Below are 57,671 nucleotides of genomic sequence, written 5' to 3' on the forward strand. Positions count from 1 at the left end.
CAGGCCCTTCGCCTTGGTCGCGGCGCGTCCGGAGGACTACGCCGTCTTCTGGGCCACCAGGCCGCGCGCCTTGATCTCCTCGTCGCGGATGACGAATTTCTGCACCTTGCCGGTGATCGTCATCGGGAACTCGTCGACGAAGCGGATGTAGCGCGGGATCTTGTAGTGGGCGATCTGGCCCTTGCAGAAGGCGCGGACCTCCTCCTCGTCGGCGGACTCGCCGGGACGCAGCTTGATCCAGGCGCAGATCTCCTCGCCGTAGCGCGGATCGGGCACCCCCACGACCTGCACGTCCTGCACCTTGGGATGGCGGTACAGGAACTCCTCGATCTCGCGCGGATACACGTTCTCGCCGCCCCTGATGACCATGTCCTTGAGCCGGCCGACGATGTTGACGTATCCGGCGTCGTCCATCACCGCGAGGTCGCCGGTGTGCATCCAGCCGGCGGAATCGACGGCCTCCGCCGTCTTCTCCGGGTCGTTCCAGTAGCCGGTCATCACCGAGTAGCCGCGGGTGCAGAACTCGCCGGTGACGCCGCGCGGCGCGATCCGTCCGTCGGCGTCGACGATCTTGATCTCGATGTGCGGCAGCACGCGGCCGACGGTGGACACGCGCCGCTCCAGCGGATCGTCGGTCGCGCACTGCGTCGACACCGGCGAGGTCTCGGTCATGCCGTAGGCGATCGTCACCTCGTTCATGTTCATGCGGCCCTGCACGCGCTTCATGACCTCGATCGGGCACGGCGAGCCGGCCATGATGCCGGTGCGCAGCGAGGAGAGGTCGAACTCCTCGAACCGGGGATGGTCGAGCTGGGCGATGAACATGGTCGGCACGCCGTAGAGCGCGGTGCAGCGCTCCTCGGCGCAGGCCCGCAACGTCTCCAGCGGGTCGAACGCCTCGGCGGGATAGACCATCGCCGCGCCGTGCGTGAGGCAGCCGAGATTGCCCATCACCATGCCGAAGCAGTGGTAGAGCGGCACGGGGATGCAGAGCTTGTCCTCGTGCGTCAGCTTCAGGCCGGCGCCGACGAACAGGCCGTTGTTGAGGATGTTGTGGTGGCTGAGCGTCGCGCCCTTGGGAAAGCCGGTCGTTCCCGAGGTGAACTGGATGTTGATGGGATCGTCGAACTGCAGCGTCGGGGCCGTCTCGGCCAGCCGCGTCCGCTCGGCCGCGCCGCCGGCCGTGGCGACGTCGTCGAAATTGAGCATTCCCGGCGTCCGCTCGGCGCCCAGGCGCACGACGTGGCGCAGCAGCGGCAGCTTGCCGGCCTTCACGAGGTCCTCGACGATCTCGAGGTAGTTCGAGGTCTTCAGCGCCGGCGCCAGGATCAGCGCCGCGCAGCCGACCTTGTTCAGGGCGTACTCGACCTCGGCGCGGCGGTAGGCGGGGTTGATGTTCACCAGCACCAGCCCGGCCTTGGCGGTGGCGAACTGGGTCAAGGTCCATTCCGAATTGTTGGGCGACCAAATGCCGACCCGTTCGCCGCGCTCCAGCCCCAGCGACAGCAGCCCGGCCGCCAGCGCGTCGACGCGGCGGCCCAGTTCGCCCCAGCTCCAGCGCACGTTCTGATGGCGCACCACCAGCGCCTCGCGGTCGTGCAACGCCATGACCTGGCGGTCGAAGAACGCGCCGATGGTCTCGCCGATCAGCGGCGTGGTCGAGACGCCGTGGTCGTAGGACGGGGCCGGTTGGTTCATGGACGCCTCTCCGCTGCGTTGGCGCGTTTCGGCGGGGATGATAGCGTCGCCGCCGTCCCGCGCCAGAGAGGAAGCGACCCATGGAAAAGGCCCGCCAACCCGGACGGCCGCCGGTGCGCGCCGACCATGTCGGCAGCCTGCTGCGGCCGGCCGCGCTCCGGAAGGCGTTCCGCGACCGCGCCTCGGGCGCGATCGACGCCGCGACCTTCGGCGCCATCCAGGACGACGCCATCCGCGCCATCGTGCGCTTCCAGGAGGAGGTCGGCCTGGGCGTGGTCAACGACGGCGAATTCCGCCGCGGGTCCTACTGGGGCCGCTTCGTCGAGCTGACCGAGGGTCTGGGCGTCGCCGAGTCGCGCTTCCGCTTCCGCGACGACGGCGGCGCGGAGAGCGATTTCACCGCCCCGGCCGTGACCGCCCGCGTACGTCGCGCCGCCGCGATCGCCGCCGACGAGGTCCGGTTCGTCCGCCCGCTGACCGACAGGATCGTCAAGGCGACGCTGCCGGCGCCGTCGACCATGCACTTCTGGCGCGGCAGCGCCTACGCCGCGCCCGGCCTCTACGGCGATCCCGCCGCGTTCTTCGCCGATCTCGCCGCCGTCTACCGCGCGGAGATCGCGGCCCTGGTCGCGGCCGGCGCGGACTACGTGCAGTTCGACGAGGTCGCGATCGCCATGCTGTGCGACCCTGCCGTGCGGGCCATGGTCGCCGCCGACGGGCTCGACCCAGATGGACTGGTCGACCTCTACATCGACGCGATCAACGCCGCGCTGGAAGGTGCGCCGGACTCGGCCGTCTACGCGCTGCACCTCTGCCGCGGCAACCACAAGGGCCAGCATCTCGCGGCCGGCGCCTACGATCCGGTGGCCGAGCGGCTGTTCCAGCGCGCCGGGGTCAACCACTTCCTGCTGGAGTACGACACGCCCCGGGCCGGCGACTTCGCCGCCCTGCGATTCGTGCCGCGGCACCGCGGCGTCGTGCTGGGCGTGGTCAGCTCGAAAGTCGCTGCGCCGGAGCCGCTCGACCGGCTGCGCCACCGCGTCGACGAGGCGGCGCGCCACGTCGATCTCGACCGCCTCGCGATCAGCCCGCAATGCGGCTTCGCCAGCACCGTCGGCGGCAACCCCGTGACCGACGCCGACATGCGCGCCAAGCTATCCCTGTGCGTCGAGGCCGCCGACGTGATCTGGGACGGCTGATCCGGCGCGGCGCGACCGAGAGGACAGCCGCCAAGAACGGCGCGATCGTCAACGCCGCGACGGTGCACAGCGGCACCGCGCTGGTCGGGTTCGGCGGCAGTGCGCCGTGCCAGCCGGCCATCCGTTCCCGCAGCGCGTAGGCCCTGCAGAACCGCCATCGCCGCGTAGAGCAGACGCGCGAGGTCGAGCAAGACGGCAATCCCCAGGGAATGGCGCCGGAACCGGCCGGGGCTGCCATCGCGGCCGCCTACCGCGCGAGCGGCAGGGCCGTGCCCTGCTTCACCGGCCGCAGCGCGAAGGAGCTACGGATCTGGGCGATGCCCGGGATCTTGGTGAAATCCATGACGAAGCGCTCGTAGGCCTCGAGGTCGGGCACGACCACGCGCAGCAGGTAGTCGCTGTCGCCCGTCATCAGGTAGCACTCCATCACCTCGGGCCGCTGACGCACGGCCTTCTCGAATCGTTGCAGCGCGCTCTCGACCTGCGTGGTCAACGAGACGCTGACGAACACGTTGACCGACAGGCCGACCGCCTTGGCGTCGACCAGCGCGGTGTAGCCGCGCACGACGCCGGACTCCTCCAGCGCCTTGACGCGCCGCCAGCACGGCGACGCCGACAGCCCGACACGGTCGGCGAGGTCGGCGTTGCTCAGCCGGCCGTCGCGCTGGAGTTGGTCGAGGATCCGGTGGTCTATGTCGTCGAGCATGCTCCTAGGGTCGATCATTGCCGAAGAATAGTCGATTTGGGTTGGATTATCCACATGGCGGGGATATCCCGATCAAAACGCAAGGATTTGCCCCGGCCGGCGGGCGTAGTTTCACCCGCGTAGGCGCTCCGGAGTTCCGCCATGCCCGATTCCCTGACCCCGTCGCACGCCCCGGCCACGACCTCGCGCGATGGTGGCGCCCGCCTGCGGCTGCTGCGCGAGCTCGAGCGCAAGGTGCTGTGGCTGTCGGCGTGGACCATCCACCACGCCAACCACGTCAGGCCCAACCGCGACGGGTTGAAAGTCGGCGGCCACCAGGCGTCGTGCGCCTCGCTGGCGACGATCATGACGGCGCTGTACTTCGCCGTGCTGCGGCCGGAGGACCGCGTCGCGGTCAAACCGCACGCCTCGCCGGTGTTCCACGCCATCCAGTACCTGTTCGGCCGCCAGACGCGGGACAAGCTGGAGCGTTTCCGCGCGCTGGGCGGCGCGCAATCCTACCCGTCGCGCACCAAGGACACAGACGACGTCGATTTCTCGACCGGCTCGGTCGGGCTGGGCGTCGCGATGACGCTGTTCTCCTCGATCGTGCAGGACTACGTGCGGCTCAAGCGCCTGGCGCCGGAGCGTCCGGTCGGCCGCATGGTGGCGCTGGTCGGCGACGCCGAGCTCGACGAGGGCAACGTCTTCGAGGCGCTGCTCGAGGGCTGGAAGCACGACGTGCGGAACCTCTGGTGGGTGATCGACTACAACCGCCAGAGCCTCGACTCCGTCGTCAACGACCGCCTGTTCGGCCGCGTCGCGGAGATGTTCGAGCTGGTCGGTTGGCGCGTGGTGACGCTGAAGTACGGCAAGAAGCTGGAGGCGGCCTTCGCCGGCCCCGACGGTGGCGAGCTGCGGCGCTGGATCGACGAATGCCCGAACTCCCTGTACTCCGCGCTGGTCTACAGGGGCGGCGCGGCGTGGCGCGAGGCGCTGACCCGCGATCTCAACCGCTTCCCCGGCGTGCGCCGCATCCTCGACACGCACGACGACGCGGCGCTGCACGCGCTGATGACCAACCTCGCCGGCCTCGACATGCAGGCCGTGCTCGACGCCTTCGAATCCGTCGTCGACGACACGCCGACCTGCTTCATCGCCTACACGATCAAGGGCCACGGCCTGCCCTTCGCCGGCCACAAGGACAACCACGCCGGTCTGATGAACGTCGAGCAGATGTCGGAGTGGCGCGCCCGCATGGGCGTGCCCGACGGCGCGGAGTGGGAGCCCTTCGCCGGTCTCGGCGCGAACCCGGCCGAGCTGCGGGCGTTCATCGACGCCGCGCCGTTCGCCGACCGCCGGACGCGTCGGTTGACGGCGCCGGTCGTGCCGGTGCCGGCGACGCTGGCGTTGGCGAAGGACCGCCGCACCAGCACCCAGGCCGCGTTCGGCCGCGTCCTCGACGAGATCGCCGCCACCGGCGGGACGCTGGCCGAGCGCATCGTCACGACCTCGCCGGACGTCACGGTGTCCACCAATCTCGGCGGCTGGGTGAACCGCAAGGGCCTGTTCGCGCACACCCCGGCCGAGGACGTGTTCCGCGAGCTGAAGGTGGTGTCGGCGCAGCGCTGGAGCCTCGATCCCAAGGGCCAGCACATCGAGCTGGGCATCGCCGAGAACAACCTGTTCCTGCAGCTCGCGGCGCTGGGACTGGCGCACGAGCTGTTCGGCGCCCGCCTGCTGCCGATCGGCACGCTGTACGATCCGTTCGTGGCCCGCGGCCTCGACGCCTTGAACTACGCCTGCTACCAGGGCGCCCGCTTCATCCTCGTCGCGACGCCGTCGGGCGTGACCCTGGCGCCGGAGGGCGGCGCGCACCAATCCGTGTCGTCACCGCTGATCGGGATCGGCCAGCCGGGATTGCTGTCCTACGAGCCGGCCTACGCCGACGAGGTCGCCACCATCCTGCGGTTCGGCCTCGAGCACATCCAGACTCCCGACGGTCGCTCGCTCTATCTGCGCCTCTCCACGCGTCCCCTCGACCAGCCCGAGCGCGAGATGGCGCCGGACCTCGCGCAGCGTGTCGTCGAAGGCGGCTACTGGCTGCGGCCGCCGGCGCCCGGCGCCGAGATCGCCATCGTCGCCATGGGCGCGGTCGTGCCGGAAGCGCTGGCCGCGTGGGAGACGGTGTCGCGCGACTTCGCCGGCGCGGGTCTGCTGGCGATCACCTCGCCCGACCGGCTGCACGCCGACTGGATCGCCAGCCGACGCGCGCGGCGGACGGCGACGGCCCGCGCCGGCGCCGCGCTGAGCCCGGTCGAGCGCCTGATGGCGCCGCTTGGCGCCAATGCGCGTCTGGTCACGATCCTCGACGGCCACCCGCTGGCGCTGTCGTGGCTCGGCGGCGTCGGCCCGCACCGCGTCGTGCCGCTCGGCGTCGAGGGCTTCGGCCAGTCCGGCGACATCCCCGACCTCTACGCCGCGCTGCGGCTCGACCCCGCCGCGATCGTCGACGCCGTGGCGCAGGCCGTCGCCGAGACGTGGTGACCGCCGCCGCCGCTTGACCTGCGGGCGCGATGGCCCGATTTTCGCGGCATGGCGCTCGACATACCGCCCGGCTACCGGGCCCTGAAGGAAGCGGACGTCGCGGGGTATCTCGCGGGCGTCCCCGCCGTCGCCGCGCGGCTCGGCGGCGCGAAGGCCGACTGGCGCATCCGCGAGGTCGGCGACGGCAACCTAAACCTCGTCTTCGTGGTCGAAGGACCGGCCGACAGCGTCGTGCTCAAACAGGCGCTGCCCTATCTGCGGCTGGTCGGCGAGAGCTGGCCGCTGCCGTTGCGCCGCGCCTATTTCGAGTACCACGCGCTCAAGGCCGAGGGCGCGATCGCGCCGGAGCACGTGCCGGAGCTGTTCCACTTCGACGAGACGCTGGCGCTGACGGTGATGGCGTTCCTGCGGCCGCACATCATCCTGCGCAAGGGGCTCATCAAGGGCGTGGTCTACCCGAAGCTCGCCGACCACATGGCGACCTTCATGGCCCGCACGCTGTTCCTCACCTCGGATCTCGGCCAGCCGGCGGCGCGCAAGAAGGCCCACATGGCGCTGTTCTGCGACAACGTCGAGCTCTGCCGCATCACCGAGGATCTGGTGTTCACCGATCCGTGGCGCGTGGCCGAGGCCAACCGCTGGACCACGCCGCAGCTCGACGCCACGGCCGCCGCGGTGCGGGCCGACGGTCCTTGGAAGCGCGCGGCGCAGGAGCTGAAGCTCAAGTTCCTCGGCCAGGCGCAGGCGCTGATCCACGGCGACCTCCACTCCGGCTCCATCATGGTGACCGAGAACGAGACCTACGCCATCGATCCGGAGTTCGCGTTCTACGGGCCGATGGGCTTCGACGTCGGCGCGCTTATCGGCAATCTGTTCCTGGCGTATTTCGCCCAGAGCGGCCACGAGGCGCGGCCGGGGGCGCGCGACGCCTACCGCGCATGGATCCTCGACACGATCGAATCCGTCTGGACCCTGTTCGACCGGCGTTTCCGCGCGCTGTGGACCGGCGCGCACGCGTCGGAGACCTTCGCGCCGGCGCTGTTCGCCGACGCGCCCGACGCGCTCGGGGCCGCGCAGGATGACTACATGCGCCGCCTGTTCGTCGAGTCGCTGGGCTTCGCCGGCGCCAAGATGACGCGCCGGATCCTCGGGCTGGCGCATGTCGAGGACCTCGAGAGCATCGCCGATCCGGACCGCCGCGCCGCCTGCGAGAGGCGCGCGCTGCGCCAGGCGCGGACGCTGATGGTCGAGGGCGCCGCGTTCACGGGCATCGCCGCGGCCACCGACGCGGCGCGCCAGCTCCAGCGCGAGGCGACGTGAGGGTCGACGGCGCGCCCTACCGCACGATCTGGCTCGCCGGCGACGGCGCCACGGTCGAGGTGATCGACCAGACCTCGCTGCCGCATCGCTTCGTGGTCCAAGCGCTGCGCAGCGTCGAGGACGCCGAGCGCGCCATCCGCACGATGGTCGTGCGCGGCGCGCCGCTGATCGGCGCCGCCGCCGCCTACGGCGTGGCGCTGGCGATGGCCGGCGACGCCCTCGGACGCCGCGCTCCAGCGGGCGCACGCCTTCCTGTTGGCGTCGCGTCCCACCGCCGTCAATCTGCGCTGGGCGTTGGACGACATGCGGGCGCTGCTCGGGCCGCTGGCGCCGGCGCGACGCCGCGACGCCGCCTACGCGCGCGCCGCGGCGATCTGCGACGAGGACGTCGAGATCTGCCGGCGCATCGGCGACCACGGGCTGGCGGAGATCCGCCGCGTCACGGCCGGCAAGCCGGCCGGCGCCACGATCAACGCGTTGACCCATTGCAACGCCGGCTGGCTCGCCACCGTCGACTGGGGCACGGCGCTGGCGCCGATCTACCGGGCGCACGATTCCGGCCTGCCGATCCACGTCTGGGTCGACGAGACGCGGCCGCGCAACCAGGGCGCCAGCCTGACGGCGTGGGAGCTGGGCAAGCACGGCGTGCCGCACACCGTGATCGCCGACAACGCCGGCGGCCACCTGATGCAGCACGGCCAGGTCGATTTCTGCGTCGTCGGCACCGACCGCACGACCCGCGCCGGCGACGTCTGCAACAAGATCGGCACCTACCTGAAGGCGCTGGCCGCGCGCGACAACGGCGTGCCTTTCTATGTCGCGCTGCCGGCGCCGACCATCGACTGGACGATCCGCGACGGCGTGCGCGACATACCGATCGAGACGCGCGCCGCCGAGGAGGTGTCGCGCATCGCCGGACGCGCGCCGTCGGGCGAGATCGTCGCCGTCGATCTGCTGCCCGATGGATCGCCCGCCGCCAACTACGCCTTCGACGTGACGCCGGCGCGGCTGGTGACGGCGCTGATCACGGAGCGCGGCGTGTGCGCGGCGAGCGAGGCCGGATTGCTGTCGCTCTATCCCGAACGCGCGACGGCGGCCTGAGATGTCCAAGCCGAGCGAGGCGGCGCTGCGGCGGCAGTTGATCGAGACCTGCCGGTCGATGAACGCGCTGGGGATCAACCAGGGCAAATCCGGCAACGCCAGCGCGCGGCTCGACGCCAAGCGGTTCCTGGTCACGCCGAGCGGCGTGCCCTACGACCGGCTGCGCCCCGTCGACATCGCCGTCATGACGCTCGACGGCACGTGGTTCGGACCGAGACGCCCGTCGAGCGAATGGCGCTTCCACCGCGACATCCTCGCCGCGCGCCCCGAGGCCGGCGCCGTCGTGCACACGCACGGACCGCTGGCGACGTCGCTGGCCTGCCTCGGCGAGGGGATTCCGGCCTTCCACTACATGGTCGCCGCCGCCGGCGGCGATTCCATCCGCTGCGCGCCCTACGCGACGTTCGGCACGCAGCTCCTGTCCGACCACGCGCTGGCGGCGCTGAAGGACCGGCGCGCCTGCCTGCTGGCCAACCACGGCCTGATCGCGCTGGGCGCCGACCTCGCGGCCGCGCTGGCGCTGGCGGTCGAGGTCGAGGCGCTGGCCGGCATGTATCTGCGCGCCCGCGTCGCCGGCCGCCCGATCATCCTGCCGCGCGCCGAGATGCGGCGCGTGATCGCGCTGTTCGCGACCTACGGAACCCCCGCGTTTCCCGACCGCGACCTGCGCCATGGCGGCGAGCGCGCCGGCTGATCCGGCCGGCGGGCCGCCCCCGCCGACCGATCGCGCCCGCGCCCACCGCACCCTGGCCTGCGTCGCCGGCATCGGCGTCACCCAGATCGTCGGCTGGGGCTCCACCTTCTTCGTGCCGGCGGTGCTGGGCCGCCACATCCAGGAGGAGCTCGGCCTGCCCAGCGAGGTGGTGTTCGCGGGCGTCACGATCATGTTCGCGATCAGCGGCGTCGCCGCGCCGCGCGTCGGCCGCCATGTCGACCGCCATGGCGGGCGGCGGGTCATGGCGGCGGGCTCCGTGCTCGCGGCGCTGGCGCTCGTCGGCCTGTCGATGTCGCAGGGCCTCGTGGGCTACATCGCGGCGTGGATCGCGATCGGCATGGCGACGGCGATGATGCTGTCGACACCGGCCTTCACGACCCTGGCGCAGGTCGCCGGTCCCGGCGCGCGCCGCGCGCTGGCGATGCTCACCACCGTCGCCGGCATGTCGTCGACGGTGTTCTGGCCGTTGACGGGCGCGCTCGACGCGGCGCTGGGCTGGCGGTCGACGGTGCTGGTGTTCGCCGCCACGCACATCCTGCTGTGCCTGCCGATCCATCTGTTCATCGTGCCAGCGGGCGCCGCTGGACGCGCGCCGGAACCCGCCGGCGGCGCGAAGCCCGCGCCCGAGCCGCCGCCTGCCGCCAACCACCGCCTGACGTTCCCGCTGCTCGCCATCGCGTTGTCGCTGGGCACGCTGGTCTACAACGGGCTGTCGCTGCACATGATCGAGGTGTTCCGCCAGCTCGGCCACGGGCCGGCCGTGGCGGTGGCGATCGCCTCGATGATCGGCCCGGCGCAGGTCGGCATCCGGATCGTCGAGATCGCGCTGGGCAACCGCTACGCCGCGATGAGTTCCGGCCTGGTCGCGGCGGCGACGCTGCCGCTCGCGCTGGCGATCGGCCTGGCGGCCGGCGACGCGCTCTACGCCGCGGCGGCCTGCGCGTTGATCTACGGCATCTCCAACGGGCTCAAGGCGGTCGTGCGCGCGGCGCTGCCGTTGGCGCTGTTCGGCCCCGCCAGCTACGGCGCCTATCTCGGCCGGCTGGCGGTGTCGCAGAACCTCGTGTCGGCGGTGGCGCCGGTGGTGTTCGCGGCGTTGATCGCGCGGCTCGGGGTCGGCACTGCGCTGGGCATCGCCATCGCCGCCGCGCTGGCCTCGCTGGCGGCCCTGCTCGCCCTGTGGCGCGTGACGCGGCCGGCGGCCTGATCTCAGCCGACGATCTCGCCCCGGAACGCCCAGCGGGTCATGCGCCGCTCCACGGCGGCGCACACCGCGTACATGGCGATGCCCATGACCGCGATCGCGAACAGCCCGGCGAAGGTGGTCGGCGCGTCGTTGCGGGCGCTGGCCGACAGCATGAGGAAGCCGATGCCGCCGTTGCCGCCGACGGTCTCGGAGATCACCGAGCCGATGAACGCCAGCGTGATCGCGACCTTCAGGCTGGCGAACAGGTAGGGCATGGCGCGCGGAATGCCGATCTTGGTCAGGATCTCCAGCCGCGTCGCGCCCAGCGAGCGCATCACGTCGCGCATCTCCGGCTCGATGGTGGCCAGGCCGGTGGCGACGTTGACGACGATCGGAAAGAAGCTGATCACGAACGCCGTGATGACCGCCGGCAGCGGCCCGACGCCGACCCAGATCATCAGGATCGGCACGATCGCCACCTTGGGCACGGCGTTGAAGCCGATCAGCAGGGGATAGAGTCCTGAGTAGACGAGCGGCGAGAAGCCCACCGCGAGTCCGAGGAACAGCCCGCCGGCGATGGCGAGAAGGAAGCCGAGGATCGTGGTCCACAGCGTCTGCCAGCAGAACTGGACGATGATGTCGAACCGCGCCACCAGCACCGTGAACACGCGGCTCGGACGCGGCAGCACGATCTCCTCGATCGCGAACGCCACGCAGGCGATCTCCCAGACGATCAGGAACGCCGCCATCACCAGCCAGGGCATGGAGACGCGCAGCGCGCGTTCGCGGGCGTCGGTCATCACGCGTGCTCCTGGTGGATGCGGTCGCGCAGCTCGTGGACGATGTCGACGAAACCCGGCTCGAACGTCGTGGCGAGCGTGCGGGGACGAGGCAGGTCGATGCGCCGCGACATGACGATGCGGCCGGGACGGCGGCTCATCACGTAGACGGTGTCCGCGAGATAGACCGCCTCGCGCAGATCGTGGGTGACCAGCGCCGCCGTGAACCGCCGCTCCAGCCACAGCGCCTGCATGACGCCCCACAGCTCCTCGCGGGTGAAGGCGTCGAGCGCGCCGAACGGCTCGTCGAGCATCAGGATCGCGGGCTCGTGGATCAGCGCGCGGCACAGGTTGGAGCGCTGCTGCATCCCGCCGGAGAGCTGCCACGGGAACTTGTCGGCGAAATCGGCGAGCCCGACCGTCGACAGCAGCCTCATCGCGCGCGCGACGTACTCCGAGCGATGGGCGCGGAAGCGCCGCTTGTGCGGCTCGACCACCTCCATGGGCAGCAGGATGTTGTCCATCGTCGTGCGCCACGGCATCAGCGTCGGGTTCTGGAACGCCATGCCGACGCCCTTGATCGGCCCCGTGACGCGCGCGCCGGCGACGCGGACCTCCCCGGTGGTCGCCGGCAGCAGCCCCGTGACGAGCTTCATGATCGTCGACTTGCCGCATCCCGATGGACCGACCACGGCGATGAACTCGCCCTTGGCGATCGAGAAGGTGGCGTCCGCCAGCGCCAGCGTCGTCTCCTTGCCCAGACGGTAGGTCAGGGAGACGCCGCGCAGGTCGACGAGCGGATTGTCAGCGGCGGGCATGCCGGCATCCTCGGCGGGCGGCGCGCAAAAAGACGGGCGACACGAGGTCGCCCGGCCCTGCGCGTCCGCGGAAAACGGAATCCTACGGCGCCACCATGCGTTCGGCCTTCGGCGGCAGGTAGGCGTTGGAGAAGACCTTGGCGGGATCCGGCGCGGCCGGCAGGCCGAACGCCTCGGCCACGTCCTTCACCGAGCGCGCGAAGCGGGCGGGGTCGACGTCGCCCATGCCGTTGGCCTTCACGAACGGCGTGAAGATGTTGTTCTGCAGCGAGAGCTGGAGCCGCTCCGTCTCCAGAGCCTCGTCGATCAGCGGATCGCGCTTCTTGGCCGCGGCGACGCCGACCTTGTTGTCGGCGATGACGTCCTTCCAGCCCTTGATCGTGGCGCGGATGAATCCCCGCACGGCGTTCTCGTTCTTCGCCATCTCCGGCGACACGATGATGCCGTTGCCGTACACGTCCATGCCGAAATCGCTGTAGCGCATGGCCACGATGTCGTCGAACTTCACGCCGCGCGCCTTGAGGTCGAGCATCGACGAGAAATAGTGGCCGGAGATGAAGTCGACGGTGCCCTGCACCAGGCTCTGCTCGCGCAGCTGCGGCGCCAGGTTGACGTGCTCCCACTTCGCGATCCCCTGCTTCTTCGCGAATGCCGGGAACAGACGGAAGGACGCGTCGAACACCGGCGCCCCGAGCTTCTTGCCCTCGAGGTCCTTCGGCGTCTTGATCCCGCTCTTCTTGAGCGCGTAGACGCCGAAAGGCGGAAAATCGTATCCCATGAAGACGCAGAGGATCTCCTTGCCCGCGTTCTTGGCGTTGTACTCGATCAACGAGTTCACGTCCGCGAAGCCGATCTGGTAGGCCCCTGTGGCGACGCGCTGGACGGCGCCGGCCGACCCCTGCCCGGGATCCATCGTCACGTCGAGCCCCTCGGCCTTGTAGTAGCCCTTCTCCAGCGCCACGAGGAACGGCGAGGTCGGGCCCTGGAACACCCAGTCCAGCGTGAACTTGATCGCGGTCTGGGCCCGCGCCGGCGCCGCCAGCGCGCCGGAGACGGCGGCGCCGAGGGCGGCCGCGCCGAGACCGCGGCGGTTTATGGAGACCATTCGGAAGCCCTCCCGGAGGCGTCAATCTGACCGTGGAGGCACGCATGGATCGTGCCATCGCCGGCGAACCTACGGGCCGGCGCGGGCGATTCCAAGTCTGGCGGCGGCGGCGCCTGTGGGTATGCGCGGCACCGGCCGTTCCGGCCCGGGCGCGACGGTCAGTCGATGATCGCGGCCTGGACCATGGTGCGGAACTGGTTGCGCAGCATGACGCGCACCGGCTCGTCGACCTGCACCATGTAGATGGCGATCAGCTCCTCCTTCGGGTCGATCCAGAACAGGGTGCCGGCGTTGCCCGCCCAGCCGTACTCGCCGACCGAGCCCGGCAGCGCCGCGTGGCCGGTCGCGGTGCGGACCTCGAACCCGAGGCCGAAGCCCAGCCCCGGCGGCCGTCCCGGCAGCGCGCCGCTGTGGTCGGCGGTCATGAAGGCGACGGTCTGCTTGCCGAGCAGCCGTTTGCCGCCATAGGCGCCGCCGTTCGCGAGCATGGCGGCGAAGCGGAGGTAGTCGGCGGTGGTGCCGACAAGGCCGCCGCCGCCGGATTCGTAGCGCGCCTTCACGCCGACGTCGAAGCGCCGCGTCATCGGCGGCGCGCCGGGCTTCTGCCAAGGCTGGGCGGCGCGGCCGATCTTGCCGGAGGGCAGGACGAAGGCTGTGTCGACCATGCCCAGCGGCCGGTGGATGCGCGCCTCCAGCGCCTCGCCCAGCGTCCTGCCGTCGACGACCTCGACCAGCCTGCCCAGCACGTCGGTCGACACGCCGTACTCCCAGCGCTGGCCGGGCGAGAAGCGCAGCGGCACCGCCGCCAGCTTCGCGACCAGCTCGGCGTTGGTGTCGTCGCGGGATCCCACCTTGGCGTCGCGGTAGGCGGCGTTGACGGCCGAGCTTCCGCGTCCGCCGTAGGTCAGGCCGGAGGTGTGGCGCAGCAGGTCCTGGATCGTCATCGGCCGCGCCGGATCGACCAGCTCCACGGCCGGCTTGCCGTCGGCGCCGGGCTTCTCGACGGCGACCCGCATCCTGCCGATCTCGGGCAGGTACTTCGCGACCGGCTCGTCGATGCGCAGGCGTCCTTCCTCGACCATCTGCATGATCGCGACGCTGACGATCGGCTTGGTCATCGAATAGATGCGGAAGATAGAGTCCGCGCGCATCGGGTCCTTGGCGTCGCGGTCGCGGTCGCCGAGCACCGACACCCACGCGATCTTGCCGCGCCGCGCCACGAGCATGACGGCGCCGGGCACGATGCCGTCCTCGATATGGGCCCGGGTGACGGCCTCGATCCGCTTGAGCCGCTCCGACGACAGGCCGACCGCCTCGGGCGTGGCCGCCGCCGGCAGGACGGACGGCATCTCGGCGCGCGCGGCGCCGGCGGCGATCAGCGCCGCCGCGGCGATCGCGGCCGCGTTTCGCAGGACGTTCATGGGTTTCCTCCGTTCCGGGACCGGCCGACGATGATCCCGCCCGGGCGCCGGCGCAAGCGGGCGCCGCCGGACCTCAGCCCGACGTCTCGAGCGATTCCCCGGCGTCGGCGGGGCCCATGAACTTGCGCGCCTCGGTGCCCGGCAGGACGCCCGAGCGCTGCGTCGCGACCAGCGACGCGAACACGCCGTCCTTCGCCAGCAACTCGTCGTAGCCGCCGATCTCCACGGCGCGGCCCTCGTTGAACACGACCACGAGGTCGGCGTCGCGGATGGTCGAGAGCCGGTGCGCGATGACGAACGTCGTGCGGCCGACCATCAGCGTCTTGAGCGCCTTCTGGATGCGCGCCTCGGTCACCGCGTCGAGCGCGCTGGTCGCCTCGTCGAGGATCAGGATCGGCGGATCCTTGAGCAGCGCGCGCGCGATGCTCAGCCGCTGCCGCTCGCCGCCCGACAGCGTCGCGCCGCGCTCGCCGACCAGCGTCTCGTACCCGTCGCTCTGGCGCTCGATGAACTCGTGCGCCTCCGCCAGCCTCGCCGCCGCCTCCAGCTCCTCGCGGGTGGCGTCCTGCTTGCCGATCCGCAGATTGTCGGCGATCGTGCGGAAGAACATCGTGTTGTCCTGGAACACCACGCCGACGTTGCGCCGCAGGCTGTCGAGCGTCACCTCGCGCGTGTCGACGCCGTCGATCCGGATGACGCCGCTCTGCGGGTCCCACAGCCGGTGCAGCAGCGCCATCGCCGTGCTCTTGCCGGCGCCGGTCGGCCCGACCAGCGCGACCGTCATGCCGGGCTCGACGCGCAGGCTGAAGTCGCGCAGCGCGGTCCGGCGGCCGTCGTAGGAGAAGCTGACGTCCTCGAACTCGACCGCGCCCTTCACGCGCGGCAGCACCGCCGCGCCGGGGCGCTCCCGGATCGTCGACTGCGTCTCCAGCACGTTGAAGAAGTCCTGTAGCGCCGGCATCTGGAAGAACATGCGGGCGACGAAGCTCGAGGCCTGCTCCATGCGTCCGATCAGCATCGTGGCGAAACCCATGAAGCTGACGATGTCGCCGACAGTGGCCTCGCCCGCGAGGTGCAGCCACGTGCCGGTGACGAAGATCGCCAGCACCGTGAGCGTGGAGGCGGCCCGCGTCAGCACCGACAGGACCGCCCACCAGTTCAGGACCGGGAACTGCACCGTCAGCAGCTCGCGGATCGTCTCGTGCAGCATGCGGGTCTCGTGCGACAGCCGCACGAAGCTCTGGATCAGGTGGACGTTGCCGAGGGCGTCCCCGGCGCGCCCGGCGAGGTCGGAGTGGAACTCCTCGACCTTGTGCTGCAGGCGGTCGGTGCGCGCCACGATCCAGGCGTTGGCGACCGCGAAGAACAGGATCAGCGCGATCAGCAGCAGGCCGAGCCGCCAGTTCATGAACAGCGACAACGGCAGCATCACGAACAGCGCCACGCCGGTCGCCAGGTGCTCGCGGAAGAAGCTGAGCCACAGGCCGAACAGGTTGTCGACGCCCTGCAGCATGATCTTCAGCAGGCGGCCGGAATGCTGCTCGTTGTGGAACGCGAACGGCAGCGCCAGCACGTGCTCGAAGTAGCGCGCCATGGCCGACAGCCGGTTGCGGTGGGCCATGCGGTCGGCGTGCAGGGACACGACGATGCTGGCGATCACGCCGCCGATCCCGATCGCGATCCACACCGCCAGCAGCCGCAGCGCGTCGTCCCAGACGTCGGCGTTGGGACGGCCGGCCGCGCCGGTCAGGATGTCGATCACCTTGCCGAACAGGACCGGCTCGAGGAACTGGAGGCCCGCGACCGCGATGTTGGCCAGCGCGAGGATCCAGGCGAGCCCGCGCTCCGGCCGCAGCAACCCGAGGACGCGCGCGTAGATCGAGACGAAGCCCATCTGCACTCCCTGCCCGGCTCCCGCCCGGCGGCGTCCGCCGCTAGCGCTTCTCGAGGAACCGCTCGGCGAGGCGCACGAAGAAGCTCGAGCCGAACGGGATCGCGGCGTCGTTGAAGTCGTAGCGCGGGTTGTGGAGGATGCGGCCCCCGTCGCCCGACCCGTTGCCGAGCCACACCATCGCGCCCGGCCGCGCCTGGAGCATGTAGGAGAAGTCCTCGGCCCCCATCGCCGGACGGATGGCGCGCTGCACGTTGCCCTCGCCGCAGACCTCGGCCGCCACGTCGGCGGCGAACGCCGCCTCCGCCGCGTGGTTGACCGTCGGCGGATAGCCGCGGCGGTAGTCGATCTCGACCGGCACGCCGTGCATGGCGGCGGCGCCGCCCGCGATCTCGCGGATGCGCCGCTCGACCATGTCGCGCAGCTCCGGCGTCGTGGTGCGGACGGTGCCGCCGAGGCTCAGCTCCGGCGGGATCACGTTGTAGGCGGACCCGCCCTTCATGAACCCCACGGTGACGACGGCGTTGTCCATCGGATCGACGTTGCGGCTGACGATGCCCTGCAGCGCCAGCACGATCTGCGAGCCGATCACGAACGGATCCACGCCGAGATGGGGGTAGGCGCCGTGCGCGCCCTTGCCCTTGACCACGATGTCGAAGCGGTCGGCCGCCGCCAGCAGCGGCCCCGGCCGGGTGGCGATATGGCCGAGCGGGATGCCGGGCTTGTTGTGGATCGCGAACACCGCGTCGCACGGGAACTTCTCGAACAGGCCCTCCTCGACCATGACGCGGCCGCCGCCGCCGCCCTCCTCGGCCGGCTGGAAGATGAAGTGCACCGCGCCCTCGAAATTACGGGTCTCCGACAGGTACCGGGCGGCGCCCAGCAGCATCGTGGTGTGCCCGTCGTGGCCGCAGGCGTGCATGCGGCCCTCGTTGCGCGAGCGGTGCTCGAACTCGTTGGTCTCCGGCATCGGCAGCGCGTCCATGTCGGCGCGCAGCCCGACCGAGCGGGTCGAGGTCCCGCGGCGCAGCGTGCCGACGACGCCGGTGCCGGCCAGCCCGCGGTGCACTTCGCAGCCCCATTCCGCCAGCCGGGCGGCGACGATCTCCGACGTGCGGTGCTCCTCGAATCCCAGCTCGGGGTGGGCGTGGATGTCCTGCCGGATGGCGGCGAGTTCTTGCTGGAGTTCGAGCAGACGACCGACGACCGGCATGGCGTCCTCTTGGCTGGATGGAAAGGCGACGTCCGATCATAGCGGCTGGATGGCGCGGCGTGCGAGGGCCGTTTAGTGTCGCGGCACCGAAACACCCGCCGGACCGGGAGGCCGCCGATGGACGACAACGCGCTCGACGCCGGCGAGTTGCGCCTCTTCCTCGAGGAGATCTGCTGCGAACTTTGCCGGTTCGACCACGTCGAGCGCGACCATCTGCCGCCGGAGGCCGTGGAGACGATCCGCGAGGTCCGGCTCGACCGGCCCGGCGCCTACGCCGACATCCGCGTCGGGCCGGGCGCCGGGCCGCCCTACTTCGTCGAGATCAAATGGGGCTACGGCGCCGACGAGCTGGTCGATCGGCTGGCGCGGAAGTACGGACGCAACCCCGATCCCGCCTGCCGCCGCCTGGTCGTGGTGACCGACCTGGCCGACCGGCCGGCGTGGGGCGACGTCGAGACGCGCCTGCGCCGGCGGCTCGATCCGGCGCTGACGCTCGACGTCTGGGGCGAGGCGGCGCTGCTGGCCCGCATCGAGCGCAGTTTCGGGCTGGCGATCCCCGCGCTCCATCCGGGCGGCGTGCGGGCGATCCGGGACTCGATCATCCGCGCGGAGTGGCGCGCCGCGTTCGGCGACGCCGACGACCGCCTGGCGCCCACGCTGCTGTGGCATTTCAGCTCGTGGACGCTGCGGCGGCTGAAGCGCGACCTCGGCCTCGAGCCGGACCGCGTGCTGCGCGCGGGCGCCTACGCCAACGTCGCCGTCGTGATGGCCGACATCTGCTCGTTCTCGAGCTACGTGCGCGACACCCGGGACGCGGCGCTGGTGCGCCAGTCGCTGACGGCGTTCTACTCGCAGGCGCGCCAGGCCATCGTCGAGACCGGCGGGATGATCGACAAGTTCGTCGGCGACGAGGTCATCGGCCTGTACGGCTTCCCCGACAACCGCGCCGGCTTCGCCGAGGACGCGCTGCGCGGCGCGCGCCGCCTGCTCGACATCGGCAGCTCGGTGTCGGCCCACTGGCAGAGCCACATCGACCGCGTCCAGAAATCCGCCGGCGTCCACATCGGCATCGCGATGGGCGACCTCAACCTGATGCCGCTGCGGGCGTTCTCGGCCGCGCACCACGGCTTCATCGGCGACGCGCTGAACATGACCGCGCGGCTGATGGCCGCCGCCGGCCCGAGCGACGTGTTCGTCAGCAACGGTTTCTACCAGGCGCTGGCGCCCGCGACGCGCGCCGGCTTCGAGGAGCTCTCGCCGGTCGAGGGCAGGAACGTCGGCCTGATCAAGGCGTGGCGTCTGCCGCCCGCGCCGTGACGACGGAAGGAACGAACATGGCCGCGCTCCCCGCTCTCGCCGATCTCGAGGACGCCGCGCGCGTCGTCTACGCCGCCATGCCGCCGACGCCGCAGTATCCATGGCCGCTGCTGGCGCGCCGCGCCGGCTGCGAGGTCTGGGTCAAGCACGAGAACCACACGCCCACGGGCGCGTTCAAGGTGCGCGGCGGCCTCGTCTACATGGACCGCCTGCGCCGCGAGCGGCCCGCCGTGCGGGGCGTGATCAGCGCCACCCGCGGCAACCACGGCCAGAGCGTCGCCTTCGCCGCCTCCCGCGCCGGGGTGACGGCGACCATCCTCGTGCCGCGCGGCAACAGCGTCGAGAAGAACGCCGCGATGCGCGCCTTCGGGGCCGAGCTGATCGAGCACGGCCACGATTTCGACGCCGCCCGGCTGGAGGCGGCGCGGTTGGCGCCGGAGCGCGGCCTGGAGATGCTGCCGTCGTTCGACCTCGACCTCGTGCGCGGCGTCGGCACCTACGGGCTGGAGCTGCTGCGCGCCGCGCCCGACATCGACACCGTCTACGTGCCGATCGGGCTGGGCTCGGGCATCTGCGGCGTGATGGCGGCGCGGGACGCGCTGGGCCTGCGCACCAGGGTCGTCGGCGTGGTGTCGACGGAGGCGGCGGCCTACGCGCTCTCGTTCGAGGCGCGACGGCCGGTCGAGACCAACACCGCCGACACCATGGCCGACGGCATGGCCGTGCGCGTGCCCTCGCCGCTCGCGCTCGAGCTGATGCTGGCCGGCGTCGAGCGCATCGTGCGCGTGGACGACGCCGAGATCGCCGCCGCCATGCGGATCTACTACGAGGACACGCACCAGCTCGCCGAGGGCGCCGGCGCCGCCCCGCTCGCGGCCCTGCTCAAGGAACGCGACGCCATGCGCGGACGCAAGGTCGCGGTCGTGCTCAGCGGCGGCAACATCGACCGTCCGGTCTACGCCCGCGTCCTGGCGGGCGGCGACGCCTGACTCAGGCGCCGCGCGGACGGTAGGAGATGAACTCCAGCAGCGAACCGTCGGGATCGCGGAAGTAGACGCTGACGCCGGGCCCCTTGGCGCCGATCCGGCCGATCGGCCCCAGCTCGACGGCGACGCCCAGCGCCGCGAGGTGCGCCGCGGCGTCCCCGATCGGGCCGTCCCACTCGAAGCACAGGTCGCTGCCGCCCGGCGGCACCGGCAGCCGCGCCACCGGCACCGCGTCGAGGCCCGGTCCGTGGACGTTGAGCTGCCGGTCGCCGAACCGGTACATGTGGATGGACAACCCGCGCACGGCGACCAGCTCGGCGCCGAGCACGTCGCGGTAGAAGGCGTCCGAGCGCGCGCGGTCGGACACGTGGATCACGCAATGGTCCAGGCTCGTCGGAAGCGCCATGTCCGTCTCCTCCCCGCGTGGCGGCGTCACAGGAACGTCGCCACCTCCGCCATCGGCTTCTTCGCGAGCGCGTGCGCCGGCACGACGGCGCCGGCCGCCGGATAGCCCGCGACCACGATCATGATGGCCTTCTCGTTGCGCGGCCGCCCCAGCGTCGCGCCGAGGAACGCCATCGGATTGGGCGTGTGCGTCAGCGTCGCCAGACCGGCGTGGTGCAGGCAGGCCAGCAGGAAGCCGGCGGCGATCCCCGTCGATTCCGGCACGTAGTAGTTCTTGCGCCGCCGCCCGTCCGGCCAGCGGCCCCATTGCTCGGCGAACACCACGACCAGCCACGGCGCGGTCTCGAGGAACGGCTTCTCCCAATCCGTGCCCAACGGCGCCAGCGCCTCCAGCCACTCCGGCGAGGCGCGCCCGGCGTAGAACGCGCGCTCCTCTGCCTCGGCGGCGGCGCGGATGCGCGCCTTGACCGCCGGATCGGCGACGGCGACGAAATGCCAAGGCTGGTGGTTGGCGCCGCTCGGCGCGTGGCGCGCCGCGTCGATCGCCGCCTCGACGATCTCCCGCGGCACCGGCCGGTCCGAGAACTCGCGCACCGTGCGCCGGCGCGCCAGATCGCCGGCGAAGGCGCGGGCCCGCGCCCGCATCTCCTCGGGTGGATACTCGTGGAACGCCAGCGGGACATGTGGAAAGTCGCGCGTCATCGGACTGTCTCCCCGCGCCGGATGTAGCCGACCCGCTCCCGGCCGCCAAGCGCGTCGCGTTGCGCCCGTCCGGCGGCGCCTGTAGCGTCGCGCGATGCCCTACAGATCCTCCCGCGACCGGCCGGCCGACGCCGGCCGCATCGTCGAAGTCGAGCCGCTGTCGGCCGAGGCGTTCGCGCCGTTCGGCGACGTGGTGACGGCCGACGATTCCGGCCGTCCCGCCAACCACGGCACCGCCGCGCGCCACGACCACCTCGCCCGGCTCGAATGCAAAATCCCCGGCGCGACACCCAATCTGGCGCTGTTCGACGTGCGCGGGGAGAACCTGCCGCTGCGGTTGCGCGGGCTGGAGCGCCATCCCGGCACCACCCAGGCCTTCATTCCGATGACGGCGGCGCGCTACCTCGTCGTGGTCTGCCCCGACGACGGCGCGGGCCGGCCGGACGCGGGCGCGCTGCGCGCCTTCGCGGCGCCGGGCGACGTGGCCATCAACTACCGCGCCGGCGCGTGGCACCATCCGCTGATCGCGCTCGACGCCGACGCGCGCTTCGCCATGCTGGCGTGGGAGGACGGCACCGCCGCCGACACCGAGACCGCCGAGCTGCCGGCGCCGGTGACGGTCGCCGAGTGACCGCGGCGCGGCCGGCGTCGCGTCGTTCCAGCATCCCCGTCGCCCGCGGAAGCCGGTGGCGCCGAGGCAGCCGACGCCGCCGCTGGCGGGCGACGGCGCGATCCCCGATACTGGCGGCCGCCATGGAACGGCCACGGACCCCACCCGCCCCGACCGGCGCCGCGATCGACGCCGCGGGCCTGCACGCGCGCATCGCGGAGCTCGCGGCGATCGGCGCGATCGAGGGCGGCGGCTGCGCGCGGCTGGCGCTGACCGACGAGGACCGCGCCGGCCGCGACCTCGTCGTGTCGTGGATGCGCGCGCTGGACCTCGACGTCACCATCGACGCCATCGGCAACGTCCACGCCGTGCGCGCCGGCCGCGGCGACGGCCCGCCGGTCATGACCGGCTCGCACATCGACACCGTGCGCACCGGCGGCCGCTACGACGGCAACTACGGCGTCATCGCCGGCCTCGAGGTCTGCGCCGCGCTGGACCGCGCCGGCATCGTCACGCGCCATCCCGTCTGCGTGGCGTTCTTCACCAACGAGGAGGGCGCGCGCTTCCAGCCGGACATGCTCGGCAGCCTCGTCGCCGCCGGCGGCATCGCGCTCGCCGACGCCCATGCTGCGACCGATTCCTCCGGCCGCAGCGTCGGCGACGAGCTGGCGCGCATCGGCTACCTCGGTTCGGCGGCGCCGGGCGCCATCCGCCCCCGCGCCTTCGTCGAGCTGCACATCGAGCAGGGCCCGGTGCTCGAGGCGGCGGGGATCGGCATCGGCGCCGTCACCGGCGTGCAGGGCATCTCGTGGCACGAGTTCACGGTCGCCGGAACCTCCGCCCACGCCGGCACGACGCCGATGCGCCTGCGCCACGACGCGGGCTACGTCGCCGCCGCGACCGCCACCTTCGTGCGCGACCTGACACGCGAGATGGGCGGCGCCCAGGTCGGCACGGTCGGCGTGATCGAGCTGCGCCCGAACCTGATCAACGTGATCGCCAACCATGCGCGCTTCACGGTCGATCTGCGCAACACCGACGAGATGGTCCTGCGCGAGGCCGAGCGCCGCGTCTTCGCCTTCGTCGACGATCTGGCGCGCAGCGAGGGCGTGACCGTCTCGCGCCGCAAGCTGGCGCGCTTCGAGCCGGTCGAGTTCGACCCCGCCATGGTGGCGTGCGTCGAGGCCGCCGCCCGCGCCCGCGGCCACTCCACGATGCGCATGCCGTCGGGCGCCGGCCACGACGCGCAGATGATGGCGCGGCTGTGCCCGACCGGCATGATCTTCGTGCCCAGCGTCGGCGGGTTGAGCCACAACGTCGCCGAGTTCACCGCGCCGGCCGACCTCGAGGCCGGCGCCGGCGTGCTGCTCGACCTGATCCTCGAACTGGCGGAGACCTGAGCATGCCGCGCTTCCTCACCGTCGGCGCCGCCCAGATGGGCCCGATCCAGCGCGCCCACACGCGCGCCGACGTGGTCGAACGTCTGCTGGCCCAGCTGCGCGAGGCGGCGCGCATGGGCTGCGAGCTGGTCGTGTTCCCCGAACTCACCCTGACGACGTTCTTTCCGCGCTGGTGGATGGCCGAGCAGGCCGAGGTCGACGCCTGGTTCGAGCGCGAGATGCCCGGTCCGGCGACGCGGCCGCTGTTCGACGAGGCGCGGCGGCTGGGGATCGGCTTCTGCCTCGGCTACGCCGAGCTGGTCGAGCGGGACGGCCGGACGCGCCGCTTCAACACCTCGATCCTGGTGGAGCGCGACGGGCGCATCGTCGGCCGCTACCGCAAGGTCCACCTGCCCGGCCACGCCGAACACGAGCCGTGGCGCCAGTTCCAGCATCTGGAGAAGCGCTATTTCGAGGTCGGCGATCTCGGCTTCCCGGTGTTCCGCGCCTTTGGCGGAATCATGGGCATGTGCATCTGCAACGACCGTCGCTGGCCCGAGACCTACCGGGTCATGGGGCTGCAGGGCGTCGAGATGGTGCTGCTGGGCTACAACACGCCGCTGCACAACCCGCCGGCGCCGGACCACGACGAGCATTCATGGTTCCACAACCAGCTCAGCATGCAGGCCGGCGCCTACCAGAACGGGACGTGGGTGGTCGGCGTCGCCAAGGGCGGCGTCGAGGAGGGCGTGCCCAGCCTCGCCGACAGCCAGATCGTCGCCCCGTCGGGCAAGGTGGTCGCGCGCGCCCAGGGCGACGGCGACGAGCTGGTGGTCGCGCGCTGCGACCTCGACGCCGGCCTCAGCTACAAGACCACGACCTTCAACTTCGCCGTCCACCGCCAGCCCGACCAGTACCGCATGATCGTCGAGCGCAAGGGCGCGATCCCGCCGCCGGAGGAGAATGCCGTGCCGTCCACGGTCGCGTTCGAGCGCAGCCACGACATCCTGATCGACGCCCCGCCCGAAGCCGTGATGGACTACGTCTCCAATCCGAACTCGTGGCCGGAATGGCTGGCGGCGTCGCACCGCATCGACGCGGCCGACCGCCCGCTCGTCGCCGGCGAGACGTTCCACGAGCGCTGGCGCACCCGCACCGGCGAGGTCCAGCTCGACTGGCGGGTGACGAAGGCCGAACGCGGCGTGGTGTGGATGGCGGAGACCGACACGAGCTTCATCGGCCGCATCGTGGCGCGCTACACCTTCGAGCCGGTGGCCGGCGGCACGCGCTACACGCGCACCGTGGTCAATCCGGCGCGACCGAAGGCGCCGACCGACGACATGGTCGCGCGCATGGACGAGGAGGCGCGGATCGCGCTGGCCAACATCAAGGCCAACGTCGAACGCCGCCACCGCGGCGGCTGATCCTGTCAGCAGTCCGGGCCGCGCGACTCCGCGACCGCGACTCCCGGCACGGCGGCGAGCGCGCGCGCCGCGTCGGCGACGGCGCGCGTGCCGTACGGCGCCCTGATCGTGAGCCCGCCGGCGGATAGTCCGGACTCGCCGCCGCCGCGCGCCGGCGACAGCTCGTGCCATGTGATCCGGTCGACGCCGCCAGGGCCGAGGACGGCCGAATCCCAGACCGTGGACAGGATCCACGGCCCGGCGTCGCCGGCGCGCCACAGCGCGAGGTCGTTCGGCTGGAGGCCGTCGCGGATCGCCGGCGGCGTGTCGATGACCGCCCGGCTGTGCAGGACGCGCCACGCCGTCCGCGACTCGTCGCGTCCGTCGTCGGCGCCAACCGGCCTGACGCCACCCGGCAACCCGAAACGCCGCACCGACCGCGGCGGCGCCGCGGCCACGGAGTCCGACAAGGCGCGCCACGCCGGCAGGAATGGCGCCGCCGCAGCTTCAGCGTCCGCCCATGTGACGTAGAACAGACCGGCCGATCGGCCGCCGCCCTCGGCGCGGTATCCGCCGTAGATCGATAGACCGAGCTCGACCGCGCGGCCGGGCCAGCGCGCCCAGAACGCCACGCCGCCGCTGGGATCGCGGTAGGCCGACAGATCCGCGCGCTCCGCCGCCGCCGCCGGGCCGAAGCGCGCGCGCAGCGGGCGCATCCAATGCTCGGGATCGGCCCGGCGCGCGCCCGGCACCGCCGCCAGCGCGTAGGACACACCCATCACGGGCCGGTCGGGCGCCGGCGAGGAGATCGTCACAAGGAGCGTGTCGAGACCGAACGCCGACGCGCACGGCACCGCGCGGTGCAGGTAGTCGGTCCCACCCGGCAGCGCTCCGACGCCGCCGACCGCGCTTGGCAGCGTCCCCCATCGATAAGCGACACCATCGATCGAGAAGCCGTCCGCCGGATCATCCATCGTTCGACTCCGCGGCTAGGCCGGCGCGATTCCCGGATCGACAAGGCGCGACGCATGGGGAAGAGTACCGGCTGCGGCGCCAAGCCGCCAAAGCGAAAAGCGACGCGGGCGCCCACGCCGGCGTCATCTCGGGAGGGGACGATGAAGCTGGCTGGACTGGCGCTGACCGCGCTCGTCGCGCTAGGCGCGACCATGGGCGCCTCGGCGCAGGACAAGCCGATGGATCTGCGGCTGTCGCACTGGGTGCCGCCGACCCATCCGCTGCACAAGGCGATGGAGGAATGGGGCGCCTCGCTCGCCAAGGCCTCCGGCGGCACGATCAAGACGACGGTGTATCCGGCCCAGCAGCTCGGCAAGGCGTTCGACCACTACGACATGGCGCGCGACGGCATCGCCGACGTGACCTACATCAACCCGGGCTACCAGCCCGGCCGTTTCCCCGTGATCGGCGCCGGCGAGCTGCCGTTCCTGATCGCCGACGGCAAGGGCGGCTCGCAGGCGCTGGACGAGTGGTACCGCAAATACGCCGCCGCCGAGATGAAGGACGTGAAATTCTGCCTCGCCTTCGTCCACGATCCCGGCGCGATCCATTCGCGCACCAAGAAGGTGATGGTGCCCGGCGACATCAAGGGCATGAAGATCCGGCCGGCCCACGCCACCATCGCCGCGTTCGTGACGCAGCTCGGCGGCACCAACGTCCAGGCCGGCGCGCCGGAGGTGCGCGACGTGCTCGAGAAGGGCGTCGCCGACGCCGTGACCTTCCCGTGGGGCTCGGTGCCGCTGTTCGGCATCGACAAGGTGGTCAAGTACCACATGGACGTGCCGCTCTACGCCACCACTTTCGCCTGGGTGATCAACAAGCCGAAATACGAATCGATGTCGGCGGCGCAGCGCAAGGCGATCGACGACCATTGCACCAACGAATGGGCGCTGAAGGTCGGCGGACCGTGGGCGGAGTTCGAGGCGTCGGGACGCGGCAAGATGAAGGCCGAGCCCGGCCACGAGGTCTACGGCATCTCGGCCGACCAGCTCGCGGAGTGGCGCAAGGCCGCCGAACCGCTGCGCGCGAAGTGGGCCGACGCGGTGCGGAAGGCGCGCGTCGACCCCGACGTGGCGATGAAGGAGCTGAAGGACAGCCTCGCCAAGTTCAAGGCCGCCTACTGAGCGGGGACGCCCGGTGGGCCGCGGGCGCGTCGAACGGCTGATCGACGCGATCGAGTTGACGGCGGCGGTGTTCCTCGCCGTCGTCACCGCGCTCACGTTCGTGTCGGTGTTCCTGCGCTACCTGTTCGCCTGGTCGATTCCCGACGCCTACGATTTCGGCAGCCTCCTGCTGGGCGTGCTGATCTTCTGGGGCATCGCCGGCGCCAGCTACCGCGGCGAGCACATCACCGTCGACCTCCTGTGGGGCGTGGCGCCGCCCGCGATCCGCCGCGTCATGGACGGCTTCGCCGACGCGCTCACGCTGGCGTGCCTGGCGGTGTTCGCGTGGATGATGGGCGTCAAGGTGCTGAGCACCTACGCCGACAACGTGCGGACGTTCGACCTGCGCCTGCCGGTCTGGCTGTTCCACTTCCTCGCCTGGGTCGGACTGGCGACCGCCGTGGCGCTGCTCGCCACGCGTCTCGCGCGCCGCGCGCTGGGCGCGCCCGAACCGCCCCGCGCGCCGCCGCGGGAGTGACGCGGGCATGAGCCACGACGCGGTCGCCCTGACGGGCTTCGTGGCGCTGTTCGCGCTGATGCTGCTGCGCGTGCCGGTCGGCGTGGCGATGGGCGTGGTCGGCCTCGGTGGGTTCGGCTACCTCGCCGGCACGATGCCGGCGCTGAACTTGCTCGCGCAGTCGCCGATCCGCACCGCGACGGCGGGCGAGTTCGCGGTCATCCCGCTGTTCCTGCTGATGGGCGCGCTGGCGTCGACTTCCGGCATGAGCCGCGAGCTGTTCCGCGCCGCCAACGCCTTCGTCGGCCATCTGCGCGGCGGCCTGGGCATCGCCACGATCGCGGCCTGCGGCGGCTTCGCGGCGATCTGCGGCTCGTCGGTGGCGACGGCCGCGACGTTCTCGACCGTCGCCTATCCCGAGATGCGCCGCCATGGCTACCCGCAGAGCTTCGCGACCGGCGTGGTCGCGGCCGGCGGCACGCTGGGGATCATGATCCCGCCGTCGACGGTGCTGGCGATCTACGGGCTGATCACCGAGCAGGACATCGGCAAGCTGTTCGTCGCCGGAATCATCCCCGGCCTCGTCGCCGTGGCGATGTACATCGTCACCATCAACCTGATCGGCCTGGCGCGGCCGGGTTTCCTGCCGGCGGGCGCGCGCGCGACATGGGGCGAGCGGCTGGCCGCGACGCGCGACGTCTGGGCCGTGGCGCTGCTGTTCGTGTTCATCATCGGCGGCCTCTACGGCGGGCTGTTCACCGCGACCGAGGCGGCGGGCGCCGGCGCCGGTGGGGCGTTCATCATCGCCGTCCTGCGCCGCCGCCTGACGCGGGGCGAGTTCTGGCGGGCCTGCGTCGAGACCGTGCGGACCACGGCGTCGGTGTTCACGATCCTGATCGGCGCGCTGCTGTTCGGCTACTTCCTGACGATCACCCAGACGCCGCAGAAGGCGACGGAGTTCCTCACCGGCCTCGGGCTCGGCCGCTACGGCGTGCTGCTCCTGATCATGCTGATGTACCTGGTGCTGGGCTGCATCATGGACGCGATGGCCATGATCATCCTGACCATCCCGATCGTGTTCCCGGTGATCAAGGCGCTGGGCTTCGATCCGATCTGGTTCGGCGTCATCATCGTGATGACGGTCGAACTCGGCCTGATCCATCCGCCGGTCGGCATGAACGTCTTCGTCATCAAGAGCGTCGTGAAGGACGTGAAGATCTCGACGATCTTCTACGGCGTGCTGCCGTTCGTCGCCGCCGACATTCTGCGGCTCGGCGTCCTGATCGCCTTCCCGATCCTGGCGACCTTCCTGCCCAGCCACATGTGAGCCGGGCGGCGGCTCAGCCGTCGCGGCCGGTGAATTTCCCGTGCGAGCGGTCGGGCGTGCCGCGGAACAGCGACATGTGGGTGTGCGTCGCCACCCAGGGATCGCCGACCGCCGCCCGCGCGAACGTCACGGTCGCCCGCCCGCGGCGCTCGAAGCGCGTGCCGTCGGGCTGGAAGCCGGTCGAGTCGAACACCGCCATGCCGATCCCGGTGAGCCGGTCGGCCGAGATGATCGCGCGCACGCCGTCGAGCCGCCAGCGGAAGTCGCGGATGGTCGGCCAGACGTTGCGCCATTGCTCGCGCTCGGCGTCGGGGCGGCCGGTCATGAAATCGGTGAAGGTGCCGAACGCGATCATGTCGTCGGCGAACAGCGGATGGGCGCCGGTGAAGTCGACGGCCTGGACGCGGTCCGCCAGCGCCGCGAACCACCGCCGGATCGCCTCGAGGTCGACGGCCTCCGGCTCGCGTCGCATGTCCATGATCCATCCCCTCCGCCACATGCCGCCGGTCGCGGCGCGTCGCGAATCTAGGACGGACGGCGGGATGTTGCCAGCGACGGGATGTCCCTGCGATGCTGGCGCGCTCCCATCCACTGGCATGGCCGGGTACCGAAGATGTCCAGACCCCTCGCCCTCGCGGCGCTCGCCGTCGGCCTGCTCGCCGTGTTCGCGGCCGCCTCGGCCCGCACGATGCGCGAGGTCGCCGGCGTCTACAACCTCGTCGGCGTGCGCGAGGCGGCGTCGCAGTTCGTCCTGCACGCCGACGGCCGTTTCGAGTTCGGGCTTTCCTATGGCGCGCTCGACAAGAGCGGCAAGGGCAGGTGGCGGCTGGACGGCGACGCCGTCGTGCTGACCAGCGACGGCCCCCACAACCCGCCGCGCTTCACGCTGGAGCGCAGCGGCGCCGGACAAGGCGGCGGCGCCACCGTGCTCGTGACGGTCAACGGCCGCGGCGTGGCGCTGATCGACGTCGTCCTCGAGCTGTCGAACGGCCAGCGGCTGACCGGCTACACCCAGACCTACGGCTACCGGACCGCGCTGCCGGCCGGCGTCGACATCCGCGCCATCCTGCTCGGCGTGCGCATGTACGACCTGGCGCCGCAGCGCATCGAGATCGCCGAGCGCGGCCGCCGCGACTTCACCGTCCGGTTCGATCCCGGCGACATCTCGCAGCAGCGCTTCGAGAACGAGCGCCTACCGATCGTCGACGGCGCGCTGGTCTGGCAGCTCGGCGGCCAGCCGCTGCGCTACCGCAAGCGCTGAGCCCGCGCCGCCTCAGCCGCCGGACGCGCGGGCGCGGATCGCCTCGAGGAACGCCGCGCCGTAGCGCGCCAGCTTGGCGTCGCCGACGCCGTGCACGTCGCGCATCGCCTCCAGCGTCGCCGGCCGGCGCGCCGCCATGTCGACCAGCGAGCGGTCGGCGAACACCACGTAGGCCGGCACGTTCTGCGACGCCGCCAGGCCGGCGCGCAGCCGCTTGAGGTCGGCCAACAGCGCCGCGTCGGCCTCCGGCACCGCCGCGGCCGCCGCCTGGCGCGCCTTGCGGCCGGATTTCTTCGACGTCCCGCCGAGGTCGCGCCGCAGATCGACGCGGGCGCGGCCGCGCAGCGTCGCCCAGCCCTCGTCGGTGATGGTCCAGCGTCCGTAGTTGACGATGTCCTGCTCGATCAGGCCCAGCGCGTTGAGCTGGCGCAGGATGGCGCGCCATTCCGGCCGCGGCCGGCCGGCGCCGACGCCGAAGGTCGGCAGCGCCTCGTGGCCGAATTTCAGCACCTGCTCCGTGCGCTCGCCCAGCACGACGTCGACGACGTGCTCGGTGGCGAAGCGCTGGCCGGTGCGGGCGATCGCCGACATGATCTTCTGGGCCTCGACCGTGCCGTCGAACGACTCGACGCCCTCGACGCAGAGGTCGCAGTTGCCGCACGGCGCCGAGGCCTCGCCGAAATACGACAGCAGCGTCTGGCGGCGGCAGCGCGGCGCCTCGCACAGCGCGACCAGCGCGTTGAGGCGCTGGCGCTCGACGCGCTTGCGCTCGTCCGGCGCGTCGCCCTGCTCGATCTGCATGCGGCGTAGGCGCATGTCCTCCAGCCCGTGCAGCGTCAGCGTGTCGGCCGGCAGCCCGTCGCGTCCGGCGCGGCCGATCTCCTGGTAGTAGCTCTCGACGTTGGACGGCAGGTCGGCGTGGCAGACGAAGCGCACGTCCGGCTTGTCGATGCCCATGCCGAAGGCGACGGTCGCCACCATCACCACGCCGTCCTCGCGCTGGAACGCGTCCTGGTTGGCGTCGCGGTCGGCCTTGTCCATGCCGGCGTGGTAGGGCAGCGCGCGGTGGCCGCCGTCGCGCAGCATGGCGGCGAACTCCTCGACCCGCTTGCGCGACGAGCAGTAGACGATGCCGCTGTCGCCGGCATGGTCGGCGACGAAGCGCAGGACCTGGCGCGGCGCGTTGTCCTTGGCGCGCATCGCCAGCCTCAGGTTGGGGCGGTCGAAGCTGCGCACGAAGACGCGCGGCGGCGCGGCGAACAGCTTGGCCTCGATGTCGGCACGGGTCGGCGCGTCGGCGGTGGCGGTGAGCGCCAGCACCGGAACGCCGCCGAGCGCGATCCGCAGCTCGCCGATCCGCAGGTACTCGGGCCGGAAATCGTGGCCCCATTGCGAGACGCAGTGGGCTTCGTCGATCGCCAGCAGGTCCACGCGGCTGTCGGCCAGCAGCTCGACCGTGTCGGGACGCAGCGCGCGCTCCGGCGCGACGTAGAGCAGGCGCAAGGTGCCGTCGCGCGCCGCCCGCTCGATGCGCCGGTTCTCGGCCGCGTCGTTGCCCGAGTTCAACGCGGCGGCCTCGACGCCGTAGGCGTTGAGCTGCCGCACCTGGTCGCGCATCAGCGCGATCAGCGGCGAGACCACGACGGTCAGGCCGTCGCGCGCGACCGCCGGCAGCTGGTAGCATAGCGACTTGCCGCTGCCCGTCGGCATGACCGCCAGCACGTCCTCGCCGGCCAGAACGGCGCGCAGGATCTCCTCCTGGCCGGGACGGAATTCGTCGAAGCCGAAGACGGTCTTGAGCCGCTCGCGGGCGCGGTCGCTCGGAACGGGCGTCAAGACCGGCGCCATCCGGTCCGCGCGTCGGCGGCGGGCAGTGTCACGACGGTCGATCTCCGGCGCCGCGCGGCGCGTCGATTGCGGGGTTGCGCCACGACCGGGCGCGGCCCTTGGCGGCGAAGCCATAGCGCGGATCGCCGCGACGCGCGCGGAATTCCGACGACCAGCGTCCCCGGCCGGGAACCGCTCGCCGTCGGGAGCCGGGACTCGCAGGATCGCCGTTACGCGGGGCTCGACCGATCGTCCGCGCGGGCTCCCCTCCGGCCACATACTCGCCGCAATGCCGTCAAATTGCGGACGCTTTTGGGTCTAAAGGTCACTTCCTGACCATTTCCTGACGAAACTCCCAAGGAACTGGAGGGCGACATGGGCCGGCTCACATCCGCGCAGCGGATATTCATCGCCATCGGCGCGGTCGCGCTGGTCGCGGCGTTCGCGGGCATCGCGCTGCTCACGCGCGGCGACGGCGGCAGCCTCACGGCCGACCAGCCGAAGGCCGAGGCGCCGGCGACGCCCCAGCCGTCATCCGCGGCGCCTGCCCCGCCAACGTCGTCCCCGGCGCCGGCGCCGTCGGTCGACACCAAGAAATGAGCACACGCCCCTGAGATCGTGCACCGGCCGCTGGCGCGCGACGGACGGGCGCATCCCTCCGGCATCCGACGCGGCCGGGCGGACGCGGGCACCGATCGGCCTTCTCCAGTAGCGTTCCGAGGATGCGCCCATGACCCGAATGTTCGCGGCCGGCATCGGGGTGGTGTTGACGCTATTGGCCGCCGTGCCGGAGGCGTTCGCGCAAAGGCGGCCGGCGGCCATCGGGCCGGGCTCCGGCAAGGTCATCCGCCCTGCGATGGGCGCCGACGCCGCGCCGTCAAAGGCATCGCGGGCAGCCGCCGCGGCGCCCCGCGCCACCACGCCGAAGGTGGTGCGCAAGGCGCCGCCGGCCGCGCACGTCCGCCCCACGACGCGCAAGACGGCGCGCACGGCCCCGCCCGCCGGCCACGCCCGCGCCGCCGCGCGGAAGCCCGCCCGGACCGCCCCGGCGCGGACGAAGACCGTCTCGCGGGGCGCCCCGGCGCGGAAGGATTGGAAGATGCGCAACGTCGCCGCGCAACGGCGGCGCGGCCCGGCGATCGTCGCGCTGCCGCCGGCGGTCCCGGTCGACGATGCGGCGCCGCGATCGCTGTCGTTCCACCACGTCCACACCGGCGAATCGCTGACCGTCACGTTCTGGCGCGACGGCCGGTACGTCCAGCGCGAGCTCGACCGCCTCAACGCGTTCCTCCGCGACAGCCGCGACGACACCAGCGTCCAGATGGACCCCGAGCTGTTCGACGCGCTGTGGCGCATCCGCCACCGGCTGCGGTCGAACGGCGCGTACCATGTGCTATCGGCCTATCGTTCGCCGCCGACCAACGCCTGGCTCGCCGGCTTCACGAGCGGGGTCGCCTCCGACAGCCTGCACATGCGTGGACAGGCGATGGACGTGGTGCTGCCGGGACGGACGGCGGGCCAGATCCGGGCCGCGGCGCTCGCTTTGAATCTCGGCGGGGTAGGCTACTACCCGCGCAGCGGCTTCGTGCACATCGACACCGGGCCGCCGCGGCGGTGGTAGGAATCGCCGAGGCGCGCGCGTCCTCCGCCGCGCCCCTCCGCGCCGATGTTCGGGCTCCGCGGCGCCGTCGAGCGCGGCGACGGCGCCCCGTCGCCGCCGACGGCCATCGACCTCTATGAATCCGCCGAGAAGCCGATCCTCTTCACGATCGGCCCCCAACGGTCGTAGCTGTCCTTCAGCAGCGTCGCGAGCTCCTGCGGCGTCGACGACTTCACCTCGAGACCCATCACGGCCAGACCGTCGATCACCTCGCGCAGCGCGAGCGCGGCGCGCAACGCCTCGTTCGCCCGCCGCACCACCGGCTCCGGCGTGCCGCCCGGCGCGAAGAAGCCGAACCACTCCGAGAAGACAAGGTCCTTGTAGCCTTGCTCGGCGAAGGTCGGCACGTTCGGCGCGAAGCGGCTGCGCGCGGCGCCCGACACGCCGAGGAAGCGGATCTTCCCGGCGTTGGCCTGCTGCGTGAACTCGCCCACCGGCGCCGAGACCGCCTGGAGCTGGCCCGCGACGAGGTCCTGCACCGCCGGCGCCGACCCGCGGTAGGGCGCGTGCTTCAGGTCCACGCCGCCGGCCTGACCGAGCAGCACGCCGATGAAATGCGGCACCGAGCCGGCGGCCGGCGAGCCGTAGTTGGCCTTCCCGGGGTTGGCTTTGCACCACGTCAGGAAGTCGGCGATCGTCTTCACGCTGTCGGGCACGGCCGGACCGACGCAGAAGCCGAAATCGAACGTGCAGCCCAGCGACACCGCCGTGACGTCGGTGAAGGCGTTGTACGCCAGGCTCTTGTAGATGTGCGGGTAGATCATCAGCATCGACGCCGGCGTCTGCAGCAGGACGCTGCCGTCGGTCGCCGCGCCCTTCATCGACTGGACCGCGATCTGGCCGCCGGCGCCGGGCTTGTTCTCCACGATCGCCGCCTTCGCGTAGGCCGTGCCTTTGATGCCCTCCGCGACGCGCCGGCAGAGCGTGTCCGAGGTCCCGCCGGGCGGAAATCCGGTGACGATCTTGACGGTCTCGAGCGGCCCGGCCTGCGCGCCGGCGACGCCGGGGAAGGATCCCAGTGACGTCGCGACGGCGGTGGCGCCCGCCGCGTGGATCAGGTGGCGACGACCAAGATTCGACATTGTTTTTCCTCCCCTGTTCGCCCGCGCCGTCACGTCCCACCGCTCGGATCCGACCGTGCACGGTGCGACCGAACGATCGCGTGAGGCGTCGCCCGCGTATCCGGGCGCGATGGTTATCGCATGGACCCACGGGAAACCGTCAATGGCGATGACGCGATGTCGCTCGGACGACAAAAAGCCCGCCGCCCTTTGGGGCTGGCGGGCTTTTGGTGTGGTTGCGGGGGCAGGATTTGATCTCAACTTGCGACCAGTCGTTTCCGGTGGTGCTCTGGCTGTAGCGAGCCATTGCGGGCTGTTTCGTACGGCCGCGTAGCAAAGCGCAGGTCCGCTTGGGATCTAGTCTAAAATAAATTGGTCGATCCTCCTTTACATCGTCCCGTAGTAGGCCAGCTAGCAATGGCGGCTGGTCGCGAGCTGTTACGCGTCGCGACGTAATAGCCCTGCACAACATCAGCGCATCTTCTCCGGGAGCATTCTTGGCGGTCAACCGCCGTCTTCAAGTTCCAGCGCCCGCGTTGCCGCATACTCGCCGAGCCTTGCGCACGAATTCGACAATGATCCATGAGGCCTTAAAGCGGCCATCAGCCTCTCCTGGTTGGCAAGGCCCCTCCCCTCCCTCGGTTGCAACACGAGACCGTTTATTGGGTCATCCATAAGGCAGGGAGCCGAAGGGAGGCCTGATGCACGCTTAACCAGAGGATCGCCGACGAGCTCTGGCAAAGGTTGAAACGCAGTATCGCACCATTGCGCGCATCGGCGGCGGCTGTAAGTCTAGCTAGGACGACGATAGGTAGTCCGCGCCCTATGTCTCAGGCATCTCCGCTTCATTAACTCGTCCGCGTGCCGGTTCCGGGCAATTGGCCGGATGCGTGATTCCTTGAAGCAACGAAGGCCCAAAGTGCTCGAGCGCTTCCATTCCAGGTGGCGCTCATGTCCAAGCTGGCGCGCTGTTTGGATTCTGGCACCCGACTGTCGCCGGCACGATTGCTAGCAAGGCTGTCAGGCTTGGTCAGCCGCGTCCGCACTATGCACCGGAACGGCCACTCCTGCCCTTGCAATGTCCGGACCCGGGCAGAGCGCGCCAATACCGCGTCTCACTCGTGTGCCGGGGAATAGGCTCAATACCGCTTTTGTTCGCCCGAACCTTTTGCGGTGGAAGGGCTTACAGACAGCTCTTTTTGATTTCCTGGCAAAGGCCGATCTGCGCGTTTAGCAGCAACTTCTTCGCATCATCGAGGCTGCGGCGCTTGGGCGGACTCGTGGCGATTATCTTATCGAGTGCGGCGATCTCGCGCTCAACCTCGGCTACGGCCGCTGCTCGTGCGGGACCAATGCCGCCTTCTTGAGCCAAATTCCACATCGCGTTTCCTTGCTTTGCCAGGGCAAGTAAGAACCCACCACAAACAAGCAAGGCCGGCGGAGCTTCTGCTGCCAGACAAAGGTACGCTGCGTGATACTTCCCGACTTCAATGACGAGGAGCTTGCCGAGTGTCTTCGCCGCGTCAAGCGTGTTGACAGTTCTGAGCTCGACGAGCCGCTTGGCCAGCAGATCTCTCTGCGCTTTCACGGGATTTGGAGAGGCGACCGCCGCTGCTAGCTCAGCTGATGTGAGCCCGCTGCCGCGGAATAGCTCTTGGCGTAGCGTCTCTGCGTCAAGGCAACTCAAAGTGGCGCCGGCGCCGGGACTTTGAGGTAACCATCCAAAATAGGCGATGGGCTGATCCTTTTTGACGGGCAAGGACCGCATGCAGTCTGGCGGCAGTTCTTGCGACCAGGCTGCTGTCGCAGCGCTTACGAGGATCGAACAAGTCCCAATGACGTACACTAGTCGGGTTAGGTTTCTCAGAAACAGCATAGGGCGGTTCTCCCCCGCAGGTCACGCGTCCATCGAGCCAAGCAAGGAACGGTCGTAGAGTTGGTCAACTCGGAGCGCCACACAACATGCATATATTGCATCACGAGCGCGCGCCTCTTGTCACTCCCAAACGCGCTGGTCTTAAGCCATGGCTTACATGGTGCTGTATCAGTTTGCAGCGGCACAGAGGTCATTACCGCCTCTGGGCGCCACCGAGTGAAGCTCTATCCTTGTTGCGGACCTGGATAGCCCCCCGACCGCCCAACAGGCTAATCGGATTGCAAAAATCCGCACGGTTCATGGACTGCTGCAGCCGGTTCCGTATTCGAGCACGGGATTGTTGTCGGCAAAGCGGACAACAAATCTCAGTTCTCTCTCCGAACCAAAGCCGCTCAAAGATAGGAGTTTTGGGGGAATGGCTGTGGAGTTTGGTAGCGCAGGCGTGATACGGATCTGTGAGGGATACTCCTCGCGAAAGCGCGTTGTGGTAGTGACAGGTATCAGGCGCATGACGAGACACTTGTCAGGATCGACGTCGCGAACAAGCAGCTGCGCCGTACAGTCCGGCTGAGGCCGATTGCAGTCCAGCCAACCTATTGTGCCGCCGGGCATCAAGCCAGCACGAGCCTTCATGTCATCGGAAAGCTGGAGCTGATGCATTCCGCCGGGAGACTTTCCAACCGTCTGCAAACCGTCGTAGAGCCGATTCTTGCCAGTGCGATCATACAAAGAAAGCGCAAGCTGGACCTGCATGGGGCTGCCGTCCAACGTACTTTTGTGGACCCTGATCAGGAGAGACATTACTTTCGCAGAAGCCGACGCGTCAGTTTGCTCACCCAAAAGGGACAGACAAAGGATGAGAATGGCAACGAAGGCGGACAGCAAACAATCGATCGCGGAAATTCCAAGGGAGATACGAAAGGCGGGAGACACTTGTCAGCCTCTATTGGGGCCGAGGTAGGAGAACGAACAAGCCGATCTCCTTTGGAATCGCGCATTCAGACTGGCGCAGACCGAAACGCGCAAAAGTTGTCCCAGGGTACAGGCCTCGCTCTTCGAAGCAGGGATCGGCACGGAGCGCGACGGCTTGGCCGCGTGGTCGTGCCGTCGTTGACCGTGGCAACACCAGAATTTCATCGGGCTGACGCACGACGATTGCTGGATCTCCTTGCGAACACTCAGGCAGGACCAATTGCGGCATCAGTCCCAGCTGGAGTCTCACCTCTGAGGCATCACAAGCGATCACAATAACCCAGGTCTCCCCCGTCGCAGCAGTGACCTGGAGGACTGCCCCGGGGTTGGACAGTTCGATGTCGATGTCACGGACCTTCTGGGGCAATTCGTAGTAGCCCTTCCTTTCGCTCGCAGGCAGGAGGCGTTCAATTGGCTCTGGCGGCTTGGCCGAACCGACAGGCTCGGGAGCCAGGCCGACAAGTCGAAGCTGCGTCGCTGGTAAAGCCCACGTCTCTATGACTGTAACGCCAGTATGCGCTGCGCTTGCGTCTTCCATGGCAGCGCCATTGCTCGGCTCGCCCATAACAACCAGAACCAGCACAAATGCAGCAATCACCGCTGACAAAAGCAGATCGACCGCAGCAAGAATGATCAGCAGAGTCTGACTACCGCCGCCCTCGTGCGCAGCTGCGCTCATTGAGGCTGTTCCAATGGTGGATTCTGCGTTGTTTTATCCTCCAGGAGATTTGTGCTGGCCGCCTGAAACAACGCCTTTCGCTCTACTTCGATCTCCTCCGCGAGCTGTATGTCGGTAGCGGCCTCCGTCTCCTTGACGCGCGCTTCGGCCTTGTTCGCCTGCGCCCTTGCGCGAAGAAACTCCTGTCGGCGTTCGAGAAGCCGCGACTGTCGCGAAGCTTCGGCTGCTGCAGCGCGTTGATCCTGAACACGTTGTGATGCGGCTGCACGCCTCTCATCCTCAGCCTTCTCAGCGAAGTGCCTGAAGAGCAGCCCTTCGAGAGACGCCTGCACGTCGTGGATGATCGCTCTCTCTCTCCTGGCTTGCATGCCACTCCACAATGCCAGGATCGCGAGGGCGACCAGGGCGATCATCGTCGTGGAGAAACAAGCGCTGAGAACTGACGTGACACCATCAATCTCTGCTCCGCGGAGGTCACCGGTGGTGGTCGCGATACGCGGCGCCTTGGAGATGGCTTCAATCAATCCGCGAAGTGTGGCGACCAGTCCAATCACAGGCAGCAGCCCGACAATGTAGTCGGGTAGCAAGCGTTCATGCGCCAACTTCTCCAGAATGGCTGCGGTGGTGCGTGTCAAATCGTGTCGGTTGGTTGAAAACTGCAGATCGCTTGACGCTGCATCAATCATAGCCCGCAAGGGCGCTGTGCGGATGTTATGGTCGCTCTCGCCGATTGCCTTCAAGGCAGCGCCCAGTTGACGGGTATTCTGCTCCGTTATGTTCTGCTCCGTCACCGTGGCCCCGGACTCTACGTGACCGGGTGACGACGGCTCGAGAGTCGCGCGGATAGTATCGGCAAAAGTTGCCGCGGAGCGGCGTGCGAAATAGCGGAGGACAAGCAGTCCTGTGGCCGCGAAAGCAACGACAAGAACGAGCAATCTCTCCCATCCATGTATGAAGTTGACCTGCACACGTGCGTTTCGCACTGCCGAGTCGTCGAGGATGGATTGTCCAACGCGCGTTACAAGTTGACAGAGGCCCTCCGTAGGCGCCGAAGGAAGGCATGCTTCGGTCGACAAAGCCAGGGTGGCAAACCGTGGCGCTGAAACTTCTCTTGAGGTTGAAAACAGCAGAGACCTCAGGCTCAGTTCCCAAGCTTCGCTATTCTCTGCTCGAAGGTTGGCAGACGAATATGTCCCGTTCTTGATTTTGCGGATGATGTTGGAATCCCTATCCAGCGTCCCTGGCCAGCCTGCAAAGTATCGCACGATTGCTCCGCGCGCCCACTCGTGGCAGTCGGCGGGCGAAGCGTTGGGGGCGCTGGTGCACTTCTTGTTCCCGGTGAGCAGAGCGGCCAGGAAGTCTGCGGTGTGTACGTCTGCCAAGTTTGCAGACTTCTTCTCCTCGCGGAGGGTCTCCAGCGCCTGACGAAGCGCTTCCACTGAAGCATTGGAGGTGGCACGGAATTGCTTGGCAATGGAGCTTGGTTCGACCTGATCAAGACGCGCGCCCTGATAGTTGGTGGCATCGGGCAACTTCGCGGTTTCGATCGCATCTCGGAGATCTCTATAACTGTAGTACAAAGCGGCAAGGTAAATGCCAAAGCTCAACAGCAAAGCCGCAAGCCCGATCGAGATCAGGGTATCAGTTGAAGGCCCGAATATGCGATTCTGCCGAACCACCGGTCTGGTTCCCCGCGCCACGGCAGTCGAAGAAGAATCCGTCGAGCTCATGGGGACACTTTGTTGCACGTCGTATTAGGCGCACCTGGTGGCGGGAACAGCGACAGCGCTTCGACAGGACCGTCATTGCCTACGAGGAAGTTCGCCACTGCTTCGGGCCACGATGGTTCTTTCTCGTCGAGAAGCTTTGATGACTTTTGTGCATCGAGATCTCCAGACTCTCTTGCCGCTTCGAGCATCTTGCGCAGAGCCGGCCAGTCAAGTTTGCGCACACACGCTACGGAGTCCCCTTTCACCTTTGTGAGGATTGCCGACTGCAGCACAGTCGCGTTCTCGAAACGCTGAACCGCGACGATATGCTGCCCCTCCACTGATGTGCGAATGTAGATTGGAGGTCTTCGAGCCGATGTTGCATTCGAACTATCACCAGCTAAGCTGTCGAGCAGGGCGGCCTTGACCTCCATATCGCTGGACCACCCCAGCTCCTTGGATGGAGATAGCAGTGGCGTGTTTATGTGATGCTGTCCAAAACCGTTGGAGTCGAGGTTCACTATGTTCAGATCTTGCATAGCGCCGTCCTCTCCAACAGCGACAAGCTCGGGTGTCGCGTTGCCGCTCCTTTCGGTGTTCCTTTCCACGAGAACCACCTTAGGAATCCCGTTTGAATACTTTGCTTTGCCAATGGCGTAGAGAGGAACGGTCCAGTCCTCAAGCAGCCTCCGCAGTGCATCTTCGACACAATTTGTCCGGTTGCATTGCTCAAGTAGGACCTGAAGCAGGGAGTTCCGATCAACGACGCCATCGCTGACCACGGAACTGGCATCTCCTTCAAGTGAATCAATGCGCCAATCTCCAGTGCCGCCGGCATTACTGGCGCTTGTGACTCGAGCTACGGCAACGTCGCAACGGTCCTTGCTCTTGATGTAGCACCACAGGCGTGGTGCACCGCCCGGCGCAAGACTGGCCTGAGCAATCGCTTCGGATATGAACAGAAAGGGGACGTGCTCCGTGAGCACATTTTTGGCGTACACGTTGCCAGCGTTTAGCTCGACCCTGCGCGGGGGCTGAAGCTGGATGCGTGATGTTACATCTGGCTCCAGGTACTCGACTAATACTATACCATCCGGACGGCACTTCCATGGTTGGCATGCCAAATACAAATTCCTGCCCTCGTAGTTGAACGGACTTGAGGCGTACTCGAGCCAGATGTCTCCGTGAACGATCTTGATCGCATCCTCGAGACGAAACAGAGCGCCGCCGAACACAAGGGTCGGTTGACTGCCATTTTCTGACTCGTAAATCTGATACATCCCCGTCGCTTGGTATGGCTTGCTCGATAGTTGATAGTATCCGGGAGGGCCTCTGTATTGGCCGCTAGGCAGAGGGGCAATGACCGCGTTTGTCCCTCTGTTGGCGGATGGCGGCGGCGCCGACGGTGAGCGCGGGTCGGGTGATGCCGTAGATGCCGTCGTCGCAGACTGTCCTGAAGTTGAAGGTGATTGCCCAGGAGCAGGAGACGGCCCACTGTCCGCATCGTCGCCAATGTCATCGCCGTCTTTCTTCCCTTCCGCGTCACCGTCTCCGCGCCTTCCCCCTTTGCTAGCAGGCGAAATGTCAAACTTTCCTTGCAGCAGGGCTTCCAAGTCGATGCTCGGGCGAAGAAGATTCTCAAGAATCTTTCTGAGCATTCCCTCGTCGAGCCCTCCCAGGTTAGGAAGCAGGAGCCCTATCCGAACTCCGAAGACGCTTATGCGAAGTCGCGCCAGTCGCTGATTGACCCTTGCGGAGAGGTCCATTTTGTCGCCGAACAGTTTGACGTGCGCCTCTACACTCGGCAGTGGCGCATCTATCCGGCTTGTGAGCTGCCCGACCGCGCCCCCGATTTTGCCCAGCGTGACATCCCCGCTCAGACACACAGCGCCGACACCGCGCGGACCACATCGCGCTATTTTTTCAGCGACTTTGGGATCCGTCGGCGGCGCTGATACGGTACAGCCCCCTCCGAGCAACATGGCCGCTGTTGCAGCCGCGAGATTGGCGCCAAGGACGCCCCAGGTTGCCCGGCCGACTATCGAGCAATTCCGGCCCTCAACAAACACTTCTCCCTTTGGCAGGGGCAATAACTCCATGGAACCTGTCGGCTCGACTTTGATGTAGATGCGCCCCTCTTCATAGCGCCAGAAGCCACTGGCTGATGCTACCGCGCTTCCGGCAAGCACCAAGTCGGCTTTGATCGTGAGCTGGCGCTGCGTCTCTTCCAGTGCCAAGCTGCCGTCCAGGCGAGCCGTTTCAGCATTGCCCTCGCCAGGCGTTAAACTCACGGCTCCCTTGATGCCGATGTCGGCCGGGTGGTCGAGATTGATGGACACCATTCCTCTTCCGACATCCAGCCCAGAGCTAATTCGTATCCAGGTTGGGACGATGGGGACTGTGATGGTGCCCAGACGAATACCCTCATTCAGGCGTGCGTAGACAACAGTCGAGATCTTTGAGGGGCCGCTCCCGAACAGAGGCGGCTTGAGCGTGATCGGAATCTTTATGGCGGGAACGCCATCCGGATCGAGATATGGCATCGGCAGGTCGCCACCGATCTCCGCCGACAGAAAAGCCAGCGCCCGCTCGAGGACGACACGATCGAGTTGGGGTGGCTCGACCTTGAACGCCGGAAGGATGCTTGCGCGCACTTTGACCGGCACAAGATTTCCAAAGGTCGCCTCGCCTTCGACGGACAGACCTTCGGAACTGGACTTGAATGCCGGCTTTGCGAACACCACGGGACCAAGAGAGATCCTGCTGGCAGACAACTTCGATTGAAGGATCGTCGCGATCTGGGTGAGGACAAGCTCCTTGATACCTTCGGGTTTGCTGATCGATACGCGGATTGGCACAGACTCGTTCAGGATTGGAATCGAGGCTGTGCTTTCGAAAATCAGGTCCCATCGCCCGTCGCTCTCGGTGAGCCTTAGTGCCCCCTGCCCAACGAGGGGCTTCAGCTTATCTTCAAGCAGACGAAGAGCTTGCCCATCTTGCTCAATGCGGATGTCTGAGAGCGAAGCTTGCAGAAGAGTCTTGTCACTGACGAGGCATATGGTGCCAAGGCCAGTCGTCAAAGCCAGGCAGGCCCGCGTATCGCTGACGAAACGAAGAGGAAGCCCTTTGAGCGCTCGGGATACCGCGGTGTCAATTTCGCGACGTGTCCGGTCAAGCGCAACGCATGTTGCCCATGCGGACGCGATCTGACGAACGAGCTGGCTTCCGGCTTCAGGATGAACCACGTCCATCACAAACGACTGCCTACAGTCAGGCATCAAGGTCGCCGAGAAGTTAAGAGAGGTGCCGGAAACCGCAATATCGTGAATCTTCGAGGAGGCCGAAGCCGGCAGGCTTTGTTGGAGTATCTTCGAGAGTTCGGGAAGCTCAGTGATCTTGAACCGGGTCGTGCCGTCGCACGCCAGTGAGAAGTCCCCATTCACCTTAAAATTGAGAGTGCCGGGCTGGACAGTTATCTGGGCTGGCGCAACAAGAGGAGTCTGCCCTTCGGCGCAACCGTTGAGTCGAACTCTCGCCCCTTCGCGCAGTTCCAGATGCACACCGCCTATCTGTACCCTGGCACCTGCGAGCGCGTTTTCAAGTTGGGCCTGGACCTGCGACTGAAATCCCTTGAAGCCCCTTTGTTCGCCTGTCTTGAAGCCGTATCTGTCGATCGTGATCACGATCGGTGCCAAAGGCGGCAGGCCCTGGATCGGGACGGATGGAACTACAGCAAGATTGAGACGAGGACCGCTCTCTAACCGGTGACTTGTCGTAACCAATTTGAAGGGCAGCGGCAGGAGACTTGCAAAAGCACGCTCGAAGCTCCCATCGGATCGCTCTTCATACGGCTTGGCCGGCCCGGATCGAAGAACGAGTTCTCCATTGAGTATATTGCCCTGTACGTTGAAAATGCCGATGTCTCTTATTGTATGCGTTTCGCCGGATTGAGTTGTGGCTCCGCCGCCCGGTGTGAGCAGTGCAAGATTTGCCACACACTCTTGACCCTCTTGCGTGCAGGATGAGAATGAAATCCGCAAGGCGTAGCCAACCGCTGCGGTCGGTTCAAAGCAGATGTCGAGGATACCAGTGGCCAGATCGACTGTGCGAGACGTGTCGCAATGGGTGCGGTTACTGTGAGAGCGATCGGTCTTGATTCTATTTGCGGCCGTCTGCAACACGTCACTGTGTTGTGAGTACTGCCTGACAGCGGTCAGCAGACCACTTGCATCTTGGCGGGGGTCAAGGCCATCGCTGACCTTGCGCCACTCAGCGGCGACCTTGGAAGCTTGGCCGAAGTCCGTGGAATTCAGGGACGGCGTACCAACAATAGCCGCCACCCGATCTAGATGCAGTTTCAAGGCCTGCGCGACCTGAAGTTTTGCGTCCGCGACCCGAAGCTGGATTTCAGCTGCTGCTGCCTGATAGCGAGGCAAGTGCCGGTCGGCCACTGCCAGCGCTGCCGGACGCAGAAAGAATGGAAGCGCCTCTGACTCGGCAGAGTCTGCGGTGAAAAGCGTCCGCCTGTCTGCGTCATCGTTCCACGCGTCGAGAAACTGACCCAGAGAGGGCATTTTCTTTAAGAGCGTGTCACCATCCGGAGTATCCCGCATGCGAGTCAAAAGATCAGCCAGTTGAGATTCGCGCGTGAGCCGGTTCGCGCGTTGGAACGTCAAATCAATCAACGCCGCTTTGCAGGTCGATGCGTTGTTTGGACTTCCGTCAGGTCTGTGCCCTGGTTGACAGTAAGCGCTCACGTTCAGCTTGTCTTGAAGTGCACTGATCCCCACCTGTCTGAGCAGGTCCGCAGCAACGCCAATCGCGATTGCGTCGGCGTCGGCTCGGGGCCGGCAATCATCGCGCTTCGGCTTTGGCATCTCGCCGGCTGCACTGTGTTCGGGACAATCGGCTGGGTTCGTCGCCCGAGAGAAGGCATAGCGCAACTTAGCAATGTTGCTCACATTGACGGGACACTCAGCTGACGGTGATGGCGCTCTCACCAGACAAGCTGGTCGGAGGCACGCAAAAGTTACGTCCGACCCGTCGCCGCCGACGTCACGGTACCTTTGTTGAGCCTCGGAGCAGAACTTTTGGCTTGCATCGGGAAGCACCTGTCTGACGCTTCCATCAAGCGCCTGACGGTCGGGCTGGTTGGGAGAATTGCCAACGAGAAGCCCTCCAATTGCTCTCGCTGCGCGCTGTAGTCCCGGAAACTCGACGAGATTCTTGTCAAGGTCACCCGTCGTAGCATTGCACAGCGCCGCCAATTGCGAGAACGACGACAAAGGCAATCCGTGTAGTGCCTCTGTGGAAGCGGCTTGAGGCACTATCCGACATTGGGCGGGGTTCGGCCTAGCATATGCACCATGGAAAAGAAGAAGGTGGCAAAGCCCCACAGCGATGGCAGCGAACATGCGCATACGATCGTCCTCGCGCCCGATTGACAACGGGAAGTACACGATAGTTAATCTTTGGCGTTTCAACCAAGGATTTTTTGGGGCCTCAAGCGAGAAACCCGATTCTAGTGGAGCCGGCTCCGTCGAGAGCTGATCGCGATGTCATACCATTACGTTGTGTACAGTCCGCACGACCATCGCCGAGTGCGACCGCCAACGGCTCGATCAGGTCAGACCACTTGCTTCGATGACACTGTCAACCCCGGGCTGTATTCTCCATTCCCAAGGTGAGGAGGTGTGCGGAAGCCGGCCCAATTGTTCCTGGCGCGCGAGGGGACCGGACCTAGGTCGTCTCAAGATTTCAGCGCGATCCTGGTGTTATGGTCCGCCCGGGCCATCAGCCGGAGGCCGTGCGAGAGAGTGGAAACGAGCATGGCAGAGATAGAGGTGCGCATATTCAGGAAGGGCAAGGAGATCGCAAAGGTCTTGCGGCCGCTGCGTGAGCTCAATGGAAGGCCCGCTGTTAAATATAGGAAGCAGCTCTGGCCGCTGGTCAATGACGGCGAGGTCCATCTTGACGCGACTGCGCCGAGCGCGGATGCGGGAAATCAGAAGACGACGGGCAGCTCCCCGACAGGCGCTGCACCTCAGTTTCAGGTCGTCCCGCCTGCGCTCATTGAGTGGGACCAGTCACAGCGCGACGTCATTGATGCGCCGCCTCAGCAACGCCTGCTGGTGGGGGCTGGTCCTGGAACCGGCAAGACGGCAGTCGCCTGCGCGCGTGTATCCCAACTGATCGATCAGGATGGTCTGGAGCCAAGCCGCATCTGGCTGATCAGCTTCACGCGGACGGCTGTCCGCGAAATCCGCGACCGGATCGCGGCCTACCTGGAGGACACGGCCGCAGCCTACGCAGTGAAGATCGCCACTCTGGACGCGCACGCCTGGACGATCCACTCGGGTTTTGACGACGAGGCGAAGATTCTTGGCTCGTACGAAGAGAATATCGAAAGAGTTCTCGAACTGATCCAGGGCGATGACAACGTGGCGGAGTACCTTGAGGGGATCGAGCATCTGGTGGTTGACGAGGCCCAGGACATCGTTGGGGTGCGTGCGGACCTCGTTGTGGGAATCATCCGCAGACTGGCGGCGTCATGTGGCGTGACAGTGTTCGCGGACGAAGCCCAGGCCATCTACGGGTTTGCCGATGACAGGGAGGCCCAGGCCGGTCACGCGAAGGAGCCGTTGCTTCCCGAGAAGCTCCGGCGCGGCGATGCCGGTGCTTTCACGCAATGCGAGCTGACGAAAGTCCATCGCACGGGCTCGCCGCAGCTGTTGACCATCTTCTCGGATACCCGCCGCAAGGTGCTGACAGCCGCCGGTGATGGGATCGACCGACTCACCGAAGTGCGTGAGGACATCATCCGCCTCGCGCATGGCGAGGCTCCAGGCATTGATGATGCGGCGCTGGCGGAGCTCGCCGACGCCTTCATCCTCTACCGCCGTCGCTGTGATGTGCTGCTGACCACCTCGATACTGACGCAGAACGGCATCGCGCACAGGGTGCGGATGTCTGGTCTGCCGGCCTGCCTTGCGCCATGGATCGGGGTGACTCTGTCCGAGCACACCGCATCTGACCTCGGCAAGGAAGGCTTCATGCAGCTCTGGACAGGCAGCGTGCAGGGGACACACCTGGCGTCATGCTCGCCAGATGAGGCATGGGCTCATCTTGTGCGCATTGCTGGTCGCACCAGGACCGTTGTGGACATGAAGTTGCTTCGGCAACGGCTTGGAAGGACACAGCCACCGGCAGAATTGTGCCAGCCGGAACTGGGACACCGTGGTCCCATCGTGGGGACAATCCATGCCTCCATTCACGGACAAAATGTTGATCAGGATGAGGAGGCCCGCGTTGTATTCGTGGGGGCGACGCGCGGGCGTTCACGGCTGCTGATCGGCCGGGGCTATCGTCAGTATGCAGGCAGGGTGGAGGCATCGGGCCGGGCCTACTGCCTTCAGACCAGGAACGACATGCCTCGCGCTCAGGTCGAGATCGGCCGCGATGGTGATATTTCGGCGGAAGGTCTCGCAGGACGGCGCTTCTTCGGCAGCGCGGGCGCCGTACGCATCAGCCAGACCAGAATCCGCAGCTTTGCAGAGAACACTGTCTCACTCGTCGCGGAGACTGACCGTTCTGCCGGCTTTGCCTACCGGCTGAAGGAAGATGGTGAAGCACAGTGCCTTGCTGTGCTGTCTCAGAGTGTCAATGCCGACCTCTTCAGCATTGCAAAGGCCATCCAGGGAAAGATCGGAGGAAGCAAGCGGCGCACGCCTGACACACTCCGGCATCTGCATGTCCACGGGCTACGGACAATCGTGCTGCCGCCCGATTCTGCGGAGACTGAGTCGCTTTATGAGCCGTGGCGGACCAGCGGAATCGTCGTGGCTCCGGTGGTGCTGGGATACACCACGGCATTTTTCCCGACCGTGAGTAAAGGGCGGAGGTGGTGACGTGCGCGACATCCTTCTGGAGAGGCTGAAGCAGGACCTGGTGGGTCCCTACACGGAGGATGAGGTCCTCACCTCACGCCCGTCAGATGTCTATCTGACCGGCATCCTGTGGCCGCGCGAAGCGCGGATGGGTGCTGAAGAAGACGAACGTCTCGGTCTTTCGGGTGGAGAAGAAAGCGAAACAGGTGGCGCCGGCGAGGAGGAGGAAGTGTCTCTTGCCGGGCTGATGCGTCCATGCTCAGCGGGGGTCTCCTTCGCTGCCAGGGCGGCCAATGGAGACGCTAGACTGAATGTCCGGATCGGCTTCGCGACCTATCAGCCTGTCGAACCGCCGGCACCCGGTCGCGAACCGGAGGAGGCCGGGAGCCGGCCGCGTTCGAGGATGGAATGGCACCGCCGCGCTCACGACATCACAGTGAGCGATGTGGCGCCCGGTGAAGGGTCCCGCTTTATCGGTCTCGATGAACACGGAGCACCGTCTGGTATCAGGCTTCACCTGCGAACTGCGGCTTGGTCGGGCGGAACACTCGTGACAGTCACGCTGCTCAACTATGCCGAGCCCGAGGAGGACGAAGGCCGAGACGGCGTCGAGCGCCTGACGCTCTTCCAGGTCAACGTTCAGGTACGGCCAGGCAATGGAGCCGTACTTGTCGCACGGCCGTCACGGCGCGCAGTGCTGGATGACGATGACCGTTCGGCTGAACTGCTGTACCGCAAGGCACATGAGTTCGCGACTGGCCATACTTGTTCGGCGGAGTGGGCGGCCGGCACCGACCCGGGGACAGCTACCATGGTCGGCACCAGCTGGGTTCCCAGGACCACGGTCCCGGCGACGAGCGCGGCGGGTCATGAAGTCTTTGACGCCCTTCGCGCAAACGAGAAATACAGGCCACTGTCGGCACGGTGGCTGGCGGGCGCACGGGCGAAGGAGATGGGTGAGGCGCTCCTGAAACTGCCTGAAGCGTACAAGAAATGGATCGACACACAGGAGGCAGCAGTTTCTGCGCTCCCGGCAGCCTTCCGGGAGCAGGCCACGAAGAATATCGCAACATGCCGGCAGGTGCATGACCGGATCGCTGGGGGAGCATCACGGATCGCTGGCGATGACGCCATGTCTCATGCCTTTCGCCTCGCCAATCTGGCTATGGCGCTCCAGCACAGCTGGGACCCTGAAAAAAGCAGCCGCGGCCCGCTTGAGTGGCGGCCATTCCAGCTCGGTTTCATCCTCCTTGCCGCCGCCTCCGTTGCCGACCGGAAACATCGGGAACGCGGAATCATGGACCTGCTCTGGTTTCCCACGGGCGGCGGTAAGACCGAGGCGTATCTCGCCCTGATTGCCTTCCTGTCGTTCTACAGGAGGCTTTCGGCCGGAAAGAATCCCGATGACGGCGATGGCGTCGCCGCGGTCATGCGCTACACCCTCCGCCTGCTGACCACGCAGCAATTCTCGCGCGCAGCCTCTGTGTTGCTGGCCTGTGAGGCGATCCGGCGTGGCCGCATCCGGGAAGCCGGCACGTCGCACCGCGAGCTGGGACGATCCCCTTTCTCCATCGGCCTTTGGGTCGGAGGTGACGCTGTTCCGAACAGAGTCCGCGATGCGGCGGCGGCTCTGGGTGGATCTCCCGATCAGCCGTCGCCGAAGCAGCTTGTGCAGTGTCCAGCGTGCAGGCAACGGCTCGACTGGTCCCATGATGAGCAGGCTGACGCCATTCAGGTGAGGTGTGTCAATAGCGAGTGCCTTCTGTACGACGCGCAGGCTCCCCTCCCAGTCTGGACGGTTGACGAGGATGTCTACCGGCAACGTCCGACCCTGCTCATCGGTACGATTGACAAGTTTGCGCAGATTGTCAGGCGCAAGGAAGTCAGCGGCCTGTTCAGCATCGGCACTGGCAGCCCTCCCGATCTCATTCTCCAGGATGAGCTGCATCTGATCTCCGGGCCACTCGGAACCGTCGCCGGCCTGTACGAGGCTGCCATAGACCGGATGTTTTCATCCGGGGACACGCGGCCGAAGATCATCGGGTCGACGGCAACGATCCGCCGCGCGTCCGAACAGGTTGCTGCTCTCTTCGACCGTCAGACCGAGCAGTTTCCGCCATCCTGTCTGGATGCGGATGATTCCGGTTTTGCGGTCGTGGATCGCGGCGCCCCTGGCCGGGTGTATGTCGGCGTGACTACGGCAGGCAGGTCGGCGAAGTTCACCCTCCAGGCGGTCGCGGCATCACTGCTTCAGGCCGCTTACGGCGGAACCGTGGATGATCAAGCGCGCGACCCTTACTGGACGCTGGTCACGTACTTCAATTCGCTGCGCGAGCTGGGTGGCGCTCTCGTGCTGATGCAGGATGACGTGAATGACAGCCTTGCCATCCTGGCCCAGCGTAGGGAAGAGACAGCCCGGCAGCCTGAGTTCATAGAGGAACTGACCTCGAGGCGAACGCAGGCCGATGTAAGGGACATGCTAGACCGGCTGGCTGTGCGGTCCGACGCCGAAGGCGCGCTCGATGTCGTCCTCGCAACGAACATGCTCAGCGTCGGTGTTGATATTCCGCGTCTCGGCCTGATGCTGGTGAACGGCCAGCCCAAGGGAATCGCAGAATACATTCAGGCCACAAGTCGCGTGGGCCGCGGCAGTGTCCCCGGTCTGGTGGTTTCTGTGCTGAACAATGCCAAGGCAAGGGACCGCTCTCACTATGAGAGCTTCCCGACCTGGCACAGCACTCTTTACAGGGACGTCGAACCAACGAGTGTCACGCCCTTCGCGTCACGGGCGCGGGACCGGGCACTGCACGCGGTGCTGGTTGCCCTCGTACGCCATCTCGCACCGGGAATGCTCGACAGGCCGGCGCTTGATGTTAATGCCATCAACGCCGCCAGAGATCTCATCAACGAGGTCGTCCGGCGATCAACTGCGATTGACCCTGAGGAAACCGCCGTGCGTCTTGAGCTCGAGCGCCGCCTCGACACCTGGGAATTCCGGGCGCCCCGAAGCTACTGGAGCCGGCAGGTCCGCAGTTCGCTGCTCCAGGACGCGGAGAGGGCGGCGACGCTTCGCGCGATGGGCAGGCTGCCCGGTGAAGCCTGGCCAACATTGAACAACATGCGCAGTGTCGAGGCATCCACGCGGTACAGGCTCGCGGAATGGCTGCGTCAAAGAACGGCCGGGGAGAACAGCAATGGCCAATAACCGCCTGGGAGAGCTGCGGAGAAGTGCCGCGGTCATGACATTCGGCCCGGGTTCGGTTGTGGACTTCCGCGCGGACGGCGCAGCGGTATCTGCTGTCGCGGCAGGGCTCGAGGAATGGGACAGGTCATTCCCTCCGGCGGGCCTTGCGAACCCGCAGAGGATCACGGAACCGAGATTGCAACGGAAGCTTGGCGTAGGTGGTTTCCGCCTCCCGCCGGTCGTGGACGAGAACTGGCGCGACGTTGAGGGAAACCCCGACAACCGTACGCTCGTCGCGGCACGGTTTCCGGAATGGCTCCTTTGTCCCCAGTGCGATCGCCTAGCTCCTTCGGGAAAATGGGCAAATGACCCTGGCCGGGCATACCGGTACTGCGCGAGCTGTACGCGGAAGACTCCCGGGCAGCGCAAGGTTTTTGCCATCCCCGTCCGCTTCATCATGGCGTGCCCGAAGGGTCACCTCGATGATTTCCCTTGGCATTTCTGGGTCGGGCACAAAGCCGACTGCAAGAAGAAGGAGAATGCCGATCTCTATCTCAGGTCAGAGCGGCCTGGACTGGCCGGACTTGTCCTGAGCTGCCGGGAATGCAAGGCACGCAGACCGATGGATGGCGTCTTCAGTGCAAGGACGTGGAAAAGCTTCAGATGTCGCGGCCGACGGCCCTGGCTCGCCGCCTCCAGCGAGGCCTGCAATTGCGAGCCGCGGGCGCTGCAACGCGGTGCATCCAACCTCTATTTTCCGGTTATCGCGTCCGCACTCAGCATCCCGCCGTGGTCAGATGCGCTGCAGGAAGCGCTCGGCGTCTACTGGACTCCGATTGTGAATGCGAAGCCAGAGGATCGCGCGACGTTCATCCGGATTCTTGCCGGTGCCGATCTTGAACCAGTGCTGCGGGAACTCGGTCTCAGCCCGGAAGAGCTTGCTCAGCAGATTGAGGAGCGGCTGAAGCGGTATAACGACGACGCCATCCTGAACATCCGCCAGGAGGAGTACCGTCAGTTCGTATCCGGTGCCGATACGCGGGAGAAGGACGCACGCGAGTTCGAAGTGCGCAACGTACCGGTACCCGAAACCCTGCGCCCGTTCCTGAACCGGGTAGTCCGTGTGGTGAGGCTCCGCGAAGTCCGGGCGCTCAAAGGGTTCACCAGGATCAATCCTCCGGGTGATGAAGACAGCGCGGACATAGCCTCCATCTCGGTTGGAACGCTGGACTGGCTTCCGGCAGTAGAGGTGCGTGGCGAAGGCATCTTCCTTGCGTTCAACAACGGGACGCTCCGCACCTGGGAAAATGCCAGTGCTGTCGTGGAGCGCGCGAAACGCATTGATGCTGCATGGCAGATCGAGTGGCAGCGACGGTACGGCGAAGACAAGCCTTCGTGGCGGATAACGCCCCGCTATCTGCTGGCGCATACCTTCGCCCACGCGCTGATGCGCCAGCTTACGCTCGAATGCGGCTACTCGACCGCAGCCCTGCGGGAACGTCTCTATGTGAGTGAAGGAAACGATGGGATGGCTGGTGTTCTTATCTATACCGCCACATCTGACTCGGACGGAACGCTAGGCGGATTGCAGCGGCAGGGAGAGGCCACCCGCATTGAACGGGCGATCGGAGCGGCCGTCCATGCGATGGAGTGGTGTTCGTCCGATCCCCTGTGTATTGAGGGCATGATTGCGGGTTCCGACGGGCTCTCGCTCGCCGCCTGCCACGCCTGCGTACTCGCTCCGGAAACCGCCTGTGAGGAGTACAATCGGTTTCTCGACCGGGCCACGCTGGTCGGACTGCCGGAGGCCGCCGGAGTCGGCTTCTTCTCCCAGCTCATCCGGAACGCCTGACATGGCCGTGATGTGGCCACGGACGTTGCCGCCCGACATCCTGGCGAACTCTCTGCGCAGCACCGAATGTGAGGTTTACCGGCGGCTTGAGGTCGTCCTGAATGACTCGTTCGTCGTATTCTACTCCCGCCCCTGGCTCGGGCTGAAACCCGATGGTGAAGAGATTGACGGCGAGTGCGATTTCGTCATTGCCCACGCAAGGCTCGGCCTACTCACTCTTGAGGTAAAGGGTGGCGGGATTGCCTACGACCCGCTGACCGACAGATGGTCAAGCCGCGACCGATGGCAGCTGACGCATCGCATCAAGAACCCGGTGCAGCAGGCAAGAAGCTCGAAGCATGAGCTGCTCAAGAAGCTGAGCAACTCCCCGCACTGGAAGCCACGATGGATCCGGGCACGGCATGGCGTGGTCCTTCCGCATTCCTCGGCGCCGGCGGCAGATCTGGGGGCGGACATGCCGCTGCGGCTATTCTGCTTTGCAAAGGAATTTGAAAGCGGGCTCGGCGACTGGATAAGGAAACGCTTCGGGGAAGTATCCGGCGACGAAGACCGCACCGAAGATCTGGGTGCGGACGGGCTTCAGGCACTCGAAAAGATACTCGCCCGGCCATTTCAGCTGCGCATGCCGCTTGGCACCGCGCTGTGTCGCGACGACTCGGCATTGCAGGTGCTGACACAGCAGCAGTTTCATATTCTGCGTGCGATCGAAGCAGTTCCGCGCGCCGCAGTCAGTGGTGGGGCCGGAACCGGCAAGACGGTACTGGCGATGGAGGAAGCCAGGCGCTGCGCCGAGGCGGGCGCCCGCACCCTGTTTGTCTGCTACAACCGGGGCCTTGCAGTGGAGGTCCGGGCGCGGCTCAAGGAGAGCGCGGGCATCTCGGCAATGACATTCCATGAGCTGTGTGTGGAGCTGAGCCGGCAAGCGGGCATCGCGGTTCCCGAAACTGCTGGTGACAGACAGCTGTTTGAAGAGGGCTGGCCTGAGTTCCTTATGCAGGCGTTCGAACGCCTGCCGCGGGCGGCGTATGATGCGATCATCGTGGACGAGGGTCAGGATTTTCTGCCGCTCTGGTGGACGGCTGTCCAGGCTGGCCTCCGGAATGACGGCCGCGGAATCCTCCGGGTGTTCTATGATAACAACCAGCGCGTATACGCAAGCGCCATCAGAATTCCTGAAGAAGTAGCCCTGATCCCCATCCGCCTGACACTGAACCTGCGCAACACGCGGCGCATATATGAAACTGTCCGTCTACATTACACGGGCCATCCGATTGAGGCGATCGGCCCGGAGGGAGTTGAGGTCCGCTGGATCAGGACCGGCACTCAGGAGGCACTCGGAAAACGTGTCGCCGACTATGTAGGGCGCCTGACAGGTATTGAACGGGTGCCGGAGGGAGACATTGCGGTGCTCGTAGCCACGGAGAATGCCGTAGATGATCTGGCTCCCGGGAAGCGTCTTGGCGGCGTCCGGACAGCGCGCTGTGACGAACAGGCCGGAAGGCTGATGGTCGTCGACAGCATCAGACGGTTCAAGGGTCTCGAACGGCCCGTTGTCGTGATCGCGGCAACACCCGATACCGTGATCAATACCGAACTTCCTTATGTGGCGCTGTCGCGGGCCCGCACTCATCTGACGGTCATCGGCGCAGAGAAGGTCCTCGAGAGGATGAGAGGCGGATGACGTGCGGCTCCGCAAGTGTGACGGTCAAATCCAGGCGACGCCCTTACTCGGGCATGGACGTGCTCAGTAGTCTATAATTGCCAGGATGGTTACCGGAATGAGGGGAGATGACGGAGGAAGAACGCAGCCAGATTGACGGGGCTCTGAGGTACATCCCCAGGAAGGAGTGGACAAAGTTCCTTCGTAGCGAGAGCGGTACGCCTCTCAATGATGAGCTTCAGGCGGTTCGCGCGGCGCTGAAATCAGCCGGAGTGGTCACTACTGGTCGACGGCCGAGCCCCCGTTCCGAACTTGTGGACCTGTTTGGTCATGATCTGCTCGGGAATAACCAGATCGGTCCTTGGCTTCGGGAGCAGCTGCTGCGCTACGCTGTGAGTCAGACCGGCTGGAAGCGGCTCGCAAGGGCCTTTCGTGAAATCGGGCGCAGCAACTCAAACGGTCTTCATGGCAATGCCACCCAGGAGGGGCAAGGATCGAAGAATATGGCCGCTTACTGGTGGCGCGGCAGCTACTGGTCCGAGACGTTCTGCGACGAGATTGGACTGCCTGACTGCCTTTGGCAGAGCCGGTTCAAAGGCCGGCCTGACGATGAAACGCTTGAACGCCCTGTTCAATTGGCGCCATTGCACAGTTTTCAGAAGATTGCGTATGCGTCGTTGCGAGACCTCTTGCAAGCTGGTCACGGTCGGACGGCGGTGCTGTCGCTGCCAACCGGCGCTGGCAAGACGCGCGTAGCGGTCGAGGCAATCTGCGACCATCTTGCCGACGAACCAGATAGCCGACGCCGCATCGTCCTGTGGGTAGCCCAGAGCGATGAACTGCTGCAGCAGGCCTGGGAGTGCTTCCGGCAGGTATGGACGTCTTCCGGACAGGACAGGCCTGCCCATAGTGGACTGCCGTTATCGCTATATCGCGCATGGGGCGGTCGGCGAATCGACGATCTGCAGCTCAGCGAAGGGTTAAACGTCGTGCTCGCCGGCGTTCAGCAGTTGAACAGCTGGTTCAGATCAGGTCATCGCCTTGGGTCCGTCCTTCCATTACGCCAGATGGTTGTCACCGTCATCGACGAAGCTCACCATACGACTGCGGCAAGCTATGGTGAGATTCTGGTGTCGCTTGGCCTGAGGCATGAGAAGAGGTGGCACGCGCTGCCAGGGGCTCCTCCTGTCATCGGACTGACGGCTACTCCCTGGCGATCAGATGATAAGGAGACCGGCTCTCTTCGCCGATACTTTCAAAGCAACCTGTTCGGCCCCGAGTTCCTCGGGCATAAGCCAGTGAAACGTCTGCAAAAGCTTGGTGTGCTGGGTCATGTGACAGGAGAATCACTGAAGGTCGGGCGTGCCCCCAAGCCAACCACGAAACAGCTCGACAACATCAAACGCTTCAAAGATCTGCCTCAGGACTATCTCAATACACTGGGCCGCCACATCCCGCGTAATGGAGCGATACTGCGTCGTTTGCTGGACCTGTCTCCCCGACGACGTACACTTGTGTTTGCATGTTCGGTCCAGCACGCCAGAACGCTGGCGCTGACCCTGAACCGGGCCATAGGTGAAGGAACGGCCGGCGTTGTGACAGGCCGGACACCGGTTGCTGAACGCTATGCGATGATCGAGCGCTTCCGAGATGGGCGTCTGCGGTTCCTTTGCAACTATGGTGTCCTTACGGCAGGTTTTGATGCACCCAGGACGGATACGGTTGTGGTCACCCGTCCGACACGAAGTTCTCTTCTATATGAGCAGATGGTAGGACGCGGTCTGCGCGGTCCCCGAAATGGCGGAACCTCGAAGTGTCTGGTGATCGATGTGCAGGATACCGGACTGCCAACGCAGGTATTGAGCTATCAGCGCGTACTGGAGGAATGGGCGGCACCTGTCAGATAGTGACCGCGGGGCACGGAAATGACTGACCAGGCCTGCGAGCCTGTTGGCAAAGTGAACTCCATTCCCTCGGCTGTGAATGGTGACCGGGGTGGCTACCGGGTGGCTCGCGAAGGTCGTCGCACGTGCCGGCCTGCTGGCGAAAGGCCGTCAGAAAAGCCTCGCAGCTCTGCCGCCCGGCGATCGCTGCGGATAAACGCGATGGCGTCCCGGACAACGTCCGGAAGCGTCAGCCTGCCACGCCCTTTCAGGGAACACTCCCACACCGTGAGCACGCGCCACCCGGCATTGTGAAGCTCGGCAACCACGTGCTGATCCCGAGCCCTGTTTTTCCCGATTTTGGTGCTCCAGAACTCTTGCCGCGTCGCAGGCATCCGGAACAACGGGCAATCGTGACCGTGCCAGAAGCATCCGTGCACCAGAATTGCGGCGCGATGGCGAGGGAAGACCAGATCGGGACGACCCGGCAGATATCCCGGATGCAGCCGGTAGCGCAGACCTTCAGAGTGCAACGCCCGTCGGAGAACGAGCTCAGGACGGGTGTCCCGGGCCCGGATACGGCTCATGTTCAGCCGGCGCTGCTCAGGCGTGAGAACATCCATATCAGCGAGCCGGCGCAGTCGCGTCTGCCAGGATGAGACGCAGGGCCTTGGTGATCTCCGCCAGTGTCATGCCCGGGCGCAAGGTAACGGCGCCAAAGCGGAAGCTGCCACGATAAGCCGGATGGAAGAGCCGTCCCGGCATCGGCGTATCGCGGTAACCTGCCCCTAAAGCCGGCATGTGCGGCGTGAGAAGATAGGCGGCAGCAACAATTCCTTGTGTGCCGCCGGAACTGTCTTCCTGAACGAGCGCGTCGCGGTAGGTGTGGATGGAGCTGAGGGCGTCGTTAAGCCCTTCGTCGATGCGATATTTGGCGTCGAGCACGATCAGCCGGTCCGGGTCTCCCGCCGGTAAGGCGGTGCGCGCTGCAACGACGTCCGGTGTCATCACCCGGCTGTAGGAACCCCGGCGATCCGGCTCGATCCAAAATTCCCGGTACTGCTTCTGGAAACACAGCTTCCAGTCGCCGCCAACCGCGACAGTGACAGCGCCGGCCGCTAGCGTCACACCGCCATTGGCCTCTTTGAGGAAGAGGTCGCGCAGGTCGAGATTCTCGGTGCCGAACTCCTCCGCGGCGCCGCGGATCAGGCGTACAAAGCACCACAGCTCGTAGAGTTCAAAGGTGCGCGCAAGGGGCAGGTTGAGAAAATCGCCGAACACGGCGGCAATACCGAGATTCATATCCTGCCAGACGCGGTAGAAGCGCTGATAAGCGGGATCATTCCGAAACAGCGCCGAGAGGACGAGATATGCCGGTGCATCTCCGGCATCGACAAACGGTGCTGCCCCACTCAGGCGTGTGATGCGGCGGGCCAGCCTGCGGCAACGTACGACCCAAGCCCCTGCTGACGCCCGGAGGTCGGGTTGTGTGGTTTTGCCGCCGGCTTCAAGCAGATCGGCGGCAGCCCCGAGCCAGGATGTCCATGACCGCAGGCATGCGGCGATCTGGCGATGCTCCGGAAGATCGAACGAGTTCCGGCGCCGGCGCACGCGGACGCGCGCCGGCAGGAATCCCCGGAGCGTCGCGGGAAGGCGCGAAGGCAGCCCCTGTTCCCTCAGCACCCTTCCTGACCGGAGTGAATGCAGAACCTCAGGCCCG

Annotated in this window: 42 protein-coding genes and 1 pseudogene (1 of these 43 cut by a window edge); 22 read left to right on the forward strand and 21 right to left on the reverse strand. The window is 67.1% G+C overall.

Annotated elements, in window-relative coordinates:
- Positions 1 to 36: 36 nt before the first annotated feature.
- Positions 37 to 1,698, reverse strand: coding sequence for an AMP-binding protein (locus IPK81_05935; GenBank protein QQS13756.1), 1,662 nt, complete (start codon positions 1,696 to 1,698; stop codon positions 37 to 39).
- Positions 1,699 to 1,778: 80 nt separating this feature from the next.
- Here IPK81_05935 and IPK81_05940 point away from each other — a divergent pair, with 80 nt between their 5' ends.
- Positions 1,779 to 2,897: a cobalamin-independent methionine synthase II family protein gene (locus IPK81_05940; protein QQS13757.1), complete on the forward strand. Its 1,119-nt coding sequence runs from the start codon at positions 1,779 to 1,781 to the stop codon at positions 2,895 to 2,897.
- A gap of 247 nt (positions 2,898 to 3,144) precedes the next feature.
- On the opposite strand, the gene IPK81_05945 is transcribed toward IPK81_05940, so the two are convergent.
- Entirely contained in the window at positions 3,145 to 3,603 is a 459-nt protein-coding gene (locus IPK81_05945) for an Lrp/AsnC family transcriptional regulator (protein QQS13758.1), read from the reverse strand.
- Positions 3,604 to 3,744: 141 nt separating this feature from the next.
- Between IPK81_05945 and IPK81_05950 the strand changes: the two genes are divergently transcribed.
- From IPK81_05950 to IPK81_05970, 5 genes and pseudogenes are all read left to right on the forward strand, one after another.
- Positions 3,745 to 6,129, forward strand: a complete 2,385-nt coding sequence (locus tag IPK81_05950; GenBank protein ID QQS13759.1) for a transketolase — start codon at positions 3,745 to 3,747, stop codon at positions 6,127 to 6,129.
- 48 nt (positions 6,130 to 6,177) lie between these two features.
- Positions 6,178 to 7,449 carry an S-methyl-5-thioribose kinase gene (mtnK, locus tag IPK81_05955; protein ID QQS13760.1) on the forward strand — a complete coding sequence of 424 codons (1,272 nt, stop codon included), beginning with the start codon at positions 6,178 to 6,180 and terminating at the stop codon, positions 7,447 to 7,449.
- A pseudogene (gene mtnA, locus IPK81_05960) lies at positions 7,446 to 8,550 on the forward strand (S-methyl-5-thioribose-1-phosphate isomerase). The gene mtnK and the pseudogene mtnA overlap by 4 nt, the downstream one beginning before the upstream one ends.
- Before the next feature lies 1 nt (position 8,551).
- The gene (locus tag IPK81_05965; protein QQS13761.1) at positions 8,552 to 9,244 is read left to right on the forward strand and encodes a class II aldolase/adducin family protein; all 693 of its coding nucleotides are present in this window, start codon (positions 8,552 to 8,554) and stop codon (positions 9,242 to 9,244) included.
- Positions 9,222 to 10,472, forward strand: coding sequence for an MFS transporter (locus IPK81_05970; protein QQS13762.1), 1,251 nt, complete (start codon positions 9,222 to 9,224; stop codon positions 10,470 to 10,472). The genes IPK81_05965 and IPK81_05970 overlap by 23 nt, the downstream gene beginning before the upstream one ends.
- A 2-nt stretch (positions 10,473 to 10,474) precedes the next feature.
- On the opposite strand, the gene IPK81_05975 is transcribed toward IPK81_05970, so the two are convergent.
- From IPK81_05975 to IPK81_06000, 6 genes are all read right to left on the reverse strand, one after another.
- Positions 10,475 to 11,251 carry an ABC transporter permease gene (locus IPK81_05975; protein QQS13763.1) on the reverse strand — a complete coding sequence of 259 codons (777 nt, stop codon included), beginning with the start codon at positions 11,249 to 11,251 and terminating at the stop codon, positions 10,475 to 10,477.
- On the reverse strand, positions 11,251 to 12,048 hold the full coding sequence (locus IPK81_05980; protein ID QQS13764.1) for an ABC transporter ATP-binding protein: 798 nt from the start codon (positions 12,046 to 12,048) through the stop codon (positions 11,251 to 11,253). Before IPK81_05980 ends, IPK81_05975 begins: the two co-directional genes overlap by 1 nt.
- 82 nt (positions 12,049 to 12,130) lie before the next feature.
- Positions 12,131 to 13,153, reverse strand: a complete 1,023-nt coding sequence (locus IPK81_05985) for an ABC transporter substrate-binding protein (GenBank protein ID QQS13765.1) — start codon at positions 13,151 to 13,153, stop codon at positions 12,131 to 12,133.
- 158 nt (positions 13,154 to 13,311) lie between these two features.
- Positions 13,312 to 14,574: a beta-lactamase family protein gene (locus tag IPK81_05990; protein ID QQS13766.1), complete on the reverse strand. Its 1,263-nt coding sequence runs from the start codon at positions 14,572 to 14,574 to the stop codon at positions 13,312 to 13,314.
- A 73-nt stretch (positions 14,575 to 14,647) separates the two neighbouring features.
- Complete coding sequence (locus IPK81_05995; GenBank protein ID QQS13767.1) at positions 14,648 to 16,468, reverse strand: glucan ABC transporter ATP-binding protein/ permease; 1,821 nt, start codon at positions 16,466 to 16,468, stop codon at positions 14,648 to 14,650.
- Between the two features lie 40 nt (positions 16,469 to 16,508).
- A complete protein-coding gene (locus IPK81_06000; GenBank protein ID QQS13768.1) occupies positions 16,509 to 17,678 on the reverse strand; it encodes an amidohydrolase in 1,170 nt (389 codons plus the stop codon).
- A 117-nt stretch (positions 17,679 to 17,795) separates the two neighbouring features.
- Between IPK81_06000 and IPK81_06005 the strand changes: the two genes are divergently transcribed.
- Together IPK81_06005 and IPK81_06010 are read left to right on the forward strand one after the other, a co-directional pair.
- On the forward strand, positions 17,796 to 18,995 hold the full coding sequence (locus IPK81_06005) for an adenylate/guanylate cyclase domain-containing protein (protein ID QQS13769.1): 1,200 nt from the start codon (positions 17,796 to 17,798) through the stop codon (positions 18,993 to 18,995).
- 17 nt (positions 18,996 to 19,012) lie between these two features.
- Positions 19,013 to 19,984, forward strand: coding sequence for a threonine dehydratase (locus tag IPK81_06010; GenBank protein QQS13770.1), 972 nt, complete (start codon positions 19,013 to 19,015; stop codon positions 19,982 to 19,984).
- A 1-nt stretch (position 19,985) separates the two neighbouring features.
- Here IPK81_06010 and IPK81_06015 read toward each other — a convergent pair whose 3' ends face one another.
- Together IPK81_06015 and IPK81_06020 are read right to left on the reverse strand one after the other, a co-directional pair.
- Complete coding sequence (locus IPK81_06015; GenBank protein QQS13771.1) at positions 19,986 to 20,387, reverse strand: VOC family protein; 402 nt, start codon at positions 20,385 to 20,387, stop codon at positions 19,986 to 19,988.
- 26 nt (positions 20,388 to 20,413) lie between these two features.
- A complete protein-coding gene (locus IPK81_06020) occupies positions 20,414 to 21,088 on the reverse strand; it encodes a nitroreductase family protein (GenBank protein QQS13772.1) in 675 nt (224 codons plus the stop codon).
- A gap of 94 nt (positions 21,089 to 21,182) precedes the next feature.
- Here IPK81_06020 and IPK81_06025 point away from each other — a divergent pair, with 94 nt between their 5' ends.
- The 3 genes from IPK81_06025 to IPK81_06035 all read left to right on the forward strand — a co-directional run bounded on the left by IPK81_06025 (position 21,183) and on the right by IPK81_06035 (position 24,501).
- Complete coding sequence (locus IPK81_06025; protein QQS13773.1) at positions 21,183 to 21,719, forward strand: ureidoglycolate lyase; 537 nt, start codon at positions 21,183 to 21,185, stop codon at positions 21,717 to 21,719.
- A 122-nt stretch (positions 21,720 to 21,841) separates the two neighbouring features.
- Entirely contained in the window at positions 21,842 to 23,098 is a 1,257-nt protein-coding gene (locus tag IPK81_06030; protein ID QQS13774.1) for a M20 family metallo-hydrolase, read from the forward strand.
- Positions 23,099 to 23,100: 2 nt separating this feature from the next.
- Positions 23,101 to 24,501 carry an SRPBCC family protein gene (locus tag IPK81_06035; GenBank protein ID QQS13775.1) on the forward strand — a complete coding sequence of 467 codons (1,401 nt, stop codon included), beginning with the start codon at positions 23,101 to 23,103 and terminating at the stop codon, positions 24,499 to 24,501.
- A gap of 5 nt (positions 24,502 to 24,506) precedes the next feature.
- Here IPK81_06035 and IPK81_06040 read toward each other — a convergent pair whose 3' ends face one another.
- Complete coding sequence (locus IPK81_06040; protein ID QQS13776.1) at positions 24,507 to 25,454, reverse strand: hypothetical protein; 948 nt, start codon at positions 25,452 to 25,454, stop codon at positions 24,507 to 24,509.
- 141 nt (positions 25,455 to 25,595) lie between these two features.
- Between IPK81_06040 and IPK81_06045 the strand changes: the two genes are divergently transcribed.
- The 3 genes from IPK81_06045 to IPK81_06055 are packed head-to-tail and all read left to right on the forward strand — an operon-like array spanning position 25,596 to position 28,441.
- Positions 25,596 to 26,618: a TRAP transporter substrate-binding protein gene (locus IPK81_06045; protein QQS13777.1), complete on the forward strand. Its 1,023-nt coding sequence runs from the start codon at positions 25,596 to 25,598 to the stop codon at positions 26,616 to 26,618.
- 13 nt (positions 26,619 to 26,631) lie between these two features.
- Positions 26,632 to 27,135 (forward strand): TRAP transporter small permease, encoded by a 504-nt coding sequence (locus IPK81_06050; protein QQS13778.1) that lies wholly within the window; start codon positions 26,632 to 26,634, stop codon positions 27,133 to 27,135.
- Positions 27,136 to 27,142: 7 nt separating this feature from the next.
- Entirely contained in the window at positions 27,143 to 28,441 is a 1,299-nt protein-coding gene (locus IPK81_06055) for a TRAP transporter large permease (protein ID QQS13779.1), read from the forward strand.
- 13 nt (positions 28,442 to 28,454) lie between these two features.
- Here IPK81_06055 and IPK81_06060 read toward each other — a convergent pair whose 3' ends face one another.
- Positions 28,455 to 28,919, reverse strand: a complete 465-nt coding sequence (locus IPK81_06060; protein QQS13780.1) for a nuclear transport factor 2 family protein — start codon at positions 28,917 to 28,919, stop codon at positions 28,455 to 28,457.
- A 135-nt stretch (positions 28,920 to 29,054) separates the two neighbouring features.
- On the opposite strand from IPK81_06060, the gene IPK81_06065 reads away from it, so the two are divergent.
- Positions 29,055 to 29,702, forward strand: coding sequence for a hypothetical protein (locus IPK81_06065; protein QQS13781.1), 648 nt, complete (start codon positions 29,055 to 29,057; stop codon positions 29,700 to 29,702).
- 12 nt (positions 29,703 to 29,714) lie between these two features.
- On the opposite strand, the gene recQ is transcribed toward IPK81_06065, so the two are convergent.
- Positions 29,715 to 31,550 carry a DNA helicase RecQ gene (gene recQ / locus IPK81_06070; GenBank protein ID QQS13782.1) on the reverse strand — a complete coding sequence of 612 codons (1,836 nt, stop codon included), beginning with the start codon at positions 31,548 to 31,550 and terminating at the stop codon, positions 29,715 to 29,717.
- A 354-nt stretch (positions 31,551 to 31,904) separates the two neighbouring features.
- On the opposite strand from recQ, the gene IPK81_06075 reads away from it, so the two are divergent.
- Positions 31,905 to 32,129 carry a hypothetical protein gene (locus tag IPK81_06075; GenBank protein QQS13783.1) on the forward strand — a complete coding sequence of 75 codons (225 nt, stop codon included), beginning with the start codon at positions 31,905 to 31,907 and terminating at the stop codon, positions 32,127 to 32,129.
- A gap of 130 nt (positions 32,130 to 32,259) precedes the next feature.
- Entirely contained in the window at positions 32,260 to 33,150 is an 891-nt protein-coding gene (locus IPK81_06080; protein ID QQS13784.1) for a DUF882 domain-containing protein, read from the forward strand.
- Positions 33,151 to 33,263: 113 nt separating this feature from the next.
- Here the strand turns inward: IPK81_06080 and IPK81_06085 are convergent, their stop codons facing one another.
- The 6 genes from IPK81_06085 to IPK81_06110 form a co-directional block, all read right to left on the reverse strand.
- Positions 33,264 to 34,271: a Bug family tripartite tricarboxylate transporter substrate binding protein gene (locus tag IPK81_06085; GenBank protein ID QQS13785.1), complete on the reverse strand. Its 1,008-nt coding sequence runs from the start codon at positions 34,269 to 34,271 to the stop codon at positions 33,264 to 33,266.
- Positions 34,272 to 35,433: 1,162 nt separating this feature from the next.
- A complete protein-coding gene (locus IPK81_06090; GenBank protein QQS13786.1) occupies positions 35,434 to 36,126 on the reverse strand; it encodes a hypothetical protein in 693 nt (230 codons plus the stop codon).
- A gap of 297 nt (positions 36,127 to 36,423) precedes the next feature.
- The gene (locus IPK81_06095) at positions 36,424 to 36,879 is read right to left on the reverse strand and encodes a hypothetical protein (GenBank protein QQS13787.1); all 456 of its coding nucleotides are present in this window, start codon (positions 36,877 to 36,879) and stop codon (positions 36,424 to 36,426) included.
- 190 nt (positions 36,880 to 37,069) lie between these two features.
- Positions 37,070 to 37,777 (reverse strand): hypothetical protein, encoded by a 708-nt coding sequence (locus tag IPK81_06100; protein ID QQS13788.1) that lies wholly within the window; start codon positions 37,775 to 37,777, stop codon positions 37,070 to 37,072.
- Complete coding sequence (locus tag IPK81_06105) at positions 37,774 to 39,507, reverse strand: hypothetical protein (protein QQS13789.1); 1,734 nt, start codon at positions 39,505 to 39,507, stop codon at positions 37,774 to 37,776. The genes IPK81_06100 and IPK81_06105 overlap by 4 nt, the downstream gene beginning before the upstream one ends.
- Complete coding sequence (locus tag IPK81_06110; GenBank protein QQS13790.1) at positions 39,504 to 44,162, reverse strand: hypothetical protein; 4,659 nt, start codon at positions 44,160 to 44,162, stop codon at positions 39,504 to 39,506. Before IPK81_06110 ends, IPK81_06105 begins: the two co-directional genes overlap by 4 nt.
- Before the next feature lie 1,152 nt (positions 44,163 to 45,314).
- Here IPK81_06110 and IPK81_06115 point away from each other — a divergent pair.
- The 5 genes from IPK81_06115 (at position 45,315) to IPK81_06135 (ending at position 55,975) form a co-directional block, all read left to right on the forward strand.
- A complete protein-coding gene (locus IPK81_06115; protein ID QQS13791.1) occupies positions 45,315 to 47,393 on the forward strand; it encodes a UvrD-helicase domain-containing protein in 2,079 nt (692 codons plus the stop codon).
- A gap of 1 nt (position 47,394) precedes the next feature.
- Positions 47,395 to 50,577 carry a DNA/RNA helicase gene (locus tag IPK81_06120; protein QQS13792.1) on the forward strand — a complete coding sequence of 1,061 codons (3,183 nt, stop codon included), beginning with the start codon at positions 47,395 to 47,397 and terminating at the stop codon, positions 50,575 to 50,577.
- On the forward strand, positions 50,567 to 52,408 hold the full coding sequence (locus IPK81_06125; GenBank protein ID QQS13793.1) for a DUF1998 domain-containing protein: 1,842 nt from the start codon (positions 50,567 to 50,569) through the stop codon (positions 52,406 to 52,408). The genes IPK81_06120 and IPK81_06125 overlap by 11 nt, the downstream gene beginning before the upstream one ends.
- Position 52,409: 1 nt before the next feature.
- The gene (locus IPK81_06130) at positions 52,410 to 54,089 is read left to right on the forward strand and encodes an AAA family ATPase (protein ID QQS13794.1); all 1,680 of its coding nucleotides are present in this window, start codon (positions 52,410 to 52,412) and stop codon (positions 54,087 to 54,089) included.
- Between the two features lie 107 nt (positions 54,090 to 54,196).
- Positions 54,197 to 55,975, forward strand: a complete 1,779-nt coding sequence (locus tag IPK81_06135; GenBank protein QQS13795.1) for a DEAD/DEAH box helicase — start codon at positions 54,197 to 54,199, stop codon at positions 55,973 to 55,975.
- Positions 55,976 to 56,067: 92 nt separating this feature from the next.
- Here the strand turns inward: IPK81_06135 and vsr are convergent, their stop codons facing one another.
- Both vsr and IPK81_06145 read right to left on the reverse strand, forming a co-directional pair.
- Positions 56,068 to 56,574 (reverse strand): DNA mismatch endonuclease Vsr, encoded by a 507-nt coding sequence (gene vsr / locus IPK81_06140; protein ID QQS13796.1) that lies wholly within the window; start codon positions 56,572 to 56,574, stop codon positions 56,068 to 56,070.
- 1 nt (position 56,575) lies between these two features.
- Positions 56,576 to 57,671, reverse strand: the 3' portion of a protein-coding gene (locus tag IPK81_06145) for a DUF2357 domain-containing protein (protein QQS13797.1). It continues 569 nt past the right edge of the window; 1,096 of the gene's 1,665 nt are visible here — the last part of the coding sequence; its start codon lies beyond the right edge, outside the window; its stop codon occupies positions 56,576 to 56,578.

This window comes from Rhodospirillales bacterium (assembly GCA_016699855.1).
Classification (GTDB): domain Bacteria; phylum Pseudomonadota; class Alphaproteobacteria; order Reyranellales; family Reyranellaceae.

Bases quoted from the DNA above. Each gene is read 5' to 3' on its own strand.
- IPK81_05935 (QQS13756.1), bottom strand. From the start codon at position 1,698: ATGAACCAACCGGCCCCGTCCTACGACCACGGCGTCTCGACCACGCCG.
- IPK81_05940 (QQS13757.1), top strand. From the start codon at position 1,779: ATGGAAAAGGCCCGCCAACCCGGACGGCCGCCGGTGCGCGCCGACCAT.
- IPK81_05945 (QQS13758.1), bottom strand. From the start codon at position 3,603: ATGCTCGACGACATAGACCACCGGATCCTCGACCAACTCCAGCGCGAC.
- IPK81_05950 (QQS13759.1), top strand. From the start codon at position 3,745: ATGCCCGATTCCCTGACCCCGTCGCACGCCCCGGCCACGACCTCGCGC.
- mtnK (QQS13760.1), top strand. From the start codon at position 6,178: ATGGCGCTCGACATACCGCCCGGCTACCGGGCCCTGAAGGAAGCGGAC.
- IPK81_05965 (QQS13761.1), top strand. From the start codon at position 8,552: ATGTCCAAGCCGAGCGAGGCGGCGCTGCGGCGGCAGTTGATCGAGACC.
- IPK81_05970 (QQS13762.1), top strand. From the start codon at position 9,222: ATGGCGGCGAGCGCGCCGGCTGATCCGGCCGGCGGGCCGCCCCCGCCG.
- IPK81_05975 (QQS13763.1), bottom strand. From the start codon at position 11,251: ATGACCGACGCCCGCGAACGCGCGCTGCGCGTCTCCATGCCCTGGCTG.
- IPK81_05980 (QQS13764.1), bottom strand. From the start codon at position 12,048: ATGCCCGCCGCTGACAATCCGCTCGTCGACCTGCGCGGCGTCTCCCTG.
- IPK81_05985 (QQS13765.1), bottom strand. From the start codon at position 13,153: ATGGTCTCCATAAACCGCCGCGGTCTCGGCGCGGCCGCCCTCGGCGCC.
- IPK81_05990 (QQS13766.1), bottom strand. From the start codon at position 14,574: ATGAACGTCCTGCGAAACGCGGCCGCGATCGCCGCGGCGGCGCTGATC.
- IPK81_05995 (QQS13767.1), bottom strand. From the start codon at position 16,468: ATGGGCTTCGTCTCGATCTACGCGCGCGTCCTCGGGTTGCTGCGGCCG.
- IPK81_06000 (QQS13768.1), bottom strand. From the start codon at position 17,678: ATGCCGGTCGTCGGTCGTCTGCTCGAACTCCAGCAAGAACTCGCCGCC.
- IPK81_06005 (QQS13769.1), top strand. From the start codon at position 17,796: ATGGACGACAACGCGCTCGACGCCGGCGAGTTGCGCCTCTTCCTCGAG.
- IPK81_06010 (QQS13770.1), top strand. From the start codon at position 19,013: ATGGCCGCGCTCCCCGCTCTCGCCGATCTCGAGGACGCCGCGCGCGTC.
- IPK81_06015 (QQS13771.1), bottom strand. From the start codon at position 20,387: ATGGCGCTTCCGACGAGCCTGGACCATTGCGTGATCCACGTGTCCGAC.
- IPK81_06020 (QQS13772.1), bottom strand. From the start codon at position 21,088: ATGACGCGCGACTTTCCACATGTCCCGCTGGCGTTCCACGAGTATCCA.
- IPK81_06025 (QQS13773.1), top strand. From the start codon at position 21,183: ATGCCCTACAGATCCTCCCGCGACCGGCCGGCCGACGCCGGCCGCATC.
- IPK81_06030 (QQS13774.1), top strand. From the start codon at position 21,842: ATGGAACGGCCACGGACCCCACCCGCCCCGACCGGCGCCGCGATCGAC.
- IPK81_06035 (QQS13775.1), top strand. From the start codon at position 23,101: ATGCCGCGCTTCCTCACCGTCGGCGCCGCCCAGATGGGCCCGATCCAG.
- IPK81_06040 (QQS13776.1), bottom strand. From the start codon at position 25,454: ATGGATGATCCGGCGGACGGCTTCTCGATCGATGGTGTCGCTTATCGA.
- IPK81_06045 (QQS13777.1), top strand. From the start codon at position 25,596: ATGAAGCTGGCTGGACTGGCGCTGACCGCGCTCGTCGCGCTAGGCGCG.
- IPK81_06055 (QQS13779.1), top strand. From the start codon at position 27,143: ATGAGCCACGACGCGGTCGCCCTGACGGGCTTCGTGGCGCTGTTCGCG.
- IPK81_06060 (QQS13780.1), bottom strand. From the start codon at position 28,919: ATGGACATGCGACGCGAGCCGGAGGCCGTCGACCTCGAGGCGATCCGG.
- IPK81_06065 (QQS13781.1), top strand. From the start codon at position 29,055: ATGTCCAGACCCCTCGCCCTCGCGGCGCTCGCCGTCGGCCTGCTCGCC.
- recQ (QQS13782.1), bottom strand. From the start codon at position 31,550: ATGGCGCCGGTCTTGACGCCCGTTCCGAGCGACCGCGCCCGCGAGCGG.
- IPK81_06075 (QQS13783.1), top strand. From the start codon at position 31,905: ATGGGCCGGCTCACATCCGCGCAGCGGATATTCATCGCCATCGGCGCG.
- IPK81_06080 (QQS13784.1), top strand. From the start codon at position 32,260: ATGACCCGAATGTTCGCGGCCGGCATCGGGGTGGTGTTGACGCTATTG.
- IPK81_06085 (QQS13785.1), bottom strand. From the start codon at position 34,271: ATGTCGAATCTTGGTCGTCGCCACCTGATCCACGCGGCGGGCGCCACC.
- IPK81_06090 (QQS13786.1), bottom strand. From the start codon at position 36,126: ATGCTGTTTCTGAGAAACCTAACCCGACTAGTGTACGTCATTGGGACT.
- IPK81_06095 (QQS13787.1), bottom strand. From the start codon at position 36,879: ATGCAGGTCCAGCTTGCGCTTTCTTTGTATGATCGCACTGGCAAGAAT.
- IPK81_06100 (QQS13788.1), bottom strand. From the start codon at position 37,777: ATGAGCGCAGCTGCGCACGAGGGCGGCGGTAGTCAGACTCTGCTGATC.
- IPK81_06105 (QQS13789.1), bottom strand. From the start codon at position 39,507: ATGAGCTCGACGGATTCTTCTTCGACTGCCGTGGCGCGGGGAACCAGA.
- IPK81_06115 (QQS13791.1), top strand. From the start codon at position 45,315: ATGGCAGAGATAGAGGTGCGCATATTCAGGAAGGGCAAGGAGATCGCA.
- IPK81_06125 (QQS13793.1), top strand. From the start codon at position 50,567: ATGGCCAATAACCGCCTGGGAGAGCTGCGGAGAAGTGCCGCGGTCATG.
- IPK81_06130 (QQS13794.1), top strand. From the start codon at position 52,410: ATGGCCGTGATGTGGCCACGGACGTTGCCGCCCGACATCCTGGCGAAC.
- IPK81_06135 (QQS13795.1), top strand. From the start codon at position 54,197: ATGACGGAGGAAGAACGCAGCCAGATTGACGGGGCTCTGAGGTACATC.
- vsr (QQS13796.1), bottom strand. From the start codon at position 56,574: ATGGATGTTCTCACGCCTGAGCAGCGCCGGCTGAACATGAGCCGTATC.